The following is a 57,671-nucleotide window of genomic DNA, read 5'->3' as shown; positions in this document are numbered from 1 at the left end:
TGATCACCGCGGCGGTCTGCCTGCTGCTCGTCTGGGTGACCTTCGCCGGGGACAAGTACGACTGGGTGTCCTGGCAGACGTACGCGATGACCGGCGGCACGCTCGCACTGCTCGCGCTCTTCGTCCTCGTCGAGTCGAAGGCGAGCGAGCCGATCATCCCGCTGCGCCTCTTCCGCAACCGCACGATCACCCTCGCCTCGCTGTCGTCGCTCTTCGTCGGCGTCGCGATGTTCGCGGGCACGATCTTCTTCAGCCAGTACTTCCAGCTCGCCCGGGACAAGTCGCCGACCATGTCCGGTGTGATGACGATCCCGATGATCGGCGGACTGTTCGTCTCCTCGACCGTCTCCGGCCAGGTCATCACCCGCACCGGACGCTGGAAGGCATGGCTGCTCTCCGGTGGTGTGCTGGTGACGGCCGGGCTCGGGCTGCTGGGCACGATCCGGTACGACACCGCGTACTGGCATGTCGCGATCTTCATGGCGCTGCTGGGTCTCGGCGTCGGCATGATGATGCAGAACCTGGTGCTCGCCACGCAGAACCAGGTGGCGCCGAGCGACCTGGGCGCCGCCAGCTCGATGGTGACCTTCTTCCGCTCCCTCGGCGGCGCCATCGGGGTGTCCGCGATGGGCGCCGTCCTCAGCCACCGCATCACGCACTACGCGGAGGAGGGCCTCGCGAAGCTCGGCGTCAAGAGCTCGACGGGCCACGGGGAGATCCCCGACCTCGACAACCTGCCCACGCCGATCCGCACTGTCATCGAGAGCGCCTACGGCCACGGCATCGCGGACGTCTTCCTCTACACCGCCCCCTTGGCCCTGCTCGCCTTCGTCTTCGCCGTCTTCATCAAGGAGGTCCCGCTGAGGACCAGGGGCGCGATGGTCCAGGCGGCGGCCACCGACGCCGACACGGGCGCCGAGGCGCAGGCCCCGGCCGCCGCCCCGGTCGAGGCCGCCGCCCCCGAGGCCGCCGCCGCTCCCCTGCCGGGCATCCCCGTACGGGGTCACGTCCGGGGTGCCGAGGGCGTGCCCGTGCCCCGGGCCGCCGTCACGCTGATCTCGCTCGGGGGCCGGCAGCTCGGCCGTTCGGTCGCGGGGCCCGACGGGGTCTACGCGGTGGACGCGCCCGGTGCCGGGTCGTACGTCCTGATCGCCGCCGCCGACGGGTTCCAGCCGCAGGCGTCCACGGTGGTCGTGAACGGCGATCCCCTCTCGTACGACGTCCTGCTGAGCGGGACGAGCGGGCTGAGCGGTGTGGTGCGGGCCGCCGGGGCCGCGCTGCCCGTGAAGGGCGCCATGGTCGTGGTGACCGATGTGCGCGGGGATGTGCTGGCCGGCGGACTCACCGGTGAGCAGGGCGAGTTCGGCTTCGGCGAGCTGGTGCCGGGAGCGGTCACGGTCGCGGTGAACGCCGCCGGGTACCGCCCGCGCGCCCTGCCCGTCGAGATCGGCGGCACCGGGGTCACCCGGATCGAGGTCGACCTGGCGGCCGGGGCCCGGCTCCAGGGGGTCGTACGGGCGCCGGGCGGGCCGTTGGCCGACGCCCGCGTGAGCCTTCTCGACGCGGCGGGCAACGTGGTCGGCACGGCCACCACCGGCGCGGACGGGGCGTACGCCTTCACCGATCTGGACGGCGGGGAGTACACGGTCATCGCCACCGGGTACCCGCCCGTGGCCACGGCCCTCACGGTCGCCGGCCCCGGCGTCGACGGCCACGACATCGAACTCGCCCACCCCGGCGAGTAGGTGGACCATCGGCCGGTGGAGCCGCTCCCCCAGAGGCTCCACCGGCCGTTCGCATGCTGAGGAGTTGCACCGACATGGGACTGACCGCGAGGATCCGCACCCGGGACGGATGGGCCGTGTCGCACGCGGTCGTCACGGTGACCGACATGACCGGTACGCAGGTGCTGCGCGCCGAGGCGGACGCGGAAGGGTGCGTGCACGACCCCACGGCGCTCGCGCCCGGCGCGTACACCGTGATCGTCACGGCGGTCGGCTACACGCCGTTCGCCGCCGGGGCGCTGGTGACCGCGAGCGGGCGCGCCGAGGTCGGCACCGTCGTCCTGGCCCGACCGGGCGGTACGGAACTGCCGCCGCCCGGGCCCTGGGCCATCGACCCCGCCCACTCGTCCGTCGCCGCCCTCGCCCAGCACCTGGGCATCTCCAGCGTCCACGGCCGCTTCACCGACTTCTCGGGCTCGATCGAGATCGCCCCGGCCCCGGACGAGGGGACCAAGTCCCGGGTTGCGGCGGTGATCCGGGCCGCCTCGATCGACACGGGCAACGCCACGCGCGACCAGCATCTGCGGTCCCCGGACTTCCTGGACGCCGACCGGCACCCGGAGATCACCTACGTCTCCACGGGCCTGACCCCCGCCGGCCCCGACCGCTGGACCGTCCACGGCGAGCTGGGCATGCACGGAGTCGTACGCCCCGTCGACCTCGACCTCGCGTACCTGGGCACCGGCGCGGACCCCTGGGGCGGCACCCGCGCCGCGTTCCGGGCCACCACCGAACTCCGCCGCGAGGACTTCGCCATGAACTACAACCAGGTGGTGCAGGCGGGGATCGCGGCGATCGGAACGACGCTGCGGGTGGAGCTGGACATCCAGGCGGTCCAGGGCGAGGCGCTGCCGCCGGCATAGGGAAGGGCACAGGGACGGGCATCGGGGATGTCCGGCGTCGGAGGATAGGCACGACAGGGTCAGGCTCGTGGGGTGGGTGAGGGCCTAGGCTGCCGGGCATGGCACGGAACATCGCGACCAACACGACGGTCTCCCTCGAAGATCTGCTCCACTTCGTACGCCCCCGGCACCGGGCGCTCCTGCTCACCCGACGGACCGACGGCAGCCCCCAGGCATCCCCGCTGACCTGCGGGGTCGACGACGCCGGACGCATCGTGGCCTCCACCTACCCCGAGCGGGCCAAGACGCGCAACGCCAAGCGCGACGAGCGGGTGAGCGTCGTCGTACTGAGCGACGACTGGAACGGCCCCTGGGTCCAGATCGACGGAACGGCGGAGGTGATCGACTCACCGGAGTCGGTCGAGCCGCTGGTGGAGTACTTCCGCAACATCTCGGGCGAACACCCGGACTGGGACGAGTATCGGGCGGCCATGCTGAAGCAGGGCAAGTCCATCATCCGGGTCACACCGGTGCGGTGGGGGCCGGTGGCCACGGGAGGATTCCCCGCACACCTGGTCCAGAACGACTGACCCACGCCCTTCCCCCACCCGCCCGACAGACGGACGGAGTCCGGCGCGGCTTCCCGAAGCCTGCGAAGCAGCGCGAGCGGAGCAGACAGTCACACCGGTGCGGTGGGGGCCGGTGGCCACGGGTGGGTTCCCGGCGCGGTTGGTGGGCGGGGAGTAGTCAGCCGCGGGCGGCCATCACCTCGATGCCGGCGATGAGGGTCTCCAGGGCGTAGGCGAAGTCGCGTTCGCGCATCTCCTCGACGGTGTCGCCGCCGCGGGCCTCCATGAGGTCGGCGGACCGCCGTATGACCTGGTGGAACTCGGGCTCGTCGGAGACCGCGCTCATGGCGTGGCGGAAGTACTCCTCCTGCGTCATGCCGGCGGCGGCGCAGCGCTGGACGAAGTGGCCCTCGATCGTGCCGAAGCCGTACACGAACTGGAAGACCGCCGAGATGGCCCCTGCCTGGCCGTGCGCGGGCAGAACGGTGTGGCGGATCACGCGCTGCACGGCGAGCGAGAAGTCGAGCGAGTGCGGGCCGATGTTGAGGAAGGTTCCGGCGAGTGGCGACACCCAGGGATGCGCGACCAGTACGGCCCGGTACTGCCCGGCCAGGGCGCGCAGCTGGTCCCGCCAGTCGGCGGCGGAGTCCTCCGGGGGCAGCAGCATCTCGCCGAACGCCTGGTCGAGTGCCAGTTCCAGCAGGTCGTCCTTGGTGGCCACGTACCAGTAGACCGACATCGCCGTCACGTTCAGCTCGGCGGCCAGCCGCCGCATCGAGAACTTGGCCAGCCCCTCCGCGTCCAGCAGCCGTACGGCCGTCGCGGTGATCCGCTCCCGGTCCAGCCCGGACGGCTGCCCGCCCCGCCGCGCCCGCGCCCCGTCCTCCAGCCAGACACTGGCCCGAGCGGGCCGCCCTCCAGCCCGACCGGCAACATTCACGAGGAAGCACCTTTCAGATGTGACGCTCATCCGGCTCGACTGGTGACGATGCTAGGCGGGAGCGCCCTGAAGGGGCGCGGGGAACTGCGCGAGCAACCACAACGCACCAGCGGTCGCCACAGAACAGAACGCCCCGAGCTAATGGGCGACCGCAAACTCCACGTCCCCCCTCTCCGCCCTGCGCAACAGCCCCGCCGCCACCAACCCCCCAAGCAGCACAGCCACCGCCCCCACCAGCAGACTCGTCTCCAGCCCGGAGGAGAACGCCTCCATGATCTTCGCCTTCTCCCCGGCCGTATCCACTGACGCCAGCGCCGCGGGCAACGACGCCGCGGCGACAGAAATCAGCGCCGCGAACCGCGAGTTGAGCACCGCCCCCAACACCGCCACCCCCAACCCCGTCCCGAACTCCGCCAACGTGCCGTTGATCCCGGCCCCCACCCCCGCCTTGGCCGGCGGAATCGCACTCATGATCGCGTGCGCCATCGCGGGGTTGGCGATCGCGCAGCCCACCCCGATCAGCACCAGCCCGAGCAGTGTCCCGGCGTAACCGCCGGAGGCCATCGTCGCGATGGAGACCAGACCGCCGGACATCAGCACCATGCCGAGGGCGATCGAGGCCGGCATACCGAGCTTGGCCGTCCACTTCGCCGAAAGCCCGGAGAAGTTGAGCGCGACGACCACCAGGGCGAGGGGCGCGGTCCGCAGCCCCGCCTCCAGCGCGCCGTAGCCGAGGACGAACTGCAGGTGCTGGGTGAGCAGGAAGAGCGCGCCGCCCATCCCGAAGGTGATGAGGACCGCGCCGGCGACCGCTCCGGTGAACCGCCGGTCGCGGAAGAAGTGCGGGTCGAGCATGGGGTACGGGATACGGCTCTCCCAGTGCGCGAAGGCCGCGAGGACGACCACGGCGACGGTGGCCGTGGCCGGCACGAGCCCGGACGTCCAGCCGTGTTCAGGGCCCGAGATGATCGCGTACACCAGAGCCGTCATACCGATGGTCGAGAGCAGCGCGCCGAGCAGGTCCGGCCGGTCGCCCTGCGGGTTCTTCGACTCGGGGACCAGGGCGATCACGGCGACCAGGCCCAGCGCGGCGACCGGCAGGTTGATCAGGAAGATCGCGCCCCACCAGAAGTGGCCCAGCATGAAGCCGCCGACAAGCGGGCCGGCCGCGAAGCCGAGGGCGTTGACCGCGCTCCAGATGCCGATGGCCTTCGGCTGCTCCTCGGGCGCGAAGATCTGCATGGCGACGGCGAGGGTCGTGGTGAGCAGCAGCGCGCCGCCGACGCCCATCCCCGCCCGGGCCGCGATCAACTGCCCGGTGGTCTGGGCGAGTCCGGCCACCAGCGAGCCTATGCCGAACAACACCAGCCCCGCGATCAGCAGCTTCTTGCGGCCGTAACGGTCGGCCGCGCTGCCCGCCGTGAGCAGCAGCCCCGACTGCACCAGCGAGTACGCGTTGATCATCCACTGGATGTCCGACGTGGCCGCCCCCAACTCCTCGGTGAGGGAGGGGATCGCCACGTTCAGCACGGTGTTGTCCAGCAGCACGGTGAGCTGTGCGAGACAGATGACGCCGAGGATCAGCCAGCGCTGGGGATGGCCCTGGGGAGCGGGAGTGGGGGCGGGTGTCGACATGCCGTACACCGTAAGTCAGTTCCTATACACCGTACAACGTGATGTTCGACGCCGTACGAACGGCGAGGGCGGTTCGCATACGGCGAGGGCGGTCACGTACGGCGAGGGCGGTCACGTACGACGAGGGCGGTCACGTACGACGAGGGCGGTCACGTACGACGAGGGCGGTCACGTACGACGAGGGCGACGGGCGTACGAAAAGGGCGGTGGCCCGGGGGGTTCGTCCTCACCCCGGGCCACCGCCCCGCTCACACGCGAACCGTCAGCTGTCGCTCTTCGGCTGCGTCAGGTCGTAGAACGTCGTGCCGTCGACCGTGACCGACTCGAAGTTCTCCTGGACCCAGGTGCTGATCTGCGAGGAGGTGCCCTCGCTGCTGCCGCCGCCCATGCCGCCGCCGGTGCCGCTGGAGACGAAGTAGTGGATCTTGCCGTCTTCCACGTACTTCTTGAACTCCGCGAGGGTCGGGGACGGGTCGGTGCCGTTGAAGCCACCGATCGCCATGACCGGGTCGCCGGTGGAGAGCTGGTAGCTCGCCGCGTTCTGGGCGCCGATGGCGGCGGCCGCCCAGGTGTAGTGGCTCGCGTTCTTCTCCAGCAGTTCCTTGGCCTCGTCGCTGACGGAGGTGCCGTTGATCAGACCGCCCATACCGCCACCGCCACCCATGCCGCCGTCGCCGTTCTGGGTCTGGCCGTTGCCCTGGCCCTGCCGCTGGTTCTGACCGCCGCCGAAGCCGCCGGTGCCGCCGGTCGGGGGCTGCCCCATCTGGCCGTTGCCGGTCTGACCGTTGCCGGTCTGACCGTTCTGGCCGCCCTGCTGGTTCTGGCCCGGCATACCGCCGCCACCAGGACCGCCGCCCATGCCGCCGCCTCCGCCGGGGCCGCCGCCCCGGCCGCCCTGGACGGACGGACCGGCCGTGATGACCGAGCCGGTGTGGCCCTCGTTGAGGGTGGTGAGGGTGTACGCGGTCGGGCCGGCGAGCGCGGTCACGACGCTCAGCCCGACGACGCCCATGGCCAGCCGCCGGTCGAGCCTGCCCACGAAGACCAGGCCGAGCGCGGCGATCAGGCCGCCGACCAGCACGACCCACTTCAGCCAGGGCAGGTAGTCGGAGGAGCGGTTGAGGAGGACGTAGCCCCAGACCGCGGTGGCCGTCATGGCCGCCGCCATCGTGATCGTCGCCCAGAACTTGCCGCGCTCCTGCCAGAGCAGGGCGCCGCCCATGCCGACCAGCGGCGCGATGTACGGGGCGAGGGCCACGGTGTAGTACTCGTGGAAGATGCCCTGCATGAAGCTGAAGACCACCATGGTGATCAGCAGTGAGCCGCCCCAGAGGAGGAACGCGGCGCGTCCCGTGTCCGTCCGCCCGGCCTTGCGCGTGGCCCAGATCGCGGCGGCCAGCAGGATCAGCGCGGCCGGGATCAGCCAGGCGATCTGCCCGCCGATGGAGGAGCTGAACATCCGGTCCCAGCCGGTCTCACCCCAGCTGCCACCACCGCCCCCGCCGCCACCGCCGACGCTGCCGGTCTCGTCGCCGTTGATGCGGCCGAGACCGTTGTAGCCGAAGGTCAGTTCAAGGAAGGAGTTGTTCTGCGAGCCGCCGATGTACGGGCGGGAGGACGCGGGCCACAGCTCGACGATCGCGACCCACCAGCCACCGGCGACGACCATCGCCAGCCCGGCCAGCAGCACCTGGCTGACCCGCTTCTTCACCGAAGCCGGCGCGAAGAGCACGTACACCAGTGCCAGGACCGGCAGGATCAGGAAGGCCTGCAGCGTCTTGACCAGGAAGGCGAGGCCGATGGCCGTACCCGCCCAGACCAGCCACTTCGTCTCGGCCTTCTCCATGGCACGCAGCGTGCAGTAGACCGCGGCGGCCATCAGCAGCGCGAGGGCCGCGTCCGGGTTGTTGAAGCGGAACATCAGCGCGGCGACGGGCGTGAGCGCGAACACCGCCATGGTGATGAAGCCGGCCGTGGCGTTGAAGCGACGGCGTACGGCCGCCCACAGCACCCCGGCGGTGGCGACGGCCATCAGGACCTGCGGGAACAGGATCGCGAAGGAGTTGAGGCCGAAGAGCCGGACCGAGAGCGCCATCGGCCAGAGCGAGGCCGGGGGCTTGTCGACGGTGATGGCGTTGGCGGAGTCCAGCGAACCGAAGAAGAAGGCCTTCCAGGACTGGCTGCCCGCCTGCGCGGCCGCCGAGTAGAAGGAGTTGGCGTAGCCGGAGGCCGAGAGGTTCCAGGTGTAGAGGCCGCCGATCAGCAGCAGCGTGAGGAGGAAGCCGGGGCGCACCCAGCGGTTGTCCTCGGGCCGGCCTCTCCACAGCCGCTTCGCGAGGGGCTGCCTGGGCTCACCGGAGTCCGGGGCCGTGGGCTCGGCGGGCGATTCCGGAGCCGCCACCGGCTCCCGCAGGGCTGTCGTCTCCGTGGACGGCCCCCAGTCGGGACCCGTGGGGCTCGCACCCCCCTGATGGCTGGTCGTCTCGAACTGCGTGGTCATCGGGCGTTCCTCGAATCCTGATCGTGCGGGCGCACCGGCCGCATCTGCATGGTCGCGTCCCCCCAGGTGCGGTCCGCGGCATCACCGGCGCGGAACTGGGTCGTGGTGTACGGGTTGGTGCTGTACGAGTCCGTGCCGTACGCGTTCGTGCTGTACGAGTCCGTGCCGTACGAGTCCGTGCCGTACGAGTCCGTGCCGTACGAGTCCGTGCCGTACGAGTCCGTGCCGTACGCGTTCGTGCCGTACGAGTTCTGGGGCGCCGAGGCGTACTCGGCGCGGTTGTCCTGGGGCGTCATCGGGCGCTGCGGCTGCGGGTGGAACCGGTCCTGGTGGCCGTACGGGCCGGGCTGACCGGGGCGCACCGCCGACACCGATGACGCCGGGTACATGGGCGAAGCCGGGTCGGCCGGGTCGGCCGGGCCGGCCGGGGTGTGCGAGGCGACGACGGTCGAGGCCTCGGGGGCGCTCTCGTCGCGCCGGTCGGGGAACACCCAGGCCCTGAAGAGCAGGAACCGCAGCACCGTCGCCGCGAGGTTGGCGGCGATGAGCACCGCCAGTTCCGTGGAGTGCGCGGGGTCGGAGGTCGCCGCGTTCAGGGCGGCCAGCGAGCCGCTGGTGAGGGCGAGGCCGATGCCGAACACCACCAGCCCCTGTGCCTGGTGCTTGACGACTCCGCCCCGGCCCCGGACACCGAAGGTCAGGCGCCGGTTGGCCGCCGTGTTGGCGACCGCCGAGACCAGCAGGGCCAGCGCGTTGGCGATCTGCGACCCCGAGAACGTACGGAAGCCGCTGTAGAGGAGCAGGTAGAACAGGGTGGAGAGGGCGCCCACCACGCAGAAGCCGAGGAGCTGGCGGGCGAGGCCGCGCGGCACGTCCTGGATCTCCCGGTCGCGGGGGTCGTCGCCGAACGGGCGTGCGAGCCGGTCCAGCGAGAGCGATCCGGTGGCGAGGGCCCTGCCCACCCGCCAGACACCCTTGAGGTCGTCGGTCGCCGTCTTCACGATGTGGACGGTCGAGTCCGGGTCGTCGACCCAGTCGACCGGCACCTCGTGGATCCGCAGCCCGGCCCGCTCCGCGAGCACCAGCATCTCGGTGTCGAAGAACCACCCGCTGTCCTCGACGAGCGGCAGCAGTTCCTGGGCCACGTCCCGGCGTATCGCCTTGAACCCGCACTGCGCGTCCGAGAAGCGGGCCTGCAGCGAGCCGCGCAGGATCAGGTTGTACGCGCGGCTGATGAACTCCCGCTTGGGGCCGCGCACCACCCGCGAGGACCGGGCGAGCCGGGAGCCGATCGCGAGGTCGGAGTGGCCGGAGATCAGCGGGGCCACCAGCGGCAGCAGGGCGTTGAGGTCGGTGGACAGGTCCACGTCCATGTAGGCGAGGACCGGCGCGTCGGACGCGGACCACACGGTCCGCAGAGCCCGCCCGCGCCCCTTCTGCTCAAGCCGGAACGACTTGACCTCGGAGAGCTCCGCCTCCAGCCGCGCGGCCACCTCCGGGGTGGTGTCCGTGGACGCGTTGTCCGCGATCGTGATGCGGAAGGCGTACGGGAAGGTGCGTGCGAGGTGCTCGTGCAGTCTGCGCACGCACGGCTGGAGGTCCTTCTCCTCGTTGTAGACGGGGATCACTACGTCCAGGACAGGCGTACCGGCGTTTCCGGCCGGGAGGTGCTCCCGCGCCGGCAGGGTGCCGGGAGAAGAGTCGGTTCGCATGACAACTACATTCGCGAGCCGCTCTGTTATGCCCGTGTGCTGACACTGTGCTGTGCCTGTGAGTCCGATTGCCAGTTCGTTGCGTCGGTTACGTCGAACTCGCCGTCGTACTGCACGTCGTCGAGCTGCCAGTTCGCGGCGTCGTCGAGCGGCGACACGTCCCGCCCGAGGGCCGGCAGGTGCACGGTGAACACGGTCCTGCCGGGCACGCTGTCGACGGTCACGGCACCGCCGTGCGCGTCGGCCACGGCCTGCACGATGGCGAGCCCGAGCCCGGTCGATCCGGACGCCCTGGACCGCGACGAGTCCCCTCGCGCGAACCGCTCGAACACATGCGGCAGCAACTCCTGCGGAATGCCCTGCCCGTTGTCCTCGACATCGACGCACATCCAGGGCCCGCGCCGCTGGATCCGCGCGGTGACGGTCGTACCGGGGGGCGTATGCGTACGCGCGTTCGCCAGCAGGTTGACGAGCACCTGCTGGAGCCGCGCCGCGTCGGCCGACACGAGCGCCGGCACATCCGGCAGATCCAGCCGCCAGTTGTGGCTCCGCCCGGCGACACGCGCGTCGCTGACGGTGTCCACGACGAGTGGGATGAGGTCGGTCTGCTCGAACTGCAACGGCCGCCCGGCATCGAGCCGCGCGAGCAGCAGCAGATCCTCGACCAGCATCGTCATACGGTTGGACTCGGACTCGATCCGCCCCAGCGCGTGCCGGGTGTCGGGCCCGATCTCTTCTCTTCCGCGCCTGGTCAGCTCGGCGTAGCCACGGATCGACGCGAGCGGCGTCCGCAGCTCATGACTGGCGTCCGCCACGAACTGCCGTACGCGCGTCTCGCTCTCCTGCCGCGAGTGCAGGGCGCCGTGAATGTGGTTCAGCATCCTGTTGAGCGCCGCCCCGACCTGCCCGACCTCGGTATGCGGATCGGTCTCGGACGCGGGCACCCGCTCATTGAGCGTCACCTCACCGGTGTGCAACGGCAGCTCGGAGACCCGGGTCGCCGTGGAGGCCACCTTGCGCAGGGGGCGCAGGGCGACCCCGACGAGGACGGAACCGGCGATACCGGCGGCGATGAGACCGGCGGCGGTGACGCTGAGTTCGACAGCGATGAGGGTGCTGAGGGTGTTGGTGACGGTCTCGGTGGGCAGAGCGACGTAGAAGTTGCCCTTGCTGCCCTCGACGTACGTGACCCGGTACTCACCGAGGCCGGGGATGTCCACGGTGTCGATGCCGGTCTTCGACGCGGAGCCGAGAGCGGCGTCCTGCTCGGCACTGAGGGCGTCGGTGGTCATGCCCTCGAAACCGTCACTGTCGGAGGTCTTCTCCTTGGCGACCACGGCGTCGGTGACTCCACCTTCGGTGCCCACCTGGGCGACGACGGTGTACGCCTCGGTGCCGCCCCTCGTGACGAACCCGAACGGGCCGTCCTGAGGGGCACCGCCCGCAATCTCGGGATCCTTGCCGTCCGGCGGGCCCGCAGCACGCTTGGCGACCTCGGACACCTGCGTGTCCAGCTGGTCGTACAGATGGGATCGCAGCGCGACCGTGGTCACCGTCCCGATGACGGCACAGACCACCGCGATCAACGTCACCGCGGAGACGACGAGCCGCGTACGCAGCGTGCGCGGCTGTCCTCGCCGCAGCCCCCGCTTCGGCTGCCTCTGCGTACGCGTCCGTCGTCGCCCGCTCATGACGCGGCGGGCTTGATCAGGTAACCGGCCCCACGCCGGGTGTGGATCATCGGCTCGCGCCCGGCGTCGATCTTCCGCCGCAGGTAGGAGATGTAGAGCTCCACCACATTCGCCTGGCCGCCGAAGTCGTACGACCACACGCGGTCGAGGATCTGCGCCTTGCTGAGCACGCGCCGCGGGTTGCGCATCAGGAAGCGCAGCAGCTCGAACTCGGTGGCGGTGAGGTGGATGTTGGCCCCGCCGCGCGACACCTCGTGGCTGTCCTCGTCGAGCATGAGGTCACCGACGACGAGCACGGACTCGGAGCGGCGGTCGGCGGCACCGGAGCGGCGGATGAGCCCGCGCAGTCGCGCCACGACCTCTTCGAGGCTGAACGGCTTGGTGACGTAGTCGTCGCCGCCGGCGGTGAGCCCGGCGATCCGGTCCTCGACCGCGTCCTTCGCGGTCAGGAAGAGCACCGGCACCTCCGGCAGCTCGCGCCGCAGCCGCCCGAGGACGGTGAGCCCGTCCATGTCCGGGAGCATCATGTCCAGGACGACGGCGTCGGGCCGGAAGTCCCGCGCGGTCTGGATGGCACCCGTGCCATCCCCCGCACTCCGGATCTGCCATCCCTCATAGCGCAGGGCCATGGACAGCAGTTCGGTGATCGACAGCTCGTCGTCCACCACAAGCACTCGGACGGGGCTCCCGTCCGGCCTCAGCAGTTCGGTGCGCCCCTGGGGCGAGGTCGTGGTCATGCTGGACACCTTGTCGGGGCCCCCTGAGAACACCCTTTCCGGAACCTGTGATTTTTCTAAGAAACGCACAGCCGCCTCTCAGGCAACCCCTGGGAGGAATCCCGACCTTCCGGACAGCACCCCCGCCGACCAGGCACTTTCTGACCTGATCCACGGCATTCGCCAGGGGATCTCACCGCGAACCCACAGCTCGGGGACCACCGGAAGCACCTCGTACGATCATGATCTGACCCCGCCTTTATGCAAGCGCCGTCATGCTTCGCCCCCACTGCGCCCTCACCCCGCCCTCAGAACAACCCGTCCTGCACGCCCGCTCCCTCTCCTGCCCCGCCCCTCAACTCCTTCACGGGCACGGTGAGTACGTCACGGGCACCCTCCCCACCCGGAGCGGTCAGCTCCCACCCGCTCATGAGCCGCGCATCAAGAACAACGACTCCTCGCCCGGTGGCCAGATGCAGATCGGGCCCGGCGACGGCAAGCACCTCACCCCCCACGACCCCACCCGCGACCAGCTCACTCACCACCCCGTCGGCGGCCGGCAGCCCATCGAGCCCGAACACCCCGAAGTGATCGACAGCCTCGAACGCCACCGGCTCCAACGACTCGGGCCACCCGGCAAGCCCAAGTGCCCGCGCATGCAGGACCGCCAACTCCCGGGCGCGCTCCTCGACAGCCGGCAGCCCGGCCCGCACAACCCGCTTGTCGGCATACGGAATCCGGTCCGGCACCTTGAGCGCGGCCCGCAGCACCTCCTCCGCCCGCCGCGCGGCCATCAGCGGCCCCCGCCCGAGCCACCCGAAGCAGACCGCCCCCTGCTCCAGCAGCCGCGCCGACCCCCGCTCGACCGCCGTGATCCCCACCTTCACCATCCCGGGCCCGAACCACGCGAGATACACGTGATACGGCCGCGGATCATCGGCGATCGTGTCGGCGGCCACGGAGTGCGCACGATCGAGCCGCGCACACTCCTCACACCGAGCCCCGATGCTCCGCCCCGACACCTCCACCCGCATCGGACACGCATTCCCCCGAGCCCCCACACACGTCCGCCGCGCCCCCTCGGGCACGGCGAACCCCACCACCTTCCCCCGAGGCAGAGCACTCCTCAGCCCACCGGCCCACTCCAACACGGGCCCGCCCCCGCCCCACCGCAACCCCGTACATCTCCACACACGTGCCATCCCCCACGACATTAGAGGGCACCACTGACAACGCCGCGTGACCAGCCAAAACCCCCTGGCACCCGCCGCCCGGCCCACCCCACCACCACGCCCGGCGCACCACACGCAAAAACACCGAGGGCCCCGGATTTCTCCGGGGCCCTCGGTCGATGTGCACTCGGCAGGATTCGAACCTGCAACCTTCTGATCCGTAGTCAGATGCTCTATCCGTTAAGCTACGAGTGCTTGTTTTGTTATTTGCCGCTTGTGGTCCTTTCGGGCCGCTCGCGGCGACAGGAAGAACATTACATGACTGCCGTCGTCATGTGAAATCCGTTTGCTGCAGCCCTTGTGACCTGGGAAAACGGCCTGTGGAACGACGAAGCCCCGGTCGTGTGGACCGGGGCTTCGGTGATCGAGCGCGGAGGCGGAGGGATTTGAACCCTCGATGGGATTGAAGTCCCAAACCGCATTAGCAGTGCGGCGCCATAGACCGGACTAGGCGACGCCTCCAGCACAACCGCCCGCGCGAGCGCGAGTGGTGCGTGCAGATGATGACACAGCCGAGTGGGCTGTCACCAATCGCCTCCCACGGTACTAGGCGGAGAGGCCACAGGGCAAAGCCGTATGGCAGGTGGGGAGCGGTCCGAGGGGGCGCGGGCGGAGGGGATACCGGGACGGCGGTGCCGCAACCCTGTGACGGCCGTGGCGTTAGTCCGGTCATGTCGCAGAGCCCTCCCGCCCTCGCCCCCATCCCTCTCCCCGCCCCCGTTCCAGGCCTCGTCCCCCTTCACACCCCCGCCCCTTCCCGTCGAACCGTCGCGTCGGGGCAGCGGCCGGCCGCCCTCGGTCGGCTGCTCCTCGGGGCCGCCTCGCTCGCCGCGGCCGCCGCCGCCGGCACGCTCACGCCGATGGCGCCGGACGCCTACGCCGCCGAGACGCTTCCTCGCAACACCTCGATGCCCACGTCGCCCACGTCGCCCGCGTCGTCCGTGTCGTCCGTGTCGTCCGTGTCGGCTCCCGCGCCCGGGGACCGGCTGGTCGTCACGGTGCGGGAGGCGGGGAACGGGGACGACGGGACGTTCGAGTTGCGGTGCCATCCGGACGGGGGGAGCCACCCGGCCGTGCGCGAGGCGTGCGGGCGGCTCGATCGGCGGACCACATGGGGCAAGGACCCGTTCGCTCCGGTCCAGCCCGGCACCATGTGCACGATGCAGTACGGCGGTCCGGCCACCGCGCATGTCACCGGCACCTGGGCCGGTCGCCGCGTCGACGCCCGCTTCGACCGCGGGAACGGCTGCGAGATCGCCCGCTGGAACGAGTTGGTGCCCGTACTGCCCGACGCCCGCGCGTAAAGAAGAAGGCCGCTCGAGAGCTGGGGAAATCGGCGGTACGTACGAGCGAAACCAGTCACACCGCAGGTCGCCTGGCAAGCGTTCCGGCGCCCGTACATATGTGCCGTCGACCGTGCCGTCCGGCAAAACACACGGTCACGGCATCCCCTTCCACCCGGTCACGGCATCTCCGTATGTTCGGTGTGCGACCTCCCTCTCATCCGGCGTCGCGAGCGCAACCTCTGCCCGTAGACTCCCTCGCGTGACACGTCGCGGACCGGTTGGCAAGATGGCCCACGCGGTCGGCAAGGTGCGGTAACAGGGAGGAAGCGTCTCGTGAGCAGCAGGCCATCCCGAGGCGCTGCTCGCCTCGCAGCCATACTGGACGCGCTGCCCGATGCGTTGGTGCTGGTCAACGCCAATGGGACCGTCGTCAACGCCAACACGATCGCGCTCGAGGCGTTCGAGGCGCCGGGCACCGCCCTCGTCGGGCGTGGGTTGCTCGATCTGCTGCCCGAGTTCGACTCGCGGCTCATCCCCGGGTCCATGCGCCGGCCCGACACCATGGACCCGACGGGGCGGACCAGGCCGACCCGCATGATCGCCCGCCGGACCGACGGCAGCGAGTTCCCGGTCGAGGTCACAAGCGCGAATCTGGAGAACGGGCAGCAGGCGTACGACGGTTACGGCTCCGCCAATGACGAGCTGCTCATGCTGGTCGTACGGGACCTGTCGGGGACCGTCGACACGGAGGCCGAACTCGCACGTTCGCAACGGCAGACCGAGATGATTCTGCGGGCCGCCTCCGAGGGTGTGGTCGGGACCGACACGGACGGCCGGATCGTGCTCGTCAATCCGGCCGCCGCTCAGATACTGGGCTACCGGGCCAGTGACCTCGGGGGCCGCGAACTGCACACGCTCGTGCTGCACTCGCGGGAGGACGGCGCGCCGTTCCCGTACGGCGAGTCGCCGCTCGCGGACACGCTGCGGTCCGGGCGCAAGCACCGGGTGCGGGGGCAGGTGCTGTGGTCGAAGAGCGGCGAGAAAGTGTCGGTCGACCTGACGACCGCGCCGGTGCGCGACGGGGAACAGCTCGTCGGGGCCGTGATGACGTTCACCGACCGGCGGCCGTACGACAGGCTCGCCGAGGAGAAGGACGCCGAGGCCGAGACCCACTCGGAGGAGCTGGAGCGGCTCGCCGAGGAGCATGCCGGGGAGCTCGCGGACGTACGGGAGAAGCACGCCGCCGAGCTGGCCGAGCTGACCGAACAGCACGCCGAGGAACTCGCCGCCGGTGACGAGCGGTACGCGGCGCTCGGGGAGCGCGAGAAGGACCGGTACGAGGTGCTGGCAGCGCGGCACGAGCAGCTGCTCGCCGTACTCGGCACCTCGCTGCGCGGCCCGCTCGACCAACTCCGTGCCGAGCTGGGCACGCTCGCCGCCGACGACGCCGGGCAGCTGTGGCCCGAGGCCAACCAGGTGCTCCACCATCTGACCGCCGGGTACTCGCGGATCACGACGCTCATCGACAACGTGCTGGGCTACCAGCGGATCGACGCCGGCGAGGACACCCTCGTGCGTACGGCCGTCATGCTCGACGCGGTCGTCGCGGCCGGTGTCGACGGGGCCGTGGAGCTGATCGGGCCGGGGCGGGTGCAGTTCGCCGTGCACGCGCCGCCCATCGAGGCCGAGGTGGACCAGGCGCGGCTCGCGACCGCGCTCGCGCATCTCGTCGCGGATGTGGCGGGCGTCGACGCGACCGGAAACTCGCCCATGTCCGTCGGCGGCTACATGGACAACACCGTCGTCGTGGCGGCCGCGCAGCGCGGTGAGGTCGTCCGGATCGAGGTGCGCGGGCCGTACGCCGGGGGAGACCCGGTGCACCAGCCGATCGTCCAGGGGATCGTGCGGGCGCACGGCGGTGTGCTCCAGACGCACGAGGTGCCGGGGATGAGCGGCAGCGCGTATGTGCTGGAGGTGCCGCTGGGCGGCGGGGCCGGGGCGGTACCCGGCTCGGCCCTCGCCCTCGCGGGTGCCGGCCCCGACGTCGAGACCGGCTCCGAGGCTGCTGTTGCGGCCGGGGCTGTGGCGGCCGGCGCCGAGCTCTCCCTGCCCGAGCAGGCCGCCGACGGGAACGGCGGGCGGCGACGCGCGCGGCGGTCGTCCGTGGACGCGTTCCTGGACAGCGAGGACGTTCCGCCTGAGGGACGTGCGGCGGAGGTCGCCGCGGCTCCCACCGGGCGGCGCAGGCGGCGGGCTGAGGACTCGGCAGGCGTGACGGGTGCGGCGGGCGGTCCTGGTGGGGCTGCTGTGTCCGCGCCGGGCGCCGGGATCGGCGATGCCGAGGGCGCCGGTGACTCCGGGGGCACCGGGCGGCGGCGCGGACGGGCCGCCTCGGCCGAGGGTGCCGCCCAGCCCGTGGCCGCCGAGGGCGCGGTCGTCATGGCGGCCGAGCACGCGGCCGGTGCCGCTGCCGTCGCCACCGGACTGGGCGGGACGGTGCCGCCACAGGGCGTGCCCGCGCCGCCCGGCGGCCGGCGCGAGCCCGCGCAGAACGTCCAGAGCCTTCAGAACTCGCAGAACGCGCAGAACGCCTTGCCCGCGGCACTGCCCGCCGGAGGGCCGAGGCCGGTCGACGCGGCGGCCGCCGGCACCGGCTCCGACGCCGACAGCCCCACCGACACCGGCACCGCTTCCGGCGAGGCGGACGGCGCCCAGCAGCCCACCGGACGCCGTCGGCGCGCGCTCGGCAGCGCGGAGGAGCGGGGCGCCGCGCCCGAGCCGAGCGGCCCACGAGCCGTGTTCGCGCTGCCGCCGGCCGAGGCGGACCGGGGGCCCGACTACGGCCGGACGGCCGGGCTCGGACCGGTACCCGTGCCGCCGACGGGGCCGGGTGCGCCGGATGCACCTGCGGCCCCCATGCCGGTGCCCACGCCTGTACCCACGCCTGTACCCACCCCCACCCCCACCCCCATGCCTATGCCCATGCCTTTGCCCGCTGGGGCCAGGGTGCCTGCGGTGCCCGCCGCGCCCGTGCGGGGCGTGGAGAGCGGGGAGGTGTACGACGGTGAGGGCGGCCAGGGTGCCGTCGCCGCGGCCGGAGGGGCGGTGCCCGCCGCCGCCCCGGGTGCCGGCCAGGCCCCTGGTGCGGGCCAGGTGCCGGGTGCCCCCGCCGGTGGTGTCGACGACGGTCGCCATGACGCCGCGCTGCGCAACCCGGCCGACGACCACACGCCGCCTCAGCCGCACCCGCTGCCCACGCCGACGGGCCGCCGCCGGGCGGTACGGCCGCTCGCTCCCCAGCAGGCCGAGGGCCCGGCCACGGTGGCGCCCTCGCCCCCGGCCGCACAAGGGGTCCCGGCCCAGGGCTCTCAGAGTGCCCTCGCGCAGGGGATCCCCCCGCAGGGAGGTCCGGCGCAACCGGTGCCCGCGCAGGCCGCTGCCGCCGCTCCCGGCCGGCCCGTCGCCGCCACGGTGTCCGCCGGGCAGCCCGTCGCCGTACCGAGAGTTCAGGGCGGGCAGGGCGGGCAAGGCGTGCAGGCTGCCGTTCAGGGTGCCTCCCAGCCCGTACCGGCCCAAGGGGTGCCCGGTGCCCCACAGGCCGTGCACCCGCAGGTCGCCGCCCCCGAGGCACCCCAGCCGCAGTCCCCGGCGCAGTCCCAGCCGCAGCAGCCGTCCCAGCCCCAGTCCTGGCCGAACCCCCACCAGGGCACCTCCGGTGTGGGCATCCCCGTAGCCGCCCCGGGGGCGCAGGCGCCGCTGCCGCCGCAGTCCACGCCCTCCTCGGGCACCCCGCTGCCGCCGGAGGTCGCCGTACAGCGGCAGCCGCGCGCCGCGCAGCCGTTGCCCGCCGAGGCCGCCGCCCCGACGGCACCTGTGCCGCCTGCGGCCCCCGCGACGCCTGTGGCTCCCGCAGCCGCCGCCGTTCCCTCCGCTCCGGCTCCCGCCCCCGTCCCCACCCCCTTCGACCCCAACTCCACCCAGGGCCGGGCGATCAGCGTGCGGACGCTCGGGCAGGGCGTTCCCTTCGCCCGCCAGGGCGGCCCTCAGGCACCCGCACAGGCGCCAACCCAGGCACAGGGGCAGGCACAGGCAGGGTCAGGGTCGACTCCCGCCCCGAATCAGCCCGGCGGTTCTGGTAGGCGCCGCAAGCTCGGGACGCCGCAGGCGGCCGCCGGGCGCTCGGAGACGGCCGCGCGTCCGCACCCGCAGCCCGGGCAGGGCGCCAGCACCGGCCAGGCCCCGACACCCGCTCAGGCGGCGCGGACGGCCCAGGCAGTCCCGCCGCAGCAAGCCGCCCCGCTGCCGCCGCAGCCCTCGCTCGCCGGTCAGGTCCCGCTTCCGCCCCAGCCCTCCCTCCCCGGTCAGTCCCGGCTGGCGGGCCGTACGGAGGGGGCCGGGCGGTCGTACGCCATAGGGGCACCGGACGAGAACGCGGACGAAGGGCCCGAGCCGCTCGACGGCCCCGGTGGCGCGGTGGAGGTGCCCGACCGGCCCCATCCGCAGCCGATGGACGACGAGTTGCCGCCGGAGCCGCTGGACAACCCGCGCCGACTGCTGGTGTGGCCCGCGCCCGACGTGACGACGCACCAGGCGCTCAGCGACCGCGGCTACCGGCCCGTCATCGTGAACTCCCGCGAGGACGTGGACGCCCAGATCGCCGCCTACCCGGCCGCCCTGTTCGTCGACCCGCTGACCGGTCCCATCACCCGCACCGCGCTCCAGTCCCTGCGCCAGGCCGCCGTGGCCGCCGAGGTGCCCGTCCTCGTGACGGCAGGGCTGGGCCAGGCGACGCGCGAGGCGGCGTACGGGGCCGACCCGGCCATCCTGCTGAAGGCGCTCGCGCCACGCGACTCCGAGCAGCACCCGCCGCGCGTCCTGCTCATCGAGGAGCACGCGGAGATCGCGCTCGCCCTGACGGGGACGCTGGAACGGCGTGGCATGCAGGTCGCGCGGGCCGCGTCCGACGCGGACGCCGTCACCCTGGCCGCGCAGATGCGGCCGAACCTCGTGGTGATGGACCTGCTGCAGGTGCACCGCCACCAGGCCGGAATCATCGACTGGCTGCGCACGAACGGCCAGTTGAACCGCACCCCGCTCGTCGTCTACACCGCCGCCGTCGACCAGTCCGAACTCCCGCGTCTGGCCTCGGGGGAGACGGTCCTCTTCCTCGCCGAACGCTCGACGAGCCCCGAGGTGCAGACCCGGATCGTGGACCTGCTGGCCCGCGTCGGCACGAACTGAGCACAGAACGCATGGGTCTGGGGCGATGTTTCACGTGAAACATCGCCCCAGACCCATGTAGGCGTGACTCGTCCTAGATCTGCGTCACATCCAACGAACCCTCCGCGTACTGCCTCCGCAGCACCTTCTTGTCGAACTTGCCCACGCTCGTCTTCGGCACCGATTCGATGATCGTCCAGCGCTCGGGCAGCTGCCACTTGGCGATGTGGCCCTCGTCGGCGAGGAAGGAGCGGAGGGCGGCGAAGTCGGTGCTCGCGCCTTCCTTCAGCACAACCGTGGCGAGCGGGCGCTCGCCCCACTTCTCGTCCGGTACGGCGACGACGGCGGCCTCGGCGATGTCCGGGTGGGACATGAGGGCGTTCTCCAGCTCGACGGAGGAGATCCACTCACCGCCCGACTTGATGACGTCCTTGGCGCGGTCGGTGAGGGTCAGGAAGCCGTCGGGGCTGATCGTGCCCACGTCGCCCGTCTTCAGCCAGCCGTCCTCGCTGAACTTGTCGTCGGGGCGGAGGGGTTCGCTGTCCGGCCCGCTGTAGTACGCGCCCGCGATCCAGGGGCCGCGGACCTCCAGCTCACCGGCGGACTCGCCGTCCCAGGGGAGACGTTCGCCGCCGGGGCCGGTGAGGCGGGCCTCGACGGAGGCGGGGAAGCGGCCCTGGGTGAGCCGGTACGCGAACTCCTCGTCCGTGTCGGCCTCGACATGGGCCGGCGGCCGGGCGATCGTGCCCAGCGGGGAGGTCTCCGTCATGCCCCAGGCGTGGCAGACGCGCATGCCCAGCTTGTCGAAGGCCTGCATGAGGGCGGGCGGGCAGGCCGAGCCACCGATGGTGACCTGGGTGAGCGAGCTGACGTCACGCGGCCGGGCGGTCAGCTCGGCGAGCAGCCCCTGCCAGATGGTGGGGACGGCGGCGGCGTGTGTCGGCCGCTGCGTCTCGATCATCTCGGCGAGCGGGGCGGGCTGCAGAAACCGGTCGGGCATCAGCATGGTGACGCCGGTCATGAAGGTCCCGTGCGGCAGGCCCCAGGCGTTCACGTGGAACTGCGGGACGACGACGAGCGTGATGTCCGCGTCGGTGAGCGCCATGGACTGGGCCATGTTGATCTGCATGGAGTGCAGATAGATCGAGCGGTGGGAGTAGACGACGCCCTTGGGGTCACCGGTGGTGCCGGAGGTGTAACACATGGCCGCGGCGGTGCGTTCGTCCAGCTCGGGCCAGTCGTACGCGGTCGGCTTGCCGGCGATCAGGTCCTCGTACTCGTGCACCTGGACGTCGGCTCCGGCGAGCAGCGAGCGGTCTCCGGGCCCGGAGACGACGACGTGCTCCACCGGCTTGAGGTGCGGGAGGAGCGGCGCGAGGAGGGGGAGCAGCGAACCGTTGGCGATGATCACCCGGTCCGCCGCGTGGTTGACGACCCAGGCGAGCTGCTCGGGGGGCAGGCGCAGGTTGAGGGTGTGGAGGACGGCACCCATGGAGGGGATCGCGAAGTACGCCTCCACGTGTTCCGAGTTGTTCCACATGAGCGTCGCGACCCGTTCGTCGCCCTCGACCCCGAGGTCCTCGCGCAGGGCGTGGGCCAGCTGGGCGGCGCGGGCGCCGATCTCGGCGTACGAACGGCGGTGGGGCTCACTCTCCCCGGTCCAAGTGATCACCTGCGACGTCCCGTGGACCACCTGCCCGTGGGTCAGGATCCTGGAGATCAACAGCGGTACGTCCTGCATGGTGCTCAGCACGGCGTCCTCCCGGGGCGGCTCTGCCTACGCGGTGGTAACGGTTGCGCTGATTCTGCTCACATACCGATCGGTATGTCACTAGGGACGGGATGATCGATCAGATAAACATTCCTAACGGGCCGTGTGAGGGCCACTACCTGCCTACCGCACAGGCTCCAGCTCAGGGTCCTCCCGCAGCTTGCCCAGCGCACGCGACACCGCCGACTTCACCGTGCCGACGGAGACCCCGAGGACCTCGGCCGTCTGGGCCTCGCTCAGGTCCTCGTAATACCTGAGTACGACCATCGCCCGCTGCCGGGCCGGCAGCTTCATGATCGCCCGCCACATCGCGTCGTGCAGCACCTGCTGCTCGGCCGGGTCGCCGGCCTGGACCCCCTCCGGCTCCGGCAGCTCGTCGCACGCGAACTCGTCCACCTTCCGCTTGCGCCACTGGGACGTCCGCGTGTTCAGCAGCGCCCGGCGTACGTAGCCGTCGAGCGCCCGGTGGTCCTCGATGCGCTCCCAGGCGACATAGGTCTTGGTCAGCGCGGTCTGCAGCAGGTCCTCGGCGTCGCTCGGGTTGGCGGTCAGCGACCGGGCGGTCCGCAGCAGCACCGGCTGGCGGGCCTTCACGTACGCCGAGAACGACGGGTACGACAGGTCCGACAGATTGGTCCGGTTCGTCAGGCTCGACCGGGCCGCGGCCGACCGCGGCGATGTCGCCCGGGACAAGGCCGCACGGGGCGATGTCGCCCGGGACGAGGCCGCACGGGACGTGGCCGACTGCGGTGAGATCGGCCGCGGCGAGATCGACAGGGTCCGCGTCGCTGGTGCAACGGCGTTGGAAGCGCTGGTGCAGACGGGTGTGGTCATGGCTCCACGCTAGGAGCGGGCCCCGCCCGGCGGATCGGCCGCAGGTCCCGAAGACGAATCCCCCTCAGGTTGTAGGAGTGGGGTGGGCCCCACCTACTGGAGGTGGAGGAACCGCCCTCAGGTACTGAGGGTGTATCCCTGAGACACCTGCCCAGGGTGTACGTCCCGAGCGCTGGGCTCATCCGTCCGCCCCGAGAAGCAGCCCCGACGTCGGCACCCCCGTGCCCGCCGTGACCAGTACCCGTTCCGCCCCCGAAACCTGGTTCACCGCGGTGCCCCGCAGCTGCCGTACCGCCTCCGCGATGCCGTTCATCCCGTGCAGATACGCCTCGCCGAGCTGCCCGCCGTGGGTGTTGAGCGGCAGCCGCTCCGCCGCGACGAAGTCCGCCGCCTCCCCCGGTCCGCAGAAACCGAACTCCTCCAGCTGCATCAGCACGAACGGCGTGAAGTGGTCGTAGAGGATGCCCACGTCGATGTCGTCCGGGGCGAACCCCGAGGTCCGCCTGAGCTGCCGGGCGACCACGCCCATCTCCGGCAGCCCGGTGAGATCGCTGTCGTAGAAGCCCGTCATCTGCTGCTGCGCCCGGGCCGCGCCCTGGGCGGCCGCCACGACCACGGCCGGCGGCCGGGGCAGATCCCGCGCCCGGTCCACGGACGTCACGACGAGCGCCTGGCCGCCGTCCGTCTCCTGGCAGCAGTCCAGCAGCCGCAGCGGCTCCACGATCCAGCGGGAGGCGGCGTGCTCGGCGAGGGTGATGGGGCGGCCGTGGAAGTACGCCGCCGGGTTCGTCGCCGCGTACTTCCGGTCCACCACCGCCACGTGCCCGAACGCCTCGGGGGTCAGCCCGTACGCGTACAGGTAGCGCTGTGCCGCCATCGCCACCCATGACGCGGGCGTGAGCAGCCCGAAGGGCAGCGTCCAGCCGAGCGCCACGCCCTCCGCCGACGGCTCCCGGTGCCGTACGCCCGCGCCGAAGCGCCGCCCCGACCGCTCGTTGAACGCCCGGTAGCAGACCACGACCTCCGCGACGCCCGTCGCGACGGCGAGCGCCGCCTGCTGCACCGTCGCGCACGCGGCGCCGCCGCCGTAGTGGACGCGGGAGAAGAAGGACAGCTCGCCGATGCCGGCCGCCTGCGCGACCGTGATCTCCGGGCTCGTGTCCATCGTGAACGTCACCATCCCGTCCACGTCCGCCGGCGCGAGCCCCGCGTCGTCGAGCGCCGCCCGCACCGCCTCCACGGCCAGCCGCAGCTCGCTGCGGCCCGAGTCCTTGGAGAAGTCGGTCGCCCCGATCCCGACGATCGCGGCCCGCCCGCCGAGCCGGTCCCTGGTCCGTACGCTCATTGCGGGGCCCCCGTCGGAAGCGTGACCGTGACCCGGTCGGTCCTGGCCGTCACCCGGTCGGTCCTGGCCGTCACCGGCTCGGCCGTGGCCGTGATCGTGTCGGCCGCGAGCACGCCCGTGCCGACCGTGACCACCACCGTGCCGGTGACGTGTCTGCCGATGCCGTTGTCACCGATGACCTTGACCGTGACCAGGTCCCCGTCGACGGCCTCGACCGTCCCCGTCAACACCATCGTGTCGCCGGGGTAGTTGGGCGCGCCGAGCCGGATGGCCACCTTGCGGAGGACGGCGGACGGCCCGAAGTGGTCGGTGACGTACCGTCCCACCAGCCCGTTCGTCGTCAGGATATTCATGAAGACGTCCGGCGATCCGCGCCGCCGCGCCAGCTCCGGATCGTGGTGCACGTCCTGGAAATCGCGTGAGGCGATGGCCCCCGCGACGACAAGTGTGCGGGTGATCTCGACCTCCAGCGGCGCGAACACGTCACCGGCCCTCATCCCCGCCCCACCTCCGCCGTCGCCTCCCCGGCCCCCGCCGCCCGGAACACCGGCAACTCCAACTCCTCGTCGTAGCACGCGAATTCGAGCCGTACGGGCATCCCGATCCGCACCTTGTCGTACGGCACCCCGATGACGTTGCTGACCATCCGCACCCCTTCCACCAGCTCGATCAGCCCGACGGCGTACGGCGGATCGAAGGCGGGGAAGGGCGGGTGGTGCATGACGACGTACGAGTGGACCGTGCCGTCGCCGCACGCCTCGACCGTGTCCCACTCGGGCGAACCGCACGCGTTGCACCCCGGCAGCCAGGGGAGGCGGAGCGTGGCGCAGTCGGCGCAGCGCTGGATGAGGAGCCGGTGCCGCTCGACGCCTTCCCAGAACCCGGCGTTGTCGCGGTTGATGACGGGGCGGGGGCGCTGGGGGCGTTGCTTTTGGGGCTGGGGCTGGGGCTCGCTCCGCTTCGGTGGGGGTGCGGCGGCCGGCGCGTACTTGAGGATGCGGAAGCGGTGGGTGCCGACGAGTTCGTCACCGACCCGCACGTCCATGCGGGTCGTCACGAAGTATCCGGTGCCGAGCCTGGTGGTCTTCCGCTCCGACACCGATTCGATGACCGAGTCGAAGGTGATCTCGTCTCCCGGCCGCAGCGCCCGCGGATACTCCTGCTCGCAGTCCGTGGCGACGACGGAGGTGTAGCCGGCGCCGTCGAGCAGCGCAAGGAGTTCCTCGTACGCCTCCGAACGCCCCGTGCGCCCCGTGCGCCCCGTGCGCCCCGCCTCCCCCGGCGGGTGCCCGCTCAGCCCGCCCATGGTCCACACCTGGAGCATGGTGGGCGGGGCGATCGCATCCGGCCCCGTGTACGCGGGGTTGGTGTCCCCCACGGCCTCGCACCAGTGCCGGATCATGGGCGAGTTGACGGGGTCCTTGCCGACGCCACCGACGACGGCCGCGCGCCCCTCGTAGACCTTGAGCCGTACGGACAGGTCCTCGACCACCACTCAGCCGCCCCCTCTGAAGCATCCACCCGAACCATCCACCGAACCATCCACCGAACCATCCATCCAATTATCTGACTATCCGTCAGATTGAAGGAACTGTCGCCACGACTGTCAAGGCCGCCGAAGGCGCACACACGGCAAACGCCTGTGCGGCGGTACCGAAGTACCGCCGCACAGGCGCGTCACACCCCACAAACATGTCCCACACCTCACGCACCCGAGGGTCAGGGCCTCGGCCGGGGTGGCCTCGTCCATCCGCCCCCGGCTCACCGGCCCGCCCTCGGACGGCTCACCAGAGGTTGACGAAGTTGACGACGGCGTTCTCCTGCTCGATGGCCGTGAGGCCGGAGCCGTTGACCTGGGCGGTGTTGTTCTGGTTCGTGGCGCCGGAGCCGTTCGCCTTCTGCTGCGAGGTGGACGAGTTGCCGTTGTTGTCGTTGCCGACACCGCTGCCGACGATGTTCGCCACGCCCGCGTTCGATCCTTTGTCCGCGAAGGAGCCGTTGTCGGCCGTCGCGACGCCGGTGAAGAGGGCGGCGGCGAGTGGAAGCGCGGGGACGACGGCGAGAACGCGGGCGGTACGGAGGCTTGCCATGTGCATTTCAGCCGATTCCCTCTGAAGCGTGATGACATGTCGATAAACCCCTTCAGATCAAGGAACTCCCAGCTCAGACCCGGCGAGCTGACCTGACGACAGCAAGATCAAGCGGGACAAGGGGCGAAGCGTTCCGGCGCATTTTCAGCCAACCCGCGAATCGGGACCTGCGGCCGAAACAACCCGCTAACCCCTCTTCCTTTTATCGAACACTTGTACGAACATAGAAGTATGGCCACCACGGACCGGCGGGCCACCACCCTGGCCCTGGCGCACGCCCTCTCCGCCGCCGAACGCGGACTGGCGGTGATCCCCCTGTCCCGCTCAAAACTCCCGGCCCTACGCTCCCCCCACCGAGACGCCCCGCCCCCCGCTCACTCCTGCCACGGCGAGTGCGGCCGCTTCGGCCACGGTGTCTACGACGCCTCCATCGACCCCCGCCGCATCCGCGAACTCTTCGCCGCCGCACCCTGGGCCACCGGCTACGGCATCGCCTGCGGCCTCCGCCCCCACCACCTCATCGGCGTCGACCTCGACACCAAGTCGGGCACGGACTCCTCGGCGGCCCTGCGCGAACTCGCCCTGCGCCACCTCTTCACGATCCCCGAGACGGTCGTGGTCCTGACCCCCAGCGGCGGGCGCCACCTCTGGCTCACCGGCCCGCCCGACGTCGTCGTCCCCAACTCCGCGAGCCGCCTCGCCCCCGGCATCGACATCCGCGGCGCCGGCGGCTACCTGGTCGGCCCCGGCTCCCGCACCGACCACGGCGTCTACGGCACGGCCCCCGGCACAGCCCATCTGCCCCCGGCCCCCTGCCCACCCGCGCTGCTCCGCCTGCTCCTGCCCCCGCCGCCGCACTCGCCCGGCGGCCACAGTCATGCCCATGCCCATGGCCGTGGCCACGGCCTGATCCACTTCGTCCTCACCGCCCAGGAGGGCCAACGCAACACCCGCCTCTTCTGGGCCGCCTGCCGCGCGTACGAGAACGGCCTCGGCCCCGCACTCACGAACGCGCTCATCGACGCCGCCGTACACACGGGGCTGACGGAACGGGAGGCGAGGTCGACGGTGGCGTCGGCGGCGCGGATGTCGGGGCGGGGGGTGTGAGGTAACTCCGACGGGTGGTGCAGTCGACGTATGCCCTTGCGGCGAGGCGCAGTTGGTGGAGGATCGCATCGTCAGGGACCGTCGCCGAAGACTGTCACCGCAGACCGTTGGGAAGAACCGAGGTGGACAACGTGGACGCGGAACGGGAATTCCGCCGGAAGATGCTCTCCGAGGCCCACGCGGAGCGGGACCGCCTGCTGCCGCTGCGCGAGGAAGCGACGCAGACCACGATCGAACTGATGAGAGCCAGCACGAGCCGAACCGACGAACCCGACCTCGTGCCCTACCTGAACCTGACCTACCTACTGACGATCAAGCGCGTCTACGGCGACGACGAGTTACTGGCCTTCGCCCTCTCCCTCGCGAACTGGGCCGTCGCGTCCATCGACGAGATCGCGAAGATCACCGGCGCCACCACACAGCAGATCATCGACCGGTACGAGACGCAGATCATGTCGGCGAGGGAAGCCCCGGACGACGAGCCGGCCTGACACCTGCCGGGCACCCACGCGCCCGCATCAACCGGAAGGGGTGTCTCCAGTCTTGGTCCTCTGCCCGGAGACACCCCTTCCCGCGTCACGACCGCGGCGGAGTCTCACGCCCCCGGTCGCCCGGGTCCGTGCCCAACTGCTGCTTGAGCTTGTCCTGACCGGTGTCGACCTGACCGCTGTACTTCCCCTGCGTCTTGTCGTCGACGAAGTCACCGCCCCGGTCAACCCCCTTCCCCGCCTGCTCCTCGTGCCCCTTCAGCATGTGCTTGAGCTTGTCCATCATGGACATCGCGACTCCTTCCGCAGGTTGCCATCCCCTCCAGAATCAGCGCCACCCGCTCAACCCGCATCCCGGGACGAGCAGACAAGAAAAGAGACGGGGCACCCGAGAACTCCGGACACCCCGCCTCATCTGGGCCGCGGCCCCAACAAGCGGTGGGTGTGGGATTTGAACCCACGGTGACTCGCGCCACGACGGTTTTCAAGACCGTTCCCTTAGGCCGCTCGGGCAACCCACCTGCGCCCCGGCCACCAGGGGCGGAGCGGCTACAGAGTACCGGCTGCGTTCATGATCATGGGATGTCGGCCCACAACAGGCCCGCAGCACCGCGTGGACCGGCTACAACGGAGGTCGAGGGAGGGGTCCATGAAGCCGGAGATTCTGATCTCTGTGTCGGCGACCGTGATCGCACTCGCTTCGCTCTGGGTGAGTTTCACGGAATCCAGGAGCATTCGGTCGCACAACCGCCAGTCGGTGAGACCGCTCTTGCGGATCTGGCGGGTGCGGAACTTCGAAGGATCAAGGACAGGTATCAAGGTCGTCAACGCCGGGCTCGGTCCGGCCATAGTGACCGCGACCGTCGTGCGGCTGGACGGCGAGGTGCTCGGTGAGTGGGACCGGAGCACCTACCGACGCGTCACCCAAGGGCAGCCGGTGCGGCCGAAGGTCTCCACGCTCAAGCAAGGTGTTCCGCTGCTCACCGGCCAGGAGCTGTACCTGATGTTTCTCGATGACTACGACCCGGCTGAGCACGGGTGGTTCTGGCGGCTCGTCAGTGAGCGTCTCTCGATCGAGATCTTCTACGAGTCGATGTATGGCGGAGAGAACTTCAGGTGTGTGCTGGACCCGCGGGAGGAGGCCCAGGCGTGACGCCGTCCCGAGCCGTCCTGTCCCCGCAGCCGGTGGCCGGGGACAGGAACGGCGGAGGGTGGTGGGGCGGGGTCAGCTGTCGCCCTGGCGTTCGCCGAGGGTGACGTCCGCCGTGCGGGTCTTGCCGTCGCGGGTGTAGGTGAGGGTGACCTTGTCGCCGGGGAGGTGGGTCCAGATCTCGCCGATGAGGGTGGGGCCGCTGTCGATGACGTGGTCGTCGAGCTTGGTGATGACGTCACCGGGCTGGAGGCCGGCCTTGTCGGCGGGGCCGCCCGCGGTGACGGAATCGGCGCCGCCCCCCTCCGTGATCTTCGCGCCGCCGGTGGCCTCTTCCAGGGAGACCGAGGCGCCGATCACCGGGTAGACCGGCTTGCCCGTCTTGATCAGCTGCTGGGCCACGTTCTTGGCCTGGTTGATCGGGATGGCGAAGCCGAGGCCGATGGAGCCGGCCTGGCCGGAGCCGAAGCTGCCGTTGCTGGCGGACTGGATGGCCGAGTTGATGCCGATGACGTTGCCCCGCGCGTCGAGGAGGGGGCCGCCGGAGTTGCCCGGGTTGATCGACGCGTCGGTCTGCAGGGCGCTCATGTAGGAGGCCTTGCTGCCGGAGGAGCCGTCGCTGGAGGCCACCGGGCGGTTCTTGGCGCTGATGATGCCCGTAGTGACCGTGTTGGAGAGGCCGAACGGCGCGCCGATCGCGATCGTCGAGTCGCCGACCGCCACCTTGTCCGAGTCGCCGAGCGTCAGCGGCTGCAGGTCCGACGGGGCGTTCTTCAGCTTGATGACCGCCACGTCGTAGCCCTGCGCGTGGCCGACCACCTCGGCGTCGTACTTCTTGCCGTTCGGGAAGGTGGCCGACACCTTGCCGCCGTCGACGGCTTCCGCCACCACGTGGTTGTTGGTGACGATGTGGCCTTCCTTGTCGAACACGAAGCCGGTGCCCGTGCCGCCCTCGCCCTCGCTGCTCGACGCCTCGATGGTGACCGTGCTCGGCAGCGCCGAGGCGGCCACGCCGGCGACCGTACCGGCCGCGCGCTTGACGTCGCCGCCGTTCTGGGAGGCCGAGACGGTCGTTGAACCGGTCGAGTCGTCGTTGCGGTCGGCCAGGGTGTAGCCGATGCCGCCGCCGACTCCGCCCGCGACCAGCGCGGCCACCAGGATCGCGGCGATCAGGCCGCCCCGCTTGTTGCCCGCCGGCTTGGGCGCCGGCTGCTGCGTCTGCTGCCACGAGGAACCCCAGCCGCCACCGCCACCACCGGAGCCATCGCCGGAGCCGCCACCGGACCCCGCCCCGCCGACATCCCCGTACGCGCCACTGCCGCTGTCCGCGTACGACGGGACCGCGGGCGGTGCCGGAGGGGGCCAGGCGGCGTCGGGGGCGGAGGATCCGCCGGCTTCGCCGGGTGTCTGTCCATAGCCGCCGCCCGCCGTCGGGCCCTGGCCCGCGGCCGCCGCGTAAACGGGCGCCCCTGCGGACACCAGCTCCGGCTGCGCCGGCTGCGGGGCCGTCGGCGGGACCGGCGGCAGCTGGGCCGTCGGCGCGTTGTCGGCGGTGGGTCCGGCCGGGACCGCCTGGGCGATGGGCTCCGCCGGTGCCGCGCTCGGCTCGGGGGCCGGGGCCGGCGCGGAGGCAGCGGGAGTTTCCACCGGCACGGGGGGTGCGGACGGGGCCGGGGGTACCGCGGTGCCCTCGTTCTCGGTGCTCACAGCTTTTCTCCTCGATCCACGGCTGTCACCTGTCGGCGCTGTCACCTTTAGGCGCTGTCACCTGTCGGCGTCGACTGTCCTTGATCGCACATCAGGCTGTGCGGGACGTTTGTATGTGGTCAGCTTTTCCCACGAGCCGTCAGGGCACCATAAGCGGTGACTGTGGGTCCGGGACCATCCTTTATATAGGATCTATCGGATGAATCGTACGCACTGCGGACGAACCCTACGTACGAAGCCGGTCGTCCACCGTCACCGCGCCCACGAGTACCCCCTCGCGGTGGCACCATGACGCGGTGACCCACGCACGACAGCTCCCGGTTCAGGTCGTCGCCCACCGCGGGGCCTCCGAGGAAGCCCCCGAGCACACCCTGGCCGCGTACAAGAAGGCGATCGAGGACGGTGCGGACGCCCTCGAATGCGACGTCCGGCTGACCGCGGACGGACATCTCGTCTGTGTCCACGACCGACGCGTCAACCGTACGTCGAACGGCCGCGGCGCGGTCTCCGCCCTGGAACTCGCCGATCTGGCCGCCCTGGACTTCGGCTCCTGGAAGAACGGCGACGAGGCACCCGACTGGGAGATCGCCCCCGAGGAGCGGGCGGACACCTCCGTCCTCACCCTTGAGCGGCTGCTCGAACTCGTCGCCGACGCGGGGCGCCGGGTGGAGCTGGCCATCGAGACCAAGCACCCCACCCGCTGGGCCGGCCAGGTCGAGGAACGGCTGCTGGCCCTGCTGAAGCGGTTCGGTCTGGACGCGCCGGAGCCGGCCGCCGATTCGCCGGTACGGATCATGAGTTTCTCGGCGCGCTCGCTGCACCGCGTGCGGGCCGCGTCCCTGACACTGCCGACGGTCTACCTGATGCAGTTCGTCTCGCCCCGGCTGCGCGACGGGCGGCTGCCGGCCGGTGTCGGGATCGCGGGCCCCTCGATCCGGATCGTGCGCAACCACCCCGCGTACATCGAGCGCCTGAAGAAGGCCGGCCACCAGGTTCACGTCTGGACCGTGAACGAGCCCCAGGACGTGGACCTCTGCGTCGAACTGGGCGTCGACGCCATCATCACCAACCGCCCCCGAGCGGTACTCCACCAACTGGGCCGCTGACCCGCCGAGCGCACGGTCTTCAACAACTCCGAACCACCGATTTCGACAACTCCGAACACGCCGTCCGCCACAGCTCCGAACGCGTCGCTGTTCACATCTGCGAGCACCTCGCCGAGAACCCGCGCCGCCGCCGCGCACTCCGTCCGGAGGTAAGAATTCCGCCAAGTCGGCCGAGCGGTGCCGGAGGACAAGTCCGTACATCAGGGGCGAAATTCAGCCAGTCCATCACGGGGAGCGCACCGGCGCGTTCGGTCCGTGTTCGATCGTTGCGAGTGCGTCAGAGCACATGTGTCGGCCGGTTTCCAGTCCAGTCCAATGGGGCATTCACACCGTGGCGTGGGGCGAAGGAGGTCTCGGGGGTGGCGTTGGTGGTGGCACAGGAGGTGCCCACGTCGTCGAGCATGGCCGTACCCCATGGCCCTGCGGGCGTGGGGGAAGCAAGGCACCGGATGCGCGATCAGTTGCGCGACGGTGGTGTGGCGGAATCGGTCATCGACGACGCCCTACTGATCCTTTCCGAACTACTCAGCAATGCCTGCAGACACGGCAGGCCGCTGGGCGACGCCCTGGCCGGTGACGGCGATGTGCGCTGCGCCTGGCGAGTGGAGCCGCCGGGGCGGCTCACGGTCGAGGTGACGGACGGCGGTGGTCCGACCCGCCCGGTTCCGTCCACGCCCTCGGTCACCGCACACGGCGGCCGTGGGCTGCACATCGTCACGGCACTGGCCGACGACTGGGGCGTGCGCGACGACGCCCGCGGCGAGGTCACGGTGTGGGTCGTCGTCCAGGACGACGTGCACGACATCCAGCACGCCCGCCGCCGGGACGACTTCGCCACCCGCGTCGTCGCCCCGTCCGTCTCCGCCCTCCCCGACCTGGACTTCGCGGACGCGTTCGAGGACATGGACTGACCGAGCGGACGACCAGGAGACCGGGCGCCGGGACGGGCACGGTCTCGGGCGACCGCGGCCGGCCGCGGCCACGACCGGCGACCGCCACAGCCGGGGTCCGCACGACCCGGCCGGTGGCCAGGCCCGCACAAGCTGGCCTGAACCACCGGTTCCGGGACGACTCGGTGCGTTGTCCACAGGGTCCCGTCGGGCGTCGTACGAGCGGCTAGGCTCGCGCCAGTACGAGACGAGCCGTGATCGGGAGACACCCACGATGGCCAAGAAGCGACCCCACACGAAGGCCAAGCGCCCGCAGGGCACCGGCGGAGTCGGCGCCGCCGACGCTGATGGGCAGGTTCCGGTTGTCGGCGCACGCGAGCAATGCCCCTGCGGCAGCGGACGCCGGTACAAGGCCTGTCACGGCCGGGCCGCCGCGCAGGCGGTGACCGAGCTGGTGCAGCGCCCCTTCGAGGGGCTGCCGGGCGAGTGCGACTGGGTCGCGCTGCGCGAGCTGGTGCCCGCCGCGACCGTCGGGCTGAAGCTGAAGGACGCGCTCCCCGAGGGCGTTCCGTCGGTGACGCTCGCCACCGTCCTGCCGATGGCATGGCCCGCGCTGCGCCGCGACGACGGCTCGGTGCTGATCGGCCTGCAGAACGACACGTCGTCGGGCGACATCAGCCGCGACCTCGCCGACACCCTGCGGCGCGCCCTGGTCGCCGAGCCGGGCACTCCGGTTCAGGGACGACGGGCCCCGGCCGACGGTCCCCGGCTCCAGGACCTGCTCGACCCCGAAGGTGAGTTCGAGCCAGTTGTCCACACGGGCTTCGAGTTCTGGGTCCCGGCCACGGACAACTCGACCCCCGAAGTGACCGCTTCCCTGGAGCGCGCCAACTCCGCCGCCATCCCGACCGTGAAGCTCGCGGGCGTAGACGCGGCGTACTGGTGCGAGACCCCGGACAAGAACCACCTGCGGTGGGTCATGCCGCACGCCGAGGAGCGGCTTCTGGACGCTCTGGCGCGGCTGCACGCGGCGGGCGGCGCGGGCCTCGGTGAGGGCACCCGTCTGGTGGGCTCTTTCCGTGCTCACGGCCTCACCGTGCCCGTCTGGGACCTCCCCAGCGGCGTCGGTGCCGACGACATCGAGAAGCCGGCGGCCGAGTTCGCCGAGCGGCTCGCCGCGGCCCTGGCCGACGAGTCCCCGCTCACCGCGGACGAGCGCCGGGCGCGGGGCGGACTCACCAACCGGCAGGTCACGCTCAGTTGACCCACGGGCGTGGCTGACCCGGGCGGTCAGCTGACCGAGTGCGATCGAGATGTGGTGACTCCTGTCACAACTCCCCTACGTGACAGGCAAATTCGTGTCCGAATAGCCGAGATCGAATTTGCGAAGCGCCGATCTCTTGTTACGGTTTCATTAGCCCGGTTGCTGGTGCATCCCCCGTCGCCAGCAACCGGGTCTTTCTCTGCCCGGGGTCCGGAGCGCCTTCGCTGTACGGAACCCCGCTCGGCGTCAACGCCCTTACGAGAGCCGCGAGTTACTCCCTGAGCGCAGCAGCAGTGGTCCGCCACCGTCCGGTGCCGCGAACTCCGCCACGGCCGTGTACGCCCCCGTTCCGCCCCGCGTGCGCTCCCTCGGCGTCTCGCACGCCCCCGGCTCGTCCTCCGCGCCCACGGCGCAGTGCATGCGTACGGTGTGCCCGCCGGGCGCCATCATGCTGAGGACCGAACTGAGCTCCCGTCCGGTCCCGTTGCGGTAGTACGTGCGGGCCCAGGTCTCCTCGCCCTGCGTGAGGACACACGTCTGCGCCTCGATGCCGTCGGGGGAGGTGACTTCGGGGCCGCAGGCGGCGGCGGTGGCCAGCCCCACGCCGAGCAGCGGAGACGACGAGCGCGCCGCGTCGTCCGCCGCCCCGGCAGCGCCCGCACGCTTCTCGTCCGCCGCGCCCGCCTTAGCGTCAGGACGCCCGGAAGACCGCTCGCCGGAAGCCTCTTCGGCGTGCTCGGCGGCACGGTCGGGTTCGGAAGTGAGCGCGCGTTCGGACGTACGTACGTCGCCGAGCGGTCCGGCGGACGCGGCGAGCGGAAGGCCCAGCGCGACCGCCACGGCGGCGGTGAGGCCGATCAGACGGAGTCGGCGCGGATCCGGCCCGCCGCGCGGCGGCTCGGGTACTCGGTGGTTCCGGGGCGGGGGAGCACTGTGGCGGCCGCGCGGCGACGGGGCGCGACGGCCCCCGGGAAGACGCTGCATGTGCGGAACATAACGACCGGCGGGGCCGCCCGGCCCCCCGCGCGCCGGGCGGGCTCAGAACTCGGGCGCGCTCACACCCGTACGAGTGAGGGCGTCGACGACCGCGTCGACGACCGCCTCGACATCGGGCACCCAGGGCGCGGCCGAACCGGGCAGCGGCGCGCGCTCCCAGCGGATCGCACCGTGGCCGGTCTCGGAGGGGGGCAGTGCCAGATAGCCGCCCTCGCCGTGGAAGCGGAGGGAGCCGGGCACGAAGTCCTTGGCGTAGAGCAGCTCGCCCAACTGCTCCATGGAGTACGGCGCGACGAGGATCGCCCAGCGGTGCGGGGCGGCCACGACGGGGCCGAGGCGCATTCCGGTGCGGTCGAGTGCGGCGAGGGCACGGGCGGCGGCCGGGGCCGGCAGGCTCACCGCGCAGGGGGCGCTGCCACCGGTGGCCAGCACGATGGGGGCCGTGGGCCGGTTGGTCCACCACCAGTGGACCATCCGCTCGTCCGTGGTGGCGGCGAGCAGGCCGGGGTCGAAGGGGTGAGCGCCGGGCACCACGCACTCCGGGTCCGGGCAGCCGCAGCGGGCACGCCCCCGCGGGTCCGGCGCCACACCCGGGAGTACGGGCCACTGCCAATCCGCCGCGAACGTCAGGGCCTGCTGGAGCAGCTCGGGCCTCCCGCCGTTGCGCTTGGACAGGAGCCTGCGTCGCCTTCCGGGGATCTCGCGCATGAGCGCTCGTCCTTTCCGTTGCACGCATGGCAACACCGTGGGTCACATCACAACATGTGTCGTTCACTTCACTGTGCGTACCTGCTGGCGCATCACACCCCTGTCGCGAACAAGGGGAGCCCCCATGGGCCGAACTCGGTTACGTCCGCGACCAACGCTTGCATCGACTTGCGTCTGTCAAAAGCATGGGCATGGCGTAGGGGTGGCGGCGCCTGGCGTTTTGCTGTCCCGCGTGTGCTCGCCGCCTCCGCCACGGGAGGATGGGGCTCGGTCGTCGGTGGATAGGACGCCCGGGTCCGTCGCCAGGTTCCGGGTGGCTCCCGCCACCCCTGGTCTTCACCGAGTACGTACCCATCACGACCGCTGTGACGCTCTGTTGAACGAGGCCAGTCGACCTCAATACACCGTTCACCACAACACTTTTTGGCCAACTTTCCTTTTTCCAGAGGACTGGACAAGAAGTGGACATACGTCCAACAGCACCTCACAGACACCAGATATCCCGGCAGGACAATGCTGGACATCTCCTTACGAGTGCGTGTACATGTGGAGACACTGCTAGCGGCGCAGAATGACATGGGGGTTTGCGATGCTTTTCAGCAATACGCACCGGTCGGAAAGCCGGACACCATGAACGCCCCTCACCCTCCGAAAGTGGCTGGAATCGATTCAACGGTTCCCTCCCCCGCACACACTGTCGCGCCCGCGCCAGCCGCCCCGTGCGCCCCGTCGGGCGCTACCGCCACAGAACCGGGCACCGCTCCCGGGGCCGTTCTGCAGGACCGACTCGCGGGCTGGGTCTCGGATCTCACGACCCTGCACGAACTCACCGAACGCCTGACCCGCACGGATGCGCTCGACAGTGCCCTGAAGGAAGTCCTGCACGCCGGAGCCTCCCTCGTCGGCGCCCGCCGCGGTCTCCTCGTCCTGGAGCCGGGCGACGGACTCGGCCCGGACACCACGATCGGTCTCGGCCTCGGCCGCGCCGACCTCGGGCACATCGAGACCGTGCCGCGCAGCTCCCTGCCGTACGGCCGCATTCTCGACGGGCTGCCGGGCGGTGACGGAGAGATCGCCCAGCCCGATCTGTTCGCCGAGGACGGACTCCACCCCCGCCACCGCGAGGTGGCCGCCCGGCTCGGATACGCGGCGAGCTACGCGCTCCCCCTGTCCGCCGGGACCGCAGGCCGGCTCGGCGCCGCCGTATGGCTGTACGACGAGCCCGCGGAGCCGGTCGAGCGGCAGCGGCACCTCGTCGGGCTGTACGCGCGGCACGCCGCCGAGCATCTGGCGCGGCTGGTCGAGGTCGAGCGCACGCGCGCGTGCATGGCCACGATCTCCGAGGAACTGCTCCCCTCCCGGCTGCCCCGCGTCGCCGGCGTCCAGCTCGCCGCCCGGCACCGCACCGGACCGCGCGGCGGCGGCGACTGGTACGACGCGCTGCCGCTGCCGGACGCCGCGCTCGGCCTCGCGGTCGGATCGGTGACCGGGTCCGGGCCCAGCGCGATCGCCGCGATGGGCCGGCTGCGCGCCTCGCTGCGCGCGTACGCCGTGATGGAGGGCGAGGACCCCGTCGCCGTCCTCTCCGACCTGGAACTGCTGCTGCGCCTCACCGAACCGGCCCGCTCCGCCACCGCGCTCTTCGCGTACTGCGAGCCCGCGCTGCGCAAGATCACGCTGGCCGGGGCCGGGCACAGCCCGCCGCTGCTGATCGGCGGGCGGCGCACCGAGTACGTGGAGACGTCCCTGTCGGCGCCGCTCGGCATGCTCGCCTGCTGGGAGGCGCCCAGTGTCGAGCTGACCGCCGAACCAGGAGAAACCGTCCTGCTCTACACCGACGGCCTCCTCCAGCGCACCGGCGAGACCGTCGACCGCGCCTTCGCCCGGCTGCACGCGGCCGCGGCGGGCGTCCCCCGGGCGCTGCGCGCCGACCCCGGCGCCGTCGCCGACCACATTCTGCGGACCGTCCTGCCCGACAGGCTCGACGAGACACGCGGCGCGGAGGACGTGGTGCTGCTGGCGGCACGGTTCGAGTAGAGCCCCGGCAGGCCTCCGTTACGGCCTCCCGCCGGGCTTCGCGGCCGCTCCCGTGTAAGGGATCGGTGACCGGCGGTAAGGGGGGCCGCTCGGCCCTGGGCGCCCATCGGTACGACCGTACGATGGACGGGGTCCAGTGCCGTACCAAGGAGGATGACCGTGGCGGACGAGCTCGAACCGGCGAACCCGGAGACCGAGGCGACCGAAGCCGAAGAGCCGATCAAGCGGCGCAAGAACGGCCTGTACCCGGGCGTGTCCGACGAGCTGGCCGAGAACATGAAGTCGGGCTGGGCCGACACCGAGCTGCACGGCCTGGAGCCGATCGCGCAGGCCGCGGAGACCGCCGCCCGCCGCGCCGCGCTCTCCGCGCGCTTCCCGGGCGAGCGCCTGGTCATTCCCTCGGGCAACCTCAGGACCCGCTCGAACGACACCGAGTACCCCTTCCGGGCGTCGGTCGAGTACGCGTACCTCACGGGCAACCAGACGGAGGACGGCGTACTCGTCCTGGAGCCGGTGGCCGGGGGCCACGAGGCGACCATCTACCTGCTGCCGCGCTCCGACCGCGAGAACGGCGAGTTCTGGCTCTCCGGCCAGGGCGAGCTGTGGGTCGGCCGCCGCCACTCGCTCACCGAGTCGGAGACGCTGTACGGCATCCCGGCCGCCGATGTGCGCGAGCTGACGGACCGGCTGCGCGAGGCCACCGGCCCGGTCCGGGTCGTACGCGGCTACGACGCCGGCGTCGAGGCGGCGCTCACCGACAAGGTCACCGGCGAGCGCGACGAGGAGCTGCGGGTCTTCCTCTCCGAGGCGCGGCTGGTCAAGGACGCGTTCGAGATCGGCGAGCTGCAGAAGGCGGTCGACTCGACCGTGCGCGGCTTCGAGGACGTCGTACGCGTGCTGGACAAGGCCGAGGCCACGTCCGAGCGCTATATCGAGGGAACGTTCTTCTTGCGTGCCCGGGTCGAGGGCAACGATGTCGGCTACGGCTCCATCTGCGCCGCGGGCCCGCACGTCACCACGCTGCACTGGGTCCGCAACGACGGCCCGGTCCGCGCCGGCGACCTCCTCCTGCTCGACGCGGGCGTCGAGACGCACACGTACTACACCGCCGACGTCACGCGCACGCTGCCGGTCAACGGCACGTACAGCGCGATCCAGAAGAAGATCTACGACGCCGTGTACGACTCCCAGGAGGCCGGTATCGCCGCCGTGCGGCCGGGCGGCAAGTACCGCGACTTCCACGACGCCGCGCAGCATGTGCTGGCCGAACGGCTGGTCGAGTGGGGGCTCGTCGAGGGGCCGGTGGAGCGGGTCCTGGAGCTGGGGTTGCAGCGCCGGTGGACGCTGCACGGCACCGGGCACATGCTCGGCATGGACGTCCACGACTGCGCTGCCGCGCGCGTGGAGTCGTACGTCGACGGGACGTTGGAGCCGGGGATGGTGCTCACCGTCGAGCCCGGCCTCTACTTCCAGGCGGACGATCTGAGCGTGCCCGAGGAGTACCGGGGGATCGGTGTCCGTATCGAGGACGACATCCTCGTGACGGAGGACGGCAACCTCAACCTCAGCGCGGGGCTGCCTCGGCGGTCGGACGAGGTCGAGGTGTGGATGGCCTCGCTGAAGGGCTGACCCTCCGGGTGCCTGGCGGTCTTCGTCCGCGGGTGCGTGGGGGCTGGTCGCGCATCATCCCCTACAGCGCGTCCGCGAACAGCGCTCCGGCCAGCAAGGACCCGCTGCCCCGGGGGCTCCAGCCCCGTCCCTGGAGGTCCGTGTCGAGGCTCGTCAGGGCCTCGACACCCGCATCCGTCGTCGTACCGCCCGCGTCGAGGATCGCGCGGGCGCCGGCCTGGACGTGGCGGAGGCCGTGGGGGCCGGCGGTGTAGAGCAACTCGGTGTCCTGGAGGGTCGACATGACCGTGACCAGGGCGTCGAGGCGGGCGTACGGCTCCGGTGTGCCGGCGGTGCGGGCCTTGGCCAGAACGTCCAGGGCCCGGCGTACGTGGGGGAAGCCGGCGCGGGCCTCGCCCCGGGCGCCGGCCGCCCCGTACTTGGCGGAGACCGAGGAGCCCCGGGAGGGGCGCCGGGGTGCCCGGCGGTCGGGGTGGGCGGCGATCTTCTTCGCGATGGCGGCGAGTTCGCGACCTCGGGCGCCGGGTTCCATGGCCGCCGCGGCGACCAGCAGCCCGAGCACCCAGGTGGCGCCGCGATGGCCGCCCCCGGCGAGTTGCATCGAGTGTTCGGTGCAGCGCCCGATCGCGCCGAGTTCGGCGCGGAGTTCAGGGGTCGCCGCGCCGTTGCGGCGGGCGCAGGCCGCCATCGCCGCGAGGCCGGGAACCAGGGCCTTCGCCGACCAGCGCAGGGCACGGTGGTCCCGCCGGGTGACCCGGGCGTCGAGGTCGCGCGGGTCGGGCAGGCCGGGCTTGGGCGTCAGTTCCAGCTGCCAAGTGAGCGCGGCCACCGCGGCCCACGCCAGCTTCTCGTCCTCGCGGCTGTTCATGGCCGTACCCTACGAGGCCGACTCGGAGGCGGTGGCGGTATCGGTCGGGGCGTCCGTCGGGGGCTCGCCCGAGGGGGGCGTACCGCCCTCGCCGCCACCGCCACCGCCGCCGGCGCCGGTGTTCTCGGCGTCGGGGTCGATGCCGAGGGTGAGGAAGCCCTTGTAGCCGCGGGCCGGGTCGGCCTTCTTCACGGCCTTGAGGGTGAGCAGGCCGCTGGAGGCGCCGCCACCGTCGTAGACCATGTCGTTGTCGAGGGTGGTGTAGCTGCCGCTGTGCCGGGAGTACGGCTCAAGGGTGAAGATCTCCTGGGCGATGTCGTCGTCGAAGAAGAACTGGCCGGTGAAGTTGACCTTGCCGCCCTCGTAGGTGCCGTCCTCCTTCTCGCCGCCGGTGTGCACCTTGACGTGGATGTGGCAGGTGCGCGGGGTGTACCAACCGGGGAAGATGGTCTCGAACTTGACGACCCCGTTCGCGTTCGCGACCTGATAACCGCGGAGGTACGTGGCATCGTCGGCGGTCGAGCCGTCCTCGCTCTCGGCGGGCGCCGAGCCGCCGGGATTTGCGGTGGTGTAGCCGGAGTAGTAGCCCCAGGCGTCGCAGTGCCAGATCTCCACGGCGGCGCCGGGGACCGGGGTGCAGCCGTCGGTGGCGTCCACCATCGTCAGGCGCAGCGTCAGCGGGACACCGCTCTTGCCCTCGGTGATGTCCTTCCGGACCAGGGCGCCGTCCAGGTAGTACGGGCCCTCGGTGACGCTCGACATCAGCGTCATGCACTCGCTGGTGGTACTCGTCGCGGTCGCCGTGGCCGTCGCCTCGGCGGCGCTCGTCGTCTCATCCGCGAACGCCGACTGGTATCCGGTGACCGCCAGCCCGCCGGCGGCGACCGTCCCTCCGGTCACCACGAGAGCGCGGCGCCGCGTGATCGTTTTGCTCTTGTGGTTTCCCGTCATGGCAGTGAAGGTAGGGACGCAGTCCGTCAGGGGGCTGGGGTGTGGCTGTGAGCGGGCTGAGAGTGCTGAGAACACTGAAGGCCGCCGCGTGGCGGTCCGTTTCCCTCAACTGCCGTGTTCCCGCCTTGTGATGAGACGGTTCTCACGTTTGCCGACCTGTATGCGGACGAGGCTTGTGTTGCCGTCCGAAGCAGCTCCCGGCGTCGGCTATGTTCTGGTCGCGATCAGTGGCTGACCGAACATTCGGCACCGTTCGTCCAGCTTGCCGCTAACTTCTTCCGCGGTCGGCGCTCCAGTGAGCAATTCCTGTCGTCATGTGATCCATTGAGCCGCAAGACTTCGTAACTCCGTAACTCCGCAACCCCGTCAGTTTCCACGTACAGATTGATGAGGTCTCCATGAACGCATCCCTCGACCCCACGGCCGCAGAGGCAGGGACTACGGCCGCCGTCGGTCCGGAGCGGGTGTCCTTGGTGCAGTTGGCGGCGCAGAGCGGCGGCGCGTTGTCACCCGCGCTGACGCGTGCCGTGTCGAACGGTGTCGAACGGAAGGGGCCGGGGAGGGTCGCGGTGGCGGCTTTCCAGTCGTCCGTCTGACTCGCCTGAACCGTCTGACTCGCCTGAACCGTCTGACTCGTCCGGCGGGTCTGACCTGTTCGACCGCTTGATCCGTCCGATCCGTCCGATCCGTTCAGTCCACTCGATCCACTCGATCCGCCCGATCCGTCCGACCGTCCCGTGCCTCCCCAGCCGAGGAAGGACAGCACCCGCATGACTGCCACGGGGCGACCGCTCCTGCCGCTACGCCAGTTCGTGCTGAAGATGCACAGTCGCTGCGATCTCGCCTGCGACCACTGCTATGTGTACGAACACGCGGACCAGAGCTGGCGCGGTCGCCCCGTGGTGGTGTCGGACGAGGTCCTGAGCACCACGGCGGACCGTATCGCCGAGCACGCGACGGCGCACGGCCTGGACGCCGTGCACGTCGTGCTGCACGGCGGGGAGCCCCTTCTCGCCGGACGCGCCCGGCTGCGCAGGGCGGCCGAGGCGCTGACGGCCGCCCTCGACGGGGTGTGCGCGCTGGACCTGCGGATCCACACGAACGCCGTCACGCTCGACAGGCGGTTCCTGGACCTGTTCGCGGATTTCGGCATCAAGGTCGGCGTCTCGCTGGACGGTGACCGCGTCGCGAACGACCTGCACCGCCGCTACGCGGACGGGCGCAGCAGCCACGACCGGGTGCTGAGGGCCGTCGGCCTGCTCAACCTGCCCCACTACCGGCACCTCTTCGCGGGCATCCTCTGCACCGTCGACATACGCAACGACCCCGTCGCCGTCCACGACGCCCTCGCCGAACTCGCCCCGCCCCGCGTCGACTTCCTCCTCCCGCACGCGACCTGGGACGAGCCCCCGTCGCGCCCGGCCGACGACACCGACGGCACGGCGTACGCGCGCTGGCTGCTGGCCGTCCACGACCGCTGGACCGCGGCCGGCCGGCCGATGGAGGTCCGCGTCTTCGACTCCGTCCTGCGCACCCTGCGCGGTGGCAGCAGCCTCACCGAGTCTCTGGGGCTCACCCCGGCCGACCTCGCCGTGATCGAGACCGACGGGACCTTCGAACAGGCCGACTCCCTGAAGACCGCGCACGACGGCGCGCCCGCCACCGGCCTTGACGTGTTCGCCCACTCCCTGGACGACGTGGCCGCGCATCCGGGCATCGTGGCCCGGCAGCAGGGCCTCGCCGGGCTCGGCGCGCAGTGCCGCGCCTGCCCGGTGGTGACGTCCTGCGGCGGTGGCCTCTACGCCCACCGGTACCGGTCCGACTCCGAGGGCAGCGGATTCATGAATCCGTCCGTGTACTGCACCGATCTGCTGCGCCTCATCACCGACATCCGGGACCGTCACATGACCGACCAGCCCGACCAGCCTGTACGTCCCCTACGACCCGTACGACCCGCGTCGCCCGTCGAGGCCGGTCGGCCCGCGCTCGACGACCACCATCTCGACGAGCTGGCCGGCGGTCTCGGCTCCGCCCCCACCGTGGAACTGCTGGCCGGCCACCAACTGGCGTTGTCCCGCGAACTGTTGGGCCTGGTCTGGCACGAGACACCGCACAGCGCACTCGGCGAGGCCGCCTGGGACACGCTGACCACCCTGGACCGTGAGGCTCCGCAGGCGGTGGACAGGGTGCTGGCCCACCCCTATGTACGGTCCTGGGCCCTACGGTGCCTCCAGGGCGACGGGGACGCCGCCGCCGGGAACGCCATGCGCGGGGTCGCCGAGATCGCGGCGGCCGCCGCGCTGCGCGCCGGGCGCACGGACCCGGTCACCGTGCCCGTCCACGACGGGACCTTGCGACTGCCGACGCTGGGCGCGCTGACGCTGAGCGACGCCGTCGAGCGGGTCGCGATACGGGCGGACGGTGGCGGTGACGGCGATGGTGACGGTGACGGCCTCGGAATCGGGTTCGGCCTCGGCCTCGGCCTCGGCCGCTTCACGGTCCTCGTCGACGCGGGCGGAGGCAGCGGCGGGACTCGTGCCGTGGCCGGCCAGGGCGGCAAGGGCCCCGCCTGGCGGGGGAGTCGGGCGTACGAGCTGGACGGCTGGTCCGTCACCCTGGAGGACACCGATCCCTGGCGGGACTGCCACGGGCATCCGGCGCACCCCCGGCTCACGGAGGGCGAGGCCGAGGCGTGGCGGGCCGACCTGACCGCGGCCTGGGCCTGGATCCGCCGCGAACTGCCGGGCTACGCACCTGGGATCGCCGCCGCGCTCCGCGTGATCACCCCACTCCGGCCCTCTCCGGAGAACGCCGACATCAGTTCGGCGGCCCGCGACGCCTTCGGCGCGGTGGCCATCGCCCGGCCGGCCGCGCCGGAGACGCTGGCGCTGCTGCTCGTCCATGAGTTCCAGCACGTGAAGCTGGGGGCCGTACTCGACCTGACGGACCTTTACGACCCGTCCTGCGAGCGCCTGTTCTACGCCCCTTGGCGCCCCGATCCACGCCCCCTGGAAGGTCTGCTCCAAGGAACGTACGCGCATCTCGCCGTGGTCGACTTCTGGCGGGCCCGGTGGCGGAGTGGGGGCGGGACCGAGGCGGAGGAGCGGTTCTCGCGGTGGCGGGACCAGACGGCGGAGGCCGCGCGGACGCTGGCGGAGTCCGGGGCGCTGACGGCGACCGGGGAGCGGTTCGTCGCGGGGCTTCGGGGGGCGTTGGCGGGGGACGAGGTGAGCGCGGGTGCCCGGCGGGCGGCGCGGCGAGTGGCGGCGGAACACCGGCGGGTTGTCCGGCCGTAGATCCGTGCTCCTTTGCCGGCCGTGAGTCCGCTTCCTCGGCTGTCGGCCGTGAGTCCGCTTCCCCGGCTGTCAGCCGTGAGTCCGCTTCTCGGCCGTAAATCCGCCCTCTCGTTCGAAAAGCGCGCCGTGTCGGGCCGGAGCTCCGACATTGAGCCTGTTCGTCATATTCCACGTGCCCCTGCCCCCTTCCTACACTGAGGAAAGTCACCGGGCATCAGGGGGCATGGGTGCGAGGAGATGCGGTCAGGGGCGGCGGGAACCCTTATTTCTTTCTCAGTTATGCGCACACGCCGCGAAATGACACCGGGGACACCGATCCGGACGTATGGGTGAAGAAGCTGTATGACGGGCTGTGCGCCCACATCATGCAGATGACCGATCTGCCCCGGGGCGCGAGGGCCGGCTTTCTGGACCAGAGCATGGCGGTCGGCACCCGGTGGACCGATGAGCTGTCGGTGAACCTCGCCCGCTGCAAGGTCTTCGTGCCGCTGTACTCGCCGCGCTACTTCCTCAGCGAGCAGTGCGGCCGGGAGTGGTGGGCCTTCACCCAGCGGCAGATCAGCCACCGGGCGCGCGGCGGTGCCGCCCGGGAGCACGCGATCATCCCGGCGTTATGGGTGCCCGTGGAACTCGCCCAACTGCCGTACACGGCGAAGGATCTCCAGTTCAACCATGTGTCCTTCGGCCAGGACTACGCCGAGGAGGGGTTCTACGGGCTCACCAAGCTCCGTTATCTCCGCGACGAGTACGAGCGGGCCCTGTACCGGCTGGCCAAGCAGATCGTGCGAGTGGCCAAGGAGACCGAGCTGGACGAGGGGCAGGTGTACGACGAGTACGAGTCGCTGCCCAGCGCGTTCGGGGCCTCGGGGCATCCGCCGGAGTTCGACATCTCGATCCTGGCGTGCACCCGCTCCGAACTGCCCCCGGGCCGCGAACCCGACTGCTACGGCCCGCTGCCGCGCGACTGGAACCCGTACCACCCCGCGTCGACCCGGCCGCTCGGCGAACACGCGGCCGACCTGGTGCGCACCATGGACTACAAGGTCAACGTCGGGGACTTCGAGAAGGACGCCGACCGCATCCTCGGCCCCGGCCCGCCCCGGGCGCCCGGCCTGCTGCTGCTGGACCGGTCGGCGCTGGGCTCCGCCAGGGGCCGGGAGCTGATGGAGCGGCTGGGCGAGGAGCACCGGCCGTGGATCAGCGTGATGATCCCCCGGTGCGAGGACGACGCCGGGTCGACGCGGGGGAAGAGGCTGGCGGCGCTCACGGACAAGGCCCTGGCCGCGCGGACGACGGACGGCAACGGACACCGGACCCTCAACGGCGGCCTGCGCACCCTGGACGCGTTCGGGAACGAACTGCAGACGGCCGTGAAACAGGCCGTCGCCTCCTACGAGGCACACGCGCGGACCTATCCGCCTCAGGGCCCGCGCACCGCACCCCCGCGGCTGAGGGGCCCGGCGGACCTGGGCGGCTAGAAGGGCCAGAACAGGGAAGGTCGGACACGGCAGGTCGGACACGGCAGGTCGGACACGGCAGGTCGGACACGGCGGACGGGAGGACGGCAGGCGCATGACGGAGAACCGCAACGGCACGGTCATCACGTTCTACTCCTACAAGGGCGGCACCGGGCGGACCATGACGCTCGCGAACGTGGCGTGGATCCTGGCCGCGAACGGACACCGCGTCCTGGTCGTCGACTGGGACCTGGAGGCCCCCGGCCTGCACAAGTTCTTCCACCCTTTCCTCAACCCCGCCATGCTCCGGGCGACGCCGGGGCTGATCAACCTCATCGACGACTACCGGCGCCAGGCGCTGCGCGACCTGCCCGACCGCGCCCCCGACTGGCACCGCCGGTACGCGCGGGTCCGGCCCCACGCACTCGCCCTCGACTGGACCTTCCCCGAGGGCGGCAGCCTGGACTTCCTGTCCGCCGGGCGCCGGCACGACGACTACCCGCTGGTCGGCAATCTGGACTGGGAGCTGTTCTACGCCAGTTACGGCGGCCGCCAGTTCTTCGACGGGATGCGCGCCGACATGCGGCGCCACTACGACTACACCCTGATCGACAGCCGTACCGGCCTCAGCGACCTCGCGGACATCTGCACCGTGCAGATGCCCCACACCCTGGTCGTCTGCTACACCCTCAGCGGCCAGAGCATCGAGGGCGCCGCCGCCGTCGCCCAGGACATCCGGGAGCGGTTCGGCCACAAGGGCATCCGCATCCTGCCGCTCGCCATGCGCATCGACCTCGGCGAGAAGGACAAGCTCGACGCGGGGCGTGCGCTGGCCCGGGAGCGCTTCGCCGGGCTGCCGGCCGGCCTGGACGGGGAGCGGCTGGCCGACTACTGGTCGTCGATGGAGGTCCTCTACCAGCCGTACTACGCCTACGAGGAGATCCTCGCGGCCTTCGGCGACCCACCGAAGGCCGCCAACTCGATGCTGAGCGCCTGCGAGCGGGTGACCTCCGTGATCACCGAGGGGCGGGTCGGCGGGCTGCCCCTGATCGGCGAGGAGAAGCGGGCCCGGTACAAGGCCGCGTACACCCGGCGGCGTCCGCTGCCGGTCTCCCGGCTGGTGCTCTACCACGTCTCCGAGGACCGGATGTGGGTGGACTGGCTGGAGTCGGTGCTGCGGGACGCCGGCTTCGAGGTGACTCCCATGGACGTCCGGGCGCTGCCGCAGGACGCCGACGCGCTGCCGCCCGACGACGACCACCGGACCGGTGCCGGTGTCGGTGTCGGTGCCGCGGATCGGGGCGACGGTTCCGAGCGGCTGCTCGCCGTGGTCTCCCCCGCCTTCCTCAACTCCCGGCGGGCCCGCCGGGCGTGGGACGACGCCGTGCACGCCGGGGGGCGCCAGCCGCGCAACCGGCCGGTGGCGGTACGCGTCGACGACGTCCGGCTCAGCCTGCCGCAGTCCGGCCGCGGCGCGATCGACCTGTCCCGGCTGGACGAGCAGCGGGCGTACACGACGCTGTTGACCGGCCTCGACCACCCGGACGTCCTGCCGGCGCCGCCGGGCGGCGGCGCGCGCTTCCCCAACACGGGTACGCGGATCTCCAATGTGCAGCCCCGCTACCCGTGGTTCACCGGCCGCTCGCCGATCCTGGACCGGCTGCGCGAGCGCCTGGTCAGCGGCCGTTCCGGGCAGCGGCTGCCGCAGGTGCTGCACGGTCTGGGCGGAGTGGGCAAGTCCCAGCTGGCCCGCGAGTACGCGCACCGGTTCAAGGCGGACTACGACCTGGTGTGGTGGATCGACGCCGAACAGCCGGACCTGGTGGCGCCGAAGCTGGCGGCGCTCGCCCAGGAGCTGGGCCTGCCCGTCGGCAACGACGTCGCGGAGGCCGCCGAGGCCGCCATGGACGCCCTCAAGCACGGCGATCCGTGCGAGCGCTGGCTGCTGATCTTCGACAACGTCCCCGACCTCGACCACGGGTTGTACCTCTTCCCCGGGCAGAACGCGCCGCTGCCCGACCATGTCTACGGCCACATCCTGGTCACCACCCGGGCCCGGCCCGCCTCGACCCTGGTCCAGTCGCTGGAGATGGAGGTCTTCACCCGCGAGGAGAGCGTGGAGCACCTGTGCCGCCGGGTGCCCGGGCTGCGGGAGGAGGACGCGGACCGGGTCGCCGACGCGCTGGGCGACCTGCCGCTGGCGGTTGAGGTGGCGGCGGCCTGGCTGGAGGCGACGGCCACGCCGGTGCAGGAGTACATCGAGCAGCTGCGGGAGCAGTCCACCCGGGTGCTGTCGGTGCAGGAGGCCGTGGACGCGGTCGAGTACCCGTCCTCCGTCGGCGCCACCTGGAACATCTCCATCGCCCGGCTGCGCGAGGAGTCCCCGGCCGCCGCCCGGCTCCTCGAACTGTGCGCCTTCTTCGCCGCCGAGCCCATCTCGATGTCCCTGATCAGCAGCGACGCGATGATCGAGGCCCTCCTCCCGTACGACCGGGACCTGCGCGCCCGCTACATGCTCGGCCGCGTCACCCAGGCCCTGAACCGCTTCGCCCTCGCCAAGGTCGACTCCGCCGACAACTCCATCCAGGTGCACCGTCTGGTGCAGGCGGCGGTGCGCGACAGCCTGGACGATCGCCGGCACATCGAGACCCAGCACGAGGTGCACGGCATCCTCGCCGCCGCCCGGCCGAGCGAGGGTGCCGTCGACGATCCCGCGCAGTGGCCCGGACTCGAGGTGATCTGGCCGCATCTGACGCCCTCGAACATCCGTGAGTGCACCAAGGAGGAGCCACGCCAGCTGATGGTGGACCGCGTCCGCTACCTGGGCAGGCGCGGTGAACTGCACGCCGCCCGGACCCTGGCCACCAAGCTGCACGAGCTGTGGACGGACGCGTTCGGGGACCGGGACGACGAGCAGATCCTCAACCTGCGCTTCCAGCTGGCCAACGTGCTGCGCGCCCAGGGCGACTACCAGGCGGCGCGCGCCATGGACGAGTCCACCCTGGACGGCCGGCGCCGGCTGTTCGGCGAGGACCATCCGAGCATCCTCATCGCCTCGGGCAGCGTCGCCGCCGACTACCGGGCGCTGGGCCGCTTCAAGGAGGCGCTGGAGCTGGACACGCAGATCCACCGGGGCTTCGCGGAGGTCTTCGGCGAGGATCACCCGCGTACGCTCTCCGCCGCCAACAACCTCGCCATCGACCTCCGGCTGGCCGGCGACAGCCAGGCCGCCCGCCGGCTCGTCGAGGACACGGTCCGCCGCCGCACCGCGCTGCTGGGCCCGACCCACCCCTACACCCTCGCCACCCAGGGGCACCACGCGCGCGACCTGCGCGACCTCGGCGACTACCGGACCTCCGCCGAGCTGCTGCGCGAGGTCCGCGAAGGCTTCGAGCAGGTGTTCAACCCGGGCGTGCCCGAGGTCCTCCAGGCCGACAAGAGCCTCGCCGTCTCACTGCGCAAGGCGGGCCGTACCGCCGAGGCGCTGCGGATCACCGAGGAGACCTGGCAGACGTACGCCCGCTTCCACGACCGCTACGGCAGCACGATCCCCGAGGTCCTGGCCTGCGGGCTCAACCTCGCCGCGGACTACTTCGCCACCGATCCCGAGGAGGGTCCCGCGCGGGCGGTCCGCCAGGTCGAGGAGGTACTGGACGGGTACCGGGACTCGTTCGGCGCCGCGCACCCCTTCACCATGTACTGCCTCAACAACCTCGCCATGTACCACCGGGTCCTCGGGAACGCGGCGCGGGCGGAGGAACTGAGCCGCCACGCCCGCGACGGCCTGGCCGCGACCCTCGGGGACGACCACCCGGCCGTCCTGTCCGCCTCCCTCAACCTGGCCAACGCCCACGGCGACCTGGGCCTGCACGAGCGCGCCGAGCACGGGGAACGCCGGGCCGTGGAAGGGCTGCGCCGGCGTTTCGGCGCGGACCACCCCGATGTGCTGGTCGGCACGGGCAACCTCGCGATCACCCTGCGGGACGGCGGCCGCGAGGAGGAGGCCGCACGGCTCCAGAGCGAGGCGTCGGCCCGGCTGTCCCAGCTGCTGGGCAGCGCCCATCCGGTCACCACACTGGTCCGTACCTGGCAGCGGGTGGGGAGAGACCTGGAGCCGCACCAGATCTGACGGGGTCTTACGGGGCTTACGGGGCCTTGCGGGTCGTACGGGTCGTACGGGTCGTACGGGAGTGAGAGACGCGTGGTGGTGCGGGCGTTACACCGCCACCAACGGCGCGTCCTCGCGCCACTTCAGAATCTTGTCGAAGCTGACCACCGCGCCGCCGCGGCCCGGTTTGTTGCCGATGTGGACGTGGTCGGCGAGTTCGCGGATGAGGCAGAGGCCGCGGCCGTTCTCGGCGTCGGTGTGGGCCGGGCGGACCGGGTGGCGGTGCGGGAAGCCGGGGCCGGAGTCGGCGACCTCGATACGGCACTTCTCGCCGTCGAGGTACGCGGTGACCCGGTACGCCTCGGTGGTGCCGCCCGCCAGGGCCGCACCACCGTGCTCGACAGCGTTGGCACAGGCCTCGCTGAGGGCGACGGAGAGGTCGTAGGAGACGTCAGGGTCGACGCCCGCGGTCTCCATCGTGCCGAGCAGCAGGCGCCGGGCGAGCGGCACGCTCGCAGCTTCACGCCGCAAATGGAGTGACCACCAGATGCTCATGCTCCAGCCTCCCGGCCGCGGCTCGACATACCGTTACGTATTGCCGCCGAGGGCCGTGCGCAATCGCCCGGAAGCCGTCTCTCCGCCCATACGGCGGATGCGAACACCCCGCAATCGATGTATGCGGAGCAAACCCTTCCGAATCACCCACCACTTCGGCACCCCCGGTTCACTCCCATAGGGGCGCGGGGAACTGCGCGACCAGCCACCCACGGTCCGCACCCGCCAAACGTGAGAAACACCCCACCCCCTGAGGCGCCGACGCCCACCTGAACACCGGCCCCCCTCTCCCCGTACCTCCCCCCGTGAACCCGCCCGACCCAGCGGAGCGCCCCGGTGCGATGATGAGCCCGCCATGACTGCCCCCCACCCACGCCGGCCGCGCGCTCCGCGCCGGCCGCGCGCCGGAGGCGATCTCCGGGTTCTGCGGGCCGCGGTGTTCGCCGCGGTCTGCGTCGTGCTGGCCGGGGCCGGGCACTCACTCGGCTCGTGCGCGACGATCCCACTGTGGAGCCTGGGTGTCGGGTTCGCCGGTGTCTTCGCCGTCGCCGCCGCGCTGGCGGGACGGGAACGCTCACTGCCGGGCATCGCGGCGCTGCTGGCCGTGGGCCAGACCGTGCTGCACACCCTGTTCGGGCTGGGCCAGCACGGGACGGCGGCCGCGTCGAGGACCGCCGAGACCATGACCGCGGCCATGGACGCCGTCCTCGTCGACCGCGCCGCCCGCTTCGTGTGCGGCACCACGGCGGCGGCCCTGAGCCCCGCGCGGGCGCACCGGATCCTCGTCGACGCCGGGGTCGGCGGCACGCACACCGCGCACCACCCGGGGGACGCCATGACGACCGCGGCGGACTCCTCCGCCGCCGCCCTCCTGCCGTCCCTGCCCATGCTGCTCGGTCATGTGCTCGCGGCCGTCGCCGCCGGCTGGGTCCTCCGCCACGGCGACCTGGCCCTGCTGCGCCTCGTACGGCTGGCGGCCATGGAGCCCCACGAGCCACTCGTACGGTCCCTGCGGGGGGCGCTCGCGCTGGCGCGGGCCCTGCGGTGCGGGCTCCCTAGCGCGCCGGACGCCCTCGCGCGCGCCTCGCGCGCCGCGTACGCGGAACCGGCCGCCCTGCGCACGACCGCGCTCCAGCACACGCTGATCCGACGCGGCCCGCCGAGCGGCACGCCCGCCTTCACCCTGGCCGCCTGACACGACGCGCACGCTCACTCCACATCACGCATGGAGGGAGAGGACGCCGTCGTACGGCGTCCCCTCGTACGCGGCGCGCCTGTGCGCGCTGCCCCTCTTCCTTGCTTCTCCCTCATTCACTGTGGAGTGTCACCAGTCATGAAGGCTTCTCGTATCGCCGCCGTCGGCGCCCTCGCCGGTTCGGCCGTCCTCACCCTGTCCGGCCCCGCGTTCGCGCACGTCAGCGTCGCGGCGGAAGGCACGGCGGCCAAGGGCGGCTACGCGACCGTCGACTTCAAGGTCCCCAACGAGCGCGACGACGCCACGACGACCAAGCTCGAAGTGAACTTCCCGACCGACCACCCGCTCGCCTCGGCCCAGCCGGAGGCCATCCCCGGCTGGAAGATCCAGGTCACCAAGGCCAAGCTCGACAAGCCGGTCGAACTGCACGGCGAGCAGATCGACGAGGCCGTCTCCAAGATCACTTGGACCGCCACCGGCGACGGCATCGCGAAGGGCTTCTTCCAGAAGTTCCCGGTCTCCGTCGGCCAGCTCCCCGAGGACACCGACGAACTGGTCTTCAAGGCCATCCAGACCTACTCCGACAAGGAAGTGGTCCGCTGGATCGAGGTCCAGCAGGACGGCCAGGAGGAGCCCGACAACCCGGCGCCCGTCCTCGCGCTGTCCGCCGCGTCCGAAGACCACCACGGGTCGTCCGGTTCATCTGGTTCGTCCGGTTCATCCACCGCTTCCGACAAGTCGGAGGACGCCGAGGACGCCGAAGCCGCCTCGAACGAGACCGCCGCCGCGCCCGCCGACACCAGCGACACCACCGCCCGCGTGCTCGGCATCGTCGGCATCGTCGTCGGTGCCGCGGGCGTGGCGTACGGCGTCCTGGCCGGCCGTCGGCGCACGAACGCCTGAGGCCCCGGCCTCCGGCTACCCCCGCCTTGCCCCTCGGCGCGCACGCGGACGGCGTACGCCCCCGTGCGCGCCGGGGCTCGACCATCTGGGACATTTCTCTATGCGCACGAACACGAAGAAGAAGACGTTCGCGGCCGGCGCCCTGCTCGTCGCGGCCGTCCTCACCCTTTCCGCCTGCGGCACGGGCGACGACTCCACGACGTCGGTCGCCGAGGTCTCCGGCACGGGTCCGGCGAAGGCGGCGACGGTCCTCGACCAGCCGTTCACCAAGCCGGACCTGGTCCTCACCGACACCAACGGCAAGTCGTACGACCTCCGTGAGGAGACCAAGGGCAAGCCGACGCTGATCTACTTCGGCTACACCAACTGCCCCGACGTCTGCCCGCTGACCATGAGCAACCTCGCGGTCGCGAAGAAGGACGTGGCGAAGAAGCTGTCGAAGGCGGAGCTGGCGAACCTCCGCCTCGTCTTCGTCACCACCGACCCGGAGCGGGACACCCCGGCCGAGCTCGGCAAGTGGCTCAAGGGCATCGACTCGGAGATCGTCGGCCTCACCGGCGACTTCGACAAGATCCAGGCCGGCGCCCGCACCCTCGGCATCTCCATCGCCCCGCCCACGAAGGACAAGAACGGCAAGACCGTCTCCGAGCACGGCACCCAGGTCATCGCGTTCTCACCGAACACCGACGGGGGCTATGTGCTGTACGGCGAGGACGCGACCGTGCAGGACTACGAGAAGGACCTGCCGAAGCTGCTCAAGGGCGAGAACCCGTGAGGCGTCGGGGCATGGGGCCGGGCGTGATCGCCAGTGCCGTCGTCGCCACCGCACTCGTCCTGAGCGGGTGCGGATCGTCGGGTTCGGGTTCCACCGATTCCACCGATTCCGCCGGTTCGTCATCCGCCGCGAAGCTGTCCGTGAAGTCCGCCTACATGCCGCAGCCCGTCACGGACTCCATGGCCGCGGGCTTCCTCGTCATCGAGAACGACGGCGGTACGGCGGACGAACTCACCTCCGTCACCAGCGACATCGCCCAGGACATCACCGTCCACGAGACGACCGGGCAGTCGATGCGGGAGGTCGCGGCCCTGAAGATCCCCGCCGACGGCGAACTCGTCCTCAAGAGCGGCGGAAACCATCTCATGTTCGAGAACCTGAAGCGCAAGCCGAAGGAAGGCGAGACGGTGTCCCTGCGGCTGAACTTCACCAAGTCCGAGGCCATCACGGTCGAGATGCCCGTCAAGTCGGCGACGTACCAGCCGACCGGCGGGCACTGAGGGAGGTAGCACCGTTGAGCCGGTTGAGGCCATTGCTGTTGCTGTTGTTCGCGACCTTCGCGGCGCTGCTCGCGGGCGCAGGGCCCGTCTCCGCGCACGCCGCGCTGACCGGCAGCGACCCACAGCAGGGGTCGGTGGTCCAGGAGGCCCCGACCCAGGTGTCGCTCACCTTCTCCGAGAAGGTCGCGATGTCCGACGGGTCGGTACGCGTCTACGACCCCAAGGGCAAGCAGGCCGACACCGGCAAGGTCACCGACCTGGGCGGCAACAGCTACGGGGTGGGGCTGCACTCCGGCCTGCCCGAGGGCACGTTCACCGTCACCTACCAGGTCGTCTCGGCGGACAGCCACCCCGTCTCCGGCGCCTTCACCTTCTCCGTGGGGGCGCCTTCCAAGACGACGGTCGCGGTACCCGAGCAGGCCGTCGGAGGCGGGATCGTCGGCGGCCTGTACGGGTTCGGGCGGTACCTCTCGTACGCCGGTTTCATCCTGCTGGTGGGCGGCGCGGCCTTCGTGCTGGCCTGCTGGCAGCGCGGGGCCGGGGTACGGCCCGTGCAACGGCTCGTGGTGTCCGGCTGGCTCACGCTGACCACCGCCACCCTCGCCATGCTGCTCCTGCGCGGCTCCTACACCGGCTCGGGCAAGCTCGGCGACGTCTTCGACCTGGACCTCCTCGGCCAGGTCCTCCAGACGAAGACCGGCGCGGCCCTGGTCTCCCGCCTGCTCCTCCTCGCCGCGGCGGCACTCTTCATCGCGGTGCTGTTCGGGGCGTACGCGCGACGGGACGAGGAGGAGGTCGAGGAGGTCGAGAGCGTGGAGGAGAACGAGGCCGCGGTCCATCACGACGGGGAGACCTCCCTGGAGGGCGCCTCGGCGGAGGACGAAGAGGACGCCGAGGCCGACGCCGACTCCCTCAGGCGGGACCTGACCTTCGGGCTCGCCATCGGCGGGGGCGTGGTCGCCGCCGGGCTCGCCGCGAGCTGGGCGATGGCCGAGCACGCCTCGACCGGCATCCAGACGGGCATCTCGATGCCCCTGGACGTCCTGCACCTGCTCGCCGTCGCCGCCTGGCTGGGCGGCCTGGCGACCCTGCTCGTCGCACTGTTCCGGGCACCCGCCGACGCCCAGATAGAGAGCGCTGCCGTACGGCGGTTCTCGCGGGTCGCGTTCGGCAGCGTGCTCGTGCTGACCGCGACCGGGATCTACCAGTCGTGGCGGCAGGTCGGCACCTGGTCCGCGCTGACCGGTACGTCGTACGGGCAACTGCTCCTCGTGAAGATCGGCCTGGTCGCCGTACTCGTCGGGATCGCGTGGATCTCACGCCGCTGGACCGCACAGCTGGCGGATGCGCCGGCCGCCGTAGAAGTGGAAACGGAAGCCTCGCAAGCCTCGGAAGTAGCGGAAGCCGTGGCGGAGAAGGAGCCGGCGGCCGCGCACGCCACCGGCGGCGGTTCAAAGGGCGCCGGTGCTGGTACCGAGGGAGCTGCCGACGGTGGCTCCACGGGGGCTGCCGACGGTGGCTCCACGGGGGCTGCCGACGGTGATTCCGGACGCGCCACCGGCGACGGCTCCGAGCGGGCAGCCCAGCTCGCCAGGCAGCGGGCCGCGATGACGAACGCGCGCGAGAAGCGGATACGGAACGCCGACCCGGGCCGTACGGGGCTGCGCCGCTCGGTGCTGGCGGAGGCCGGCGTCGCCGTCGTGCTCCTCGCCGTCACCACGGTGCTGACGGCCGCGGAGCCGGGGCGCACGGTGGAGGAGGCCAAGGCGGCCAACGCGGCCGTGACGCAGGAGGACGAGACGTCGGGGGCGCTGGCGCTCGACATGTCGTTCGACACGGGCGGCAAGAACGGCCAGGGCGTGGCGCGGCTGCAGATCGACCCCGCGCGCGTGGGCGCCAACGAGATGCACGTCTACGTCCAGAGCTCCGACGGCAAGCCCTTCGACGTCCCCGAGGTGAAGGTCGCCTTCACCCTGGAGGCCAAGGAGATCGGCCCCCTGCCCGTCGTCCCCGACCGCGTCACCACCGGCCACTGGACGGCGGACGGCGTACAGATCCCCATGGCCGGCGACTGGAAGATCGAGATCACCGTACGGACATCTGACATCGACCAGGTGACCGTCAGCAAGAACGCGAAGATCGGCTGAAACCCACCATGTCTGACCAGTCCACGACGAGCCCCTCCGGGGAGAACGACACCACCGGCGAGCGCCCTCTCGACGGCGGCTCCACCCCCGGCGAGGCGCGAGCAGCCGCACGGGGAGCCGGGCGGGGAAGCGGGCGGGGAACCGCGCGAATGACCACGGGCGACCCGGAGACGGACCCGCGGTCGGACCCTCGTTCGGCTACGCAGTCGGACCCGCAACCGGCCCCGCAACCGGCCCCTCAGCCTGCCCCTCAGTCGCCATCAGGTCCCTCTGAGCCAGGGCTTGATGACGACGCCCGGCCCGCCGGAACGATCTCCCGGCGCCGTCTCCTCGGTACCGCCGGTGCGACCGGTCTCGCCCTGGGCGCGGCCGGCGGCGCCGCCGGATACGCGGCGGCATCCTCCTCGGGCTCCACCTCGGACTCGTCCTCGAAGGTCACTCCGCTGTCCTCCCTGGGCGCCGGGGAGGTCCCGTTTCACGTGAAACATCAGCCGGGGATCACGACGCCCCTCCAGGCCCGGGGTCACCTCGTCGCGTTCGACCTCGCCGCCGGCGCCGGTCGCAAGGAGGCGGCCGCGCTGCTGCGCCGCTGGTCGGAGACGGCCCGGCGGCTGATGGCCGGGGAGATCTCCGTGCAGGACGACACCGGTATCGCCCTGGACGCGGGGCCGTCGTCGTTGACCGTCACCTTCGGCTTCGGGCACAGCTTCTTCGCCCGTACCGGCCTGGAGAAGCAGCGCCCGGACTCCCTGGACCCGCTGCCCGACTTCTCCTCGGACCACCTCGACCGGACGCGCAGCAACGGCGACCTGTGGGTCCAGATCGGCGCCGACGACGGCCTCGTCGCCTTCCACGCCCTGCGCGCCATCCAGAAGGACGCGGGCGGCGCGGCGCGGGTGCGGTGGCAGATGAACGGCTTCAACCGTTCGCCGGGCGCCACGGCCCAGCCCATGACGGCACGCAACCTGATGGGCCAGATCGACGGCACCCGCAATCCCAAACCGGCCGAGTCCGACTTCGACGAGCGGATCTTCGTACCGGCGTCCGCCACACCGGACACCTCCGGCGACCCGGCCTGGATGGCCAACGGCTCCTACGCCGTCGTACGCCGTATCCGCATGCTCCTCGACGACTGGGACCAGCTCTCACTCAAGGATCAGGAGGACGTCATCGGGCGCCGGAAGTCCGACGGGGCGCCGCTGAGCGGGGGCACGAAGGCGGCCGAGACGACGGCGATGGACCTGGAGAAGACCGACTCCCGCGGCGACCTCCTCGTCCCGATCAACGCGCACGCCCGGATCACCCGCCCCGACCAGAACGGCGGCGCGGCCATGCTCCGCCGTCCGTTCTCCTTCCACGACGGCATCGACCCCGACGGCGTCCCCGACGCGGGTCTCCTCTTCGTCTGCTGGCAGGCCGACCCGCTCCGCGGCTTCGTCACCGTCCAGCGCAAACTGGACCGCGGCGACGCCCTCTCCAAGTTCATCCGCCACGAGTCCAGCGGCCTCTTCGCGGTGCCCGGGGGCGCGGCGAAGGGGGAGTACGTGGGACAGGGGTTGCTGGAGGCGTAGTCCAGCTGGCGGGGGTAGTCCCCTGGCGGGGCAGTCCTCATGGCGGCGGTAGTCCTCCTGGCGGCGGTAGTCCTCCTGGCAGCGGTAGTCCTCCTG

General features: G+C 71.5%; 42 protein-coding genes, 3 tRNA genes and 1 pseudogene (1 of these 46 running past the window's edge). 23 read left to right on the top strand and 23 right to left on the bottom strand.

The genetic code is table 11. The annotated features are described in order from the left end of the window. The 3 genes from I8N67_RS23915 to I8N67_RS23905 form a co-directional block, all read left to right on the top strand. A protein-coding gene (locus tag I8N67_RS23915; protein WP_504740393.1) for an MFS transporter crosses the window boundary here: on the top strand, nucleotides 1–1,745 show its 3' portion. 607 nt of this gene lie to the left of the window's left edge; only the last 1,745 of its 2,352 coding nucleotides appear in the window; its start codon lies beyond the left edge, outside the window; the stop codon is at nucleotides 1,743–1,745. A 74-nt stretch (nucleotides 1,746–1,819) separates the two neighbouring features. Further along, on the top strand, nucleotides 1,820–2,647 hold the full coding sequence (locus I8N67_RS23910) for a YceI family protein (protein WP_200305318.1): 828 nt from the start codon (nucleotides 1,820–1,822) through the stop codon (nucleotides 2,645–2,647). Nucleotides 2,648–2,745: 98 nt separating this feature from the next. Then, nucleotides 2,746–3,216, top strand: a complete 471-nt coding sequence (locus I8N67_RS23905; protein ID WP_200305316.1) for a PPOX class F420-dependent oxidoreductase — start codon at nucleotides 2,746–2,748, stop codon at nucleotides 3,214–3,216. A 157-nt stretch (nucleotides 3,217–3,373) separates the two neighbouring features. On the opposite strand, the gene I8N67_RS23900 is transcribed toward I8N67_RS23905, so the two are convergent. The 9 genes from I8N67_RS23900 to I8N67_RS23860 form a co-directional block, all read right to left on the bottom strand. Next, the gene (locus I8N67_RS23900; RefSeq protein ID WP_200305314.1) at nucleotides 3,374–4,165 is read right to left on the bottom strand and encodes a TetR/AcrR family transcriptional regulator; all 792 of its coding nucleotides are present in this window, start codon (nucleotides 4,163–4,165) and stop codon (nucleotides 3,374–3,376) included. Nucleotides 4,166–4,273: 108 nt separating this feature from the next. Continuing rightward, nucleotides 4,274–5,770, bottom strand: a complete 1,497-nt coding sequence (locus I8N67_RS23895; RefSeq protein WP_200305312.1) for an MFS transporter — start codon at nucleotides 5,768–5,770, stop codon at nucleotides 4,274–4,276. A 262-nt stretch (nucleotides 5,771–6,032) separates the two neighbouring features. Beyond that, nucleotides 6,033–8,270: an ArnT family glycosyltransferase gene (locus I8N67_RS23890; protein WP_200305310.1), complete on the bottom strand. Its 2,238-nt coding sequence runs from the start codon at nucleotides 8,268–8,270 to the stop codon at nucleotides 6,033–6,035. Next, entirely contained in the window at nucleotides 8,267–9,982 is a 1,716-nt protein-coding gene (locus I8N67_RS23885; protein ID WP_200305308.1) for a bifunctional glycosyltransferase family 2/GtrA family protein, read from the bottom strand. The genes I8N67_RS23890 and I8N67_RS23885 overlap by 4 nt, the downstream gene beginning before the upstream one ends. A 26-nt stretch (nucleotides 9,983–10,008) precedes the next feature. Further along, nucleotides 10,009–11,673 (bottom strand): sensor histidine kinase, encoded by a 1,665-nt coding sequence (locus I8N67_RS23880; RefSeq protein ID WP_200305306.1) that lies wholly within the window; start codon nucleotides 11,671–11,673, stop codon nucleotides 10,009–10,011. Then, nucleotides 11,670–12,410, bottom strand: a complete 741-nt coding sequence (locus I8N67_RS23875; RefSeq protein ID WP_200305304.1) for a response regulator transcription factor — start codon at nucleotides 12,408–12,410, stop codon at nucleotides 11,670–11,672. The genes I8N67_RS23880 and I8N67_RS23875 overlap by 4 nt, the downstream gene beginning before the upstream one ends. Nucleotides 12,411–12,697: 287 nt before the next feature. Continuing rightward, nucleotides 12,698–13,591, bottom strand: coding sequence for a DUF2797 domain-containing protein (locus I8N67_RS23870; RefSeq protein WP_200305302.1), 894 nt, complete (start codon nucleotides 13,589–13,591; stop codon nucleotides 12,698–12,700). A 152-nt stretch (nucleotides 13,592–13,743) separates the two neighbouring features. Beyond that, nucleotides 13,744–13,816, bottom strand: a tRNA-Arg gene (locus I8N67_RS23865). Nucleotides 13,817–13,992: 176 nt separating this feature from the next. Next, nucleotides 13,993–14,083 (bottom strand) — tRNA-Ser (locus I8N67_RS23860). 209 nt (nucleotides 14,084–14,292) lie between these two features. Here I8N67_RS23860 and I8N67_RS23855 point away from each other — a divergent pair. Beyond that, complete coding sequence (locus I8N67_RS23855) at nucleotides 14,293–14,925, top strand: SSI family serine proteinase inhibitor (RefSeq protein ID WP_200305300.1); 633 nt, start codon at nucleotides 14,293–14,295, stop codon at nucleotides 14,923–14,925. A gap of 315 nt (nucleotides 14,926–15,240) precedes the next feature. Continuing rightward, entirely contained in the window at nucleotides 15,241–20,148 is a 4,908-nt protein-coding gene (locus I8N67_RS23850) for a PAS domain-containing protein (RefSeq protein WP_200305297.1), read from the top strand. A gap of 73 nt (nucleotides 20,149–20,221) precedes the next feature. Here I8N67_RS23850 and I8N67_RS23845 read toward each other — a convergent pair whose 3' ends face one another. From I8N67_RS23845 to I8N67_RS23820, 6 genes and pseudogenes are all read right to left on the bottom strand, one after another. Next, a complete protein-coding gene (locus I8N67_RS23845; protein ID WP_200305295.1) occupies nucleotides 20,222–21,880 on the bottom strand; it encodes a long-chain fatty acid--CoA ligase in 1,659 nt (552 codons plus the stop codon). Between the two features lie 141 nt (nucleotides 21,881–22,021). Then, nucleotides 22,022–22,732: a SigE family RNA polymerase sigma factor gene (locus I8N67_RS23840; protein ID WP_372443791.1), complete on the bottom strand. Its 711-nt coding sequence runs from the start codon at nucleotides 22,730–22,732 to the stop codon at nucleotides 22,022–22,024. A 178-nt stretch (nucleotides 22,733–22,910) separates the two neighbouring features. Continuing rightward, on the bottom strand, nucleotides 22,911–24,077 hold the full coding sequence (locus I8N67_RS23835) for a lipid-transfer protein (RefSeq protein WP_200305293.1): 1,167 nt from the start codon (nucleotides 24,075–24,077) through the stop codon (nucleotides 22,911–22,913). Between the two features lie 113 nt (nucleotides 24,078–24,190). After that, nucleotides 24,191–24,574: pseudogene (locus I8N67_RS23830) on the bottom strand (hotdog family protein); the annotation flags it as partial. Beyond that, nucleotides 24,571–25,569: a bifunctional MaoC family dehydratase N-terminal/OB-fold nucleic acid binding domain-containing protein gene (locus I8N67_RS23825; RefSeq protein WP_200305355.1), complete on the bottom strand. Its 999-nt coding sequence runs from the start codon at nucleotides 25,567–25,569 to the stop codon at nucleotides 24,571–24,573. The gene I8N67_RS23825 and the pseudogene I8N67_RS23830, both read right to left, overlap by 4 nt. A 292-nt stretch (nucleotides 25,570–25,861) precedes the next feature. Continuing rightward, entirely contained in the window at nucleotides 25,862–26,167 is a 306-nt protein-coding gene (locus I8N67_RS23820) for a hypothetical protein (protein ID WP_200305353.1), read from the bottom strand. 231 nt (nucleotides 26,168–26,398) lie between these two features. Between I8N67_RS23820 and I8N67_RS23815 the strand changes: the two genes are divergently transcribed. Together I8N67_RS23815 and I8N67_RS23810 are read left to right on the top strand one after the other, a co-directional pair. Then, a complete protein-coding gene (locus I8N67_RS23815; RefSeq protein ID WP_200305289.1) occupies nucleotides 26,399–27,274 on the top strand; it encodes a bifunctional DNA primase/polymerase in 876 nt (291 codons plus the stop codon). A 107-nt stretch (nucleotides 27,275–27,381) separates the two neighbouring features. Further along, entirely contained in the window at nucleotides 27,382–27,765 is a 384-nt protein-coding gene (locus tag I8N67_RS23810; RefSeq protein WP_234046184.1) for a hypothetical protein, read from the top strand. Nucleotides 27,766–27,850: 85 nt separating this feature from the next. Here I8N67_RS23810 and I8N67_RS23805 read toward each other — a convergent pair whose 3' ends face one another. Together I8N67_RS23805 and I8N67_RS23800 are read right to left on the bottom strand one after the other, a co-directional pair. Then, the gene (locus I8N67_RS23805) at nucleotides 27,851–28,054 is read right to left on the bottom strand and encodes an antitoxin (protein WP_200305287.1); all 204 of its coding nucleotides are present in this window, start codon (nucleotides 28,052–28,054) and stop codon (nucleotides 27,851–27,853) included. Nucleotides 28,055–28,198: 144 nt separating this feature from the next. After that, nucleotides 28,199–28,283 (bottom strand) — tRNA-Ser (locus tag I8N67_RS23800). A 236-nt stretch (nucleotides 28,284–28,519) separates the two neighbouring features. Between I8N67_RS23800 and I8N67_RS23795 the strand changes: the two genes are divergently transcribed. Further along, on the top strand, nucleotides 28,520–28,915 hold the full coding sequence (locus I8N67_RS23795) for a hypothetical protein (protein WP_307835343.1): 396 nt from the start codon (nucleotides 28,520–28,522) through the stop codon (nucleotides 28,913–28,915). Between the two features lie 72 nt (nucleotides 28,916–28,987). On the opposite strand, the gene I8N67_RS23790 is transcribed toward I8N67_RS23795, so the two are convergent. After that, nucleotides 28,988–30,619, bottom strand: coding sequence for a S1C family serine protease (locus tag I8N67_RS23790; protein WP_200305283.1), 1,632 nt, complete (start codon nucleotides 30,617–30,619; stop codon nucleotides 28,988–28,990). A gap of 296 nt (nucleotides 30,620–30,915) precedes the next feature. Between I8N67_RS23790 and I8N67_RS23785 the strand changes: the two genes are divergently transcribed. The 3 genes from I8N67_RS23785 to I8N67_RS23775 all read left to right on the top strand — a co-directional run bounded on the left by I8N67_RS23785 (nucleotide 30,916) and on the right by I8N67_RS23775 (nucleotide 33,879). Then, nucleotides 30,916–31,725: a glycerophosphodiester phosphodiesterase gene (locus I8N67_RS23785; protein WP_200305281.1), complete on the top strand. Its 810-nt coding sequence runs from the start codon at nucleotides 30,916–30,918 to the stop codon at nucleotides 31,723–31,725. Between the two features lie 272 nt (nucleotides 31,726–31,997). Beyond that, complete coding sequence (locus tag I8N67_RS23780) at nucleotides 31,998–32,636, top strand: ATP-binding protein (protein WP_200305279.1); 639 nt, start codon at nucleotides 31,998–32,000, stop codon at nucleotides 32,634–32,636. Nucleotides 32,637–32,889: 253 nt separating this feature from the next. Then, nucleotides 32,890–33,879 carry a DUF5926 family protein gene (locus I8N67_RS23775; protein ID WP_200305278.1) on the top strand — a complete coding sequence of 330 codons (990 nt, stop codon included), beginning with the start codon at nucleotides 32,890–32,892 and terminating at the stop codon, nucleotides 33,877–33,879. A gap of 255 nt (nucleotides 33,880–34,134) precedes the next feature. On the opposite strand, the gene I8N67_RS23770 is transcribed toward I8N67_RS23775, so the two are convergent. Beyond that, complete coding sequence (locus tag I8N67_RS23770; protein WP_200305349.1) at nucleotides 34,135–34,719, bottom strand: hypothetical protein; 585 nt, start codon at nucleotides 34,717–34,719, stop codon at nucleotides 34,135–34,137. A gap of 198 nt (nucleotides 34,720–34,917) precedes the next feature. Beyond that, entirely contained in the window at nucleotides 34,918–35,583 is a 666-nt protein-coding gene (locus I8N67_RS23765; protein WP_200305276.1) for a bifunctional DNA primase/polymerase, read from the bottom strand. A gap of 513 nt (nucleotides 35,584–36,096) precedes the next feature. Between I8N67_RS23765 and I8N67_RS23760 the strand changes: the two genes are divergently transcribed. Together I8N67_RS23760 and I8N67_RS23755 are read left to right on the top strand one after the other, a co-directional pair. Continuing rightward, on the top strand, nucleotides 36,097–37,620 hold the full coding sequence (locus I8N67_RS23760; RefSeq protein WP_200305274.1) for a PP2C family protein-serine/threonine phosphatase: 1,524 nt from the start codon (nucleotides 36,097–36,099) through the stop codon (nucleotides 37,618–37,620). Between the two features lie 153 nt (nucleotides 37,621–37,773). Then, nucleotides 37,774–39,249, top strand: a complete 1,476-nt coding sequence (locus I8N67_RS23755) for an aminopeptidase P family protein (protein WP_200305272.1) — start codon at nucleotides 37,774–37,776, stop codon at nucleotides 39,247–39,249. 61 nt (nucleotides 39,250–39,310) lie between these two features. Here the strand turns inward: I8N67_RS23755 and I8N67_RS23750 are convergent, their stop codons facing one another. Next, nucleotides 39,311–40,117, bottom strand: a complete 807-nt coding sequence (locus I8N67_RS23750; protein ID WP_200305270.1) for a triphosphoribosyl-dephospho-CoA synthase — start codon at nucleotides 40,115–40,117, stop codon at nucleotides 39,311–39,313. Between the two features lie 9 nt (nucleotides 40,118–40,126). Further along, on the bottom strand, nucleotides 40,127–41,068 hold the full coding sequence (locus I8N67_RS23745; protein WP_200305268.1) for an intradiol ring-cleavage dioxygenase: 942 nt from the start codon (nucleotides 41,066–41,068) through the stop codon (nucleotides 40,127–40,129). Nucleotides 41,069–41,466: 398 nt separating this feature from the next. On the opposite strand from I8N67_RS23745, the gene fxsA reads away from it, so the two are divergent. The 4 genes from fxsA (at nucleotide 41,467) to fxsT (ending at nucleotide 49,950) form a co-directional block, all read left to right on the top strand. Beyond that, entirely contained in the window at nucleotides 41,467–41,664 is a 198-nt protein-coding gene (gene fxsA, locus I8N67_RS23740; protein ID WP_200305265.1) for an FxSxx-COOH cyclophane-containing RiPP peptide, read from the top strand. A gap of 174 nt (nucleotides 41,665–41,838) precedes the next feature. After that, nucleotides 41,839–44,364, top strand: coding sequence for an FxsB family cyclophane-forming radical SAM/SPASM peptide maturase (locus tag I8N67_RS23735; RefSeq protein ID WP_200305263.1), 2,526 nt, complete (start codon nucleotides 41,839–41,841; stop codon nucleotides 44,362–44,364). A gap of 227 nt (nucleotides 44,365–44,591) precedes the next feature. Further along, nucleotides 44,592–45,842 carry a TIR-like protein FxsC gene (locus I8N67_RS23730; protein ID WP_200305261.1) on the top strand — a complete coding sequence of 417 codons (1,251 nt, stop codon included), beginning with the start codon at nucleotides 44,592–44,594 and terminating at the stop codon, nucleotides 45,840–45,842. A 94-nt stretch (nucleotides 45,843–45,936) separates the two neighbouring features. After that, on the top strand, nucleotides 45,937–49,950 hold the full coding sequence (gene fxsT, locus I8N67_RS23725; RefSeq protein ID WP_200305259.1) for an FxSxx-COOH system tetratricopeptide repeat protein: 4,014 nt from the start codon (nucleotides 45,937–45,939) through the stop codon (nucleotides 49,948–49,950). An 87-nt stretch (nucleotides 49,951–50,037) separates the two neighbouring features. Here the strand turns inward: fxsT and I8N67_RS23720 are convergent, their stop codons facing one another. Next, nucleotides 50,038–50,484 carry an ATP-binding protein gene (locus tag I8N67_RS23720; RefSeq protein ID WP_200305257.1) on the bottom strand — a complete coding sequence of 149 codons (447 nt, stop codon included), beginning with the start codon at nucleotides 50,482–50,484 and terminating at the stop codon, nucleotides 50,038–50,040. Between the two features lie 355 nt (nucleotides 50,485–50,839). Between I8N67_RS23720 and I8N67_RS23715 the strand changes: the two genes are divergently transcribed. From I8N67_RS23715 to efeB, 6 genes are all read left to right on the top strand, one after another. Next, entirely contained in the window at nucleotides 50,840–51,679 is an 840-nt protein-coding gene (locus tag I8N67_RS23715) for a hypothetical protein (RefSeq protein WP_200305256.1), read from the top strand. 138 nt (nucleotides 51,680–51,817) lie between these two features. Continuing rightward, entirely contained in the window at nucleotides 51,818–52,582 is a 765-nt protein-coding gene (locus I8N67_RS23710) for a YcnI family copper-binding membrane protein (RefSeq protein ID WP_200305254.1), read from the top strand. A 100-nt stretch (nucleotides 52,583–52,682) separates the two neighbouring features. Beyond that, nucleotides 52,683–53,357 (top strand): SCO family protein, encoded by a 675-nt coding sequence (locus I8N67_RS23705; RefSeq protein ID WP_200305252.1) that lies wholly within the window; start codon nucleotides 52,683–52,685, stop codon nucleotides 53,355–53,357. Between the two features lie 11 nt (nucleotides 53,358–53,368). After that, nucleotides 53,369–53,857, top strand: a complete 489-nt coding sequence (locus tag I8N67_RS23700) for a copper chaperone PCu(A)C (RefSeq protein ID WP_200305250.1) — start codon at nucleotides 53,369–53,371, stop codon at nucleotides 53,855–53,857. A 14-nt stretch (nucleotides 53,858–53,871) separates the two neighbouring features. Further along, nucleotides 53,872–56,004, top strand: coding sequence for a copper resistance CopC/CopD family protein (locus I8N67_RS23695; RefSeq protein ID WP_200305248.1), 2,133 nt, complete (start codon nucleotides 53,872–53,874; stop codon nucleotides 56,002–56,004). Between the two features lie 8 nt (nucleotides 56,005–56,012). Further along, nucleotides 56,013–57,575, top strand: a complete 1,563-nt coding sequence (gene efeB / locus I8N67_RS23690) for an iron uptake transporter deferrochelatase/peroxidase subunit (protein ID WP_372443789.1) — start codon at nucleotides 56,013–56,015, stop codon at nucleotides 57,573–57,575. The last annotated feature ends 96 nt before the right edge of the window (nucleotides 57,576–57,671 follow it).

It is taken from the genome of Streptomyces adelaidensis, assembly GCF_016598475.1.
GTDB classification, from domain to species: Bacteria; Actinomycetota; Actinomycetes; order Streptomycetales; family Streptomycetaceae; genus Streptomyces; species Streptomyces adelaidensis.
This window is presented reverse-complemented; position numbering and strand designations above follow the sequence as displayed.

Bases quoted from the DNA above. Each gene is read 5' to 3' on its own strand.
- I8N67_RS23715 (WP_200305256.1), top strand. From the start codon at position 50,840: ATGACTGCCCCCCACCCACGCCGGCCGCGCGCTCCGCGCCGGCCGCGC.
- fxsA (WP_200305265.1), top strand. From the start codon at position 41,467: ATGAACGCATCCCTCGACCCCACGGCCGCAGAGGCAGGGACTACGGCC.
- I8N67_RS23705 (WP_200305252.1), top strand. From the start codon at position 52,683: ATGCGCACGAACACGAAGAAGAAGACGTTCGCGGCCGGCGCCCTGCTC.
- I8N67_RS23890 (WP_200305310.1), bottom strand. From the start codon at position 8,270: ATGACCACGCAGTTCGAGACGACCAGCCATCAGGGGGGTGCGAGCCCC.
- I8N67_RS23760 (WP_200305274.1), top strand. From the start codon at position 36,097: ATGCTGGACATCTCCTTACGAGTGCGTGTACATGTGGAGACACTGCTA.
- I8N67_RS23755 (WP_200305272.1), top strand. From the start codon at position 37,774: ATGACCGTGGCGGACGAGCTCGAACCGGCGAACCCGGAGACCGAGGCG.
- I8N67_RS23750 (WP_200305270.1), bottom strand. From the start codon at position 40,117: ATGAACAGCCGCGAGGACGAGAAGCTGGCGTGGGCCGCGGTGGCCGCG.
- I8N67_RS23835 (WP_200305293.1), bottom strand. From the start codon at position 24,077: ATGAGCGTACGGACCAGGGACCGGCTCGGCGGGCGGGCCGCGATCGTC.
- I8N67_RS23815 (WP_200305289.1), top strand. From the start codon at position 26,399: ATGGCCACCACGGACCGGCGGGCCACCACCCTGGCCCTGGCGCACGCC.
- I8N67_RS23855 (WP_200305300.1), top strand. From the start codon at position 14,293: ATGTCGCAGAGCCCTCCCGCCCTCGCCCCCATCCCTCTCCCCGCCCCC.
- I8N67_RS23910 (WP_200305318.1), top strand. From the start codon at position 1,820: ATGGGACTGACCGCGAGGATCCGCACCCGGGACGGATGGGCCGTGTCG.
- I8N67_RS23735 (WP_200305263.1), top strand. From the start codon at position 41,839: ATGACTGCCACGGGGCGACCGCTCCTGCCGCTACGCCAGTTCGTGCTG.
- I8N67_RS23880 (WP_200305306.1), bottom strand. From the start codon at position 11,673: ATGAGCGGGCGACGACGGACGCGTACGCAGAGGCAGCCGAAGCGGGGG.
- I8N67_RS23895 (WP_200305312.1), bottom strand. From the start codon at position 5,770: ATGTCGACACCCGCCCCCACTCCCGCTCCCCAGGGCCATCCCCAGCGC.
- I8N67_RS23710 (WP_200305254.1), top strand. From the start codon at position 51,818: ATGAAGGCTTCTCGTATCGCCGCCGTCGGCGCCCTCGCCGGTTCGGCC.
- I8N67_RS23840 (WP_372443791.1), bottom strand. From the start codon at position 22,732: ATGACCACACCCGTCTGCACCAGCGCTTCCAACGCCGTTGCACCAGCG.
- I8N67_RS23805 (WP_200305287.1), bottom strand. From the start codon at position 28,054: ATGTCCATGATGGACAAGCTCAAGCACATGCTGAAGGGGCACGAGGAG.
- I8N67_RS23875 (WP_200305304.1), bottom strand. From the start codon at position 12,410: ATGACCACGACCTCGCCCCAGGGGCGCACCGAACTGCTGAGGCCGGAC.
- I8N67_RS23765 (WP_200305276.1), bottom strand. From the start codon at position 35,583: ATGCGCGAGATCCCCGGAAGGCGACGCAGGCTCCTGTCCAAGCGCAAC.
- I8N67_RS23745 (WP_200305268.1), bottom strand. From the start codon at position 41,068: ATGACGGGAAACCACAAGAGCAAAACGATCACGCGGCGCCGCGCTCTC.
- I8N67_RS23700 (WP_200305250.1), top strand. From the start codon at position 53,369: ATGGGGCCGGGCGTGATCGCCAGTGCCGTCGTCGCCACCGCACTCGTC.
- I8N67_RS23870 (WP_200305302.1), bottom strand. From the start codon at position 13,591: ATGGCACGTGTGTGGAGATGTACGGGGTTGCGGTGGGGCGGGGGCGGG.
- I8N67_RS23900 (WP_200305314.1), bottom strand. From the start codon at position 4,165: ATGAGCGTCACATCTGAAAGGTGCTTCCTCGTGAATGTTGCCGGTCGG.
- I8N67_RS23820 (WP_200305353.1), bottom strand. From the start codon at position 26,167: ATGGCAAGCCTCCGTACCGCCCGCGTTCTCGCCGTCGTCCCCGCGCTT.
- I8N67_RS23905 (WP_200305316.1), top strand. From the start codon at position 2,746: ATGGCACGGAACATCGCGACCAACACGACGGTCTCCCTCGAAGATCTG.
- efeB (WP_372443789.1), top strand. From the start codon at position 56,013: ATGTCTGACCAGTCCACGACGAGCCCCTCCGGGGAGAACGACACCACC.
- fxsT (WP_200305259.1), top strand. From the start codon at position 45,937: ATGACGGAGAACCGCAACGGCACGGTCATCACGTTCTACTCCTACAAG.
- I8N67_RS23720 (WP_200305257.1), bottom strand. From the start codon at position 50,484: ATGAGCATCTGGTGGTCACTCCATTTGCGGCGTGAAGCTGCGAGCGTG.
- I8N67_RS23775 (WP_200305278.1), top strand. From the start codon at position 32,890: ATGGCCAAGAAGCGACCCCACACGAAGGCCAAGCGCCCGCAGGGCACC.
- I8N67_RS23885 (WP_200305308.1), bottom strand. From the start codon at position 9,982: ATGCGAACCGACTCTTCTCCCGGCACCCTGCCGGCGCGGGAGCACCTC.